The sequence below is a fragment of the Arthrobacter oryzae genome (genome assembly GCF_037911235.1).
GTDB classification, from domain to species: domain Bacteria; phylum Actinomycetota; class Actinomycetes; order Actinomycetales; family Micrococcaceae; genus Arthrobacter; species Arthrobacter oryzae_E.
Map to the genome: position 1 here is coordinate 227,489 of NZ_JBBLYW010000065.1, position 54,682 is coordinate 282,170.

The following is a 54,682-nucleotide window of genomic DNA, read 5'->3' on the forward strand; positions in this document are numbered from 1 at the left end:
ATGGGGAGTGCACCGAAGCGCAGCTGGTCCGACAACGCCTTTGCGGACTGCTCGGTGAACCCACCGGTGATCTGCGGACGGCCGTCCGTGATCACCGCGAGCGACCGCGGGGCTGAGATGACCTGGTCATCGAGGACAATGGCGAACTGTGCCTTCGGATCGGAACCCGATTCACCGCCGGCGGCAACGAAGAACTGGTACAGCCGTTCGGTGACTTCCTTGAACTTGGCGGTGCCTGCCTCGTCGAACTGGATGTTCACGGCCCATTCGTTGGTGACGGCACCCTGTGCACCCTGCTGCAGCTGGAACGAGGAGGACTTGATGTTGGAGCCCTTGACTTCCACCGGACCCAGAATGTACTTGATGGCCGGGGACGTGGCCGTCGCGGGTTCACATGTCACCAGCGGCTTGGCGGGGTCCGAACGCTCCTGCTTGTCCTGCGACGGGTTGTCGCAGTCAAGGGTCTCGAACTTCTTGTACACCTCGGCCGTGACCCAGTTGACGTCGCTGCTGTTGGTCGGCTCGGCCGTCGGCTTGGGCAGCTGGTCGTCCGGGGTCAGTGATTCCGTAGGCACTGCGGCCCCGGGGCCGGCCTGGAGCACCGGGCGGAAGTTCATGTCGGCCGAGGCCTGGATGAGGGCGCGGGTCTCCTTGGAAGGAGTACCGGGAAGGCTTACCACCACGTTGCGGCCGGACTGCGTGCTGATTTCGGCTTCCGCCACGCCTGAGCCGTCCACGCGCTGGCGAATGATCGCAACGGCCTGGTTGAGCTGATCCTCGTTGATGTCCGAACCGCCCTCGACCTTGGGCGCCAGGATCATCTGGGTTCCGCCTTCAAGGTCAAGTGCAAGCTTTGGTGCCCAGCTGGCCTGGCCGGAAATGGAGCCGCCGGCGAGCACGGCAGTCATGACGGCGAGGATAACGCCGAGCCAGACCAGCACCCTGAGTGCTGAGTTTTTGGGGCCAGTACGTGCCATTGTCGATCTTTCTATTGTTTACGGAGGAGCCGCCGGGGTGAGCTTGGCTCACACACCGGCGGCAGCCCGCGGCCGTCGTTCGTTCTACTTAGCGGGACTTGGCGGAAACGCCAGACTAGCTGTCTTTCTTGCCTTCGTCGTTGAGACGCTTCAGCGATTCTTCGGGCGTCTCGTTAACGGTGTCAGTGCGCACAGCCTCGGTGCGGTTGACGGCGTCGGTACGGTCGGCGTCGTGCCCGGTCAGGGACGAGGCGTCATCCGGAACAACGGTGGGCTCGGCGGTGACAGCAGCCGGCTCAACGATCTTGGTGACGGCCTGGCGGTGCACGGTGGCGAGGTTGCCCGGCGAGAGTTCGATAACGACCTTGTTTTCGTCCTCATCGATGGAGACGATGCGCCCGAAGAGGCCGAAGCTGGTCATGACCTCCACACCCGGAGCGAACTGCGACTGGAGTGTTGCCTGCTGCTGCTGAGTCTTCTTGTTGCGGCGGAACATCATGAAGATGAAGATCCCGAGCATCACGAAGAGCAGGATAGTCATGATGTCGATGCCGCCGCCGGCCTGCGGCTGGGCCTGGGCAGTAATGTGTCCGAACACAGGAAGTTTCCGTTCTGTACTTGCGTAGCTGGTTTACAGCAACGTCGGCTTCATTTCGGCCCGCCTGGCAGGAAATTCATGCCCGGCCTCGGCGGCCGGAGCCGCCCACAGAAACAAAGGCCCGAACGTGCCGAGCGTCATCCCAGTCTAAAGGGAAAGTCAGCCGGACGCCGCTATTGGCCGTTCGGAAGCCACTCCGCCACCGGCTCGACGCCGAGGTCTTCCGCTTCGAACAGCGCCAGTGCCTCCTGTCCGAACACTCCGTCCGGAACCGCATACCCCAGGTGCGTCCAGGCGGGAGCCATGGCGATCCGGCCACGGGGCGTTCGCCCCAGCAGCCCCTCGCGGACAAGGTACGGCTCCGCTACGGTTTCCACGGTTTCCGGTTCCTCGCCCACGGCAATGGCCAGGGTGGACAGTCCCACGGGCCCGCCGCCGAATTTGGTGATCAGCGCTTCGAGGACGGAACGGTCCAGCCGGTCGAGGCCCCGCTTGTCCACTTCGTACATGTCCAGTGCGGCGGAGGCCGCCCGCGCATCGATTTGTTCGATGCCGTGGACCAGTGCCCAGTCACGGACGCGGCGGAGGAGGCGGTTCGCAATGCGGGGCGTGCCCCGGGACCGGCCCGCGATTTCGCTGAACCCCGCCGAGTTGACCTTGAGGTCCAGCAGTCCGGCAGACCGCCTCAGGACGAGCTCCAGTTCCTCAACGGAGTAGAACTCCAAGTGCCCCGTGAAGCCGAACCTGTCCCGCAGCGGGCCGGGAAGAAGCCCTGCACGCGTGGTGGCGCCGACGAGCGTAAACGGCGGCAGCTCGAGGGGAATTGCCGTAGCTCCCGCGCCCTTGCCCACCACGATGTCCACCCGGAAATCCTCCATGGCCATGTACAGCATTTCCTCTGCCGGCCGGGACATCCGGTGGATTTCATCAAGGAAAAGGACTTCACCCTCGGACAGGGAGGAAAGGATGGCGGCGAGGTCGCCGGCGTGCTGGATGGCCGGACCGCTGCTGATCCGCAGCGGAGCATTCATCTCCGCCGCAATGATCATGGACAAGGTGGTCTTGCCGAGGCCCGGCGGGCCGGAGAGCAGCACATGGTCGGCGCTGCGTCCGCGCATCCGCGATGCCTCCAACACCAGTGAAAGCTGTTTGCGGACCCGGTGCTGGCCCACGAAGTCGTGCAGGTTCTTGGGCCGGAGGGCCGCCTCGATAACCCGTTCCTCCGGTTCCTCTCCCCCGCCGACCAGGGAGGGCTCAGCCACGGGTGCCTACCCTGTTGCCCGCGCGTGCGCCGTCCTGGCCAAGCCAGCGCAGCGTGGCCCGAAGGATTTCGGCCACCTGGCCGTCCGCTTCGAGTTCGGGGGAATCCGAGAGTGCTTTGTCGATGCTTGCGGTGGCGTCCTTTTCGGACCAGCCGAGGCTCGTCATGGCTGCCACCACCTGCGGCTTCCACGGCGCGGGGGCAGCTGCTGCGGGCGCTGCCGCCGTACCGGTCCCGTGCGGCACCAGTTTCCCTGCAAGCTCAAGGACAATCCTGCCCGCAACCTTGGGGCCGATGCCGGGAACTTTCGTAAAGGCCTTGCCGTCACCGGTGTGCGCCGCAACGCGGATCGCCTCGGGGTCGTGGACGGCCAGCACAGCCAGGGCCAGCCGTGGCCCCACGCCGCTCACGCTGAGCAGGACATCGAAGACCTCGCGTTCGTCGTCGCTGGAGAATCCAAACAGCGTCAGGGAATCCTCGCGCACAATGAGGGACGTGAAGAGTTTGCCTTCTTCGCCGGCGCGCAGCCCGCTGAGCGTCTGGGGCGTGGCGTTTACGCTCATGCCGGCACCGTTGAGGTCGATCACGGCGGAGGACAATCCGACGTGCGCTACGGTTCCGCGGAGAAAACTGATCAAGGCCGGGCTCCTGGGGTTACAGCGAAAATACAGCCGGAACAAAGACCGGCCATCCGAACATATCTACGAATACCCTAGCAAGTTCCGCGGCTGCACAGCCGCACATTCAGCGCGCACGGCGCGCCTTGGCCTCCGCTTCGGCCCAGGCCCGCTGCGCCGGAGTCAGCGACGAGCTACCCGGCCCGGTGGTGGATGTGCCGTTACCGGAAGTCCCGCTGCCCGCCCGCCACGCGTGCGTGATGGCCAGCGCCAGGGCATCGGCGGCGTCCGCCGGACGGGGCGGGGCATCCAGGCGGAGGATCTTGGTGACGAGTTTGGTCACGGCATCCTTGTTGGACGTTCCGCTGCCGGTGACCGCGGCCTTGACTTCCGACGGCGTGTGCAGGGCCACGGGGATGCCGCGCCGGGCGGCGGCGGCAATCACCACGCCGGACGCCTGGGCAACCCCCATCACCGTGCTGACGTTGAGCTGGGAAAACACCCGCTCCACGGCAAGCACGTGGGGTTCGTAGCGGTCCAGCCAGTCATCGATGGACGTGGCGATCACCAGCAGCCGCTGGTCCAAGCTCTCATCTGGCGACGTTCCCACCACACCGACGGCCACCATCGTGGCTCGCCGGTTTTTCTCCACGTCCACGACGCCGATGCCGCAACGGGTGAGGCCCGGGTCGACTCCCAATACTCGGAGGGTCAAGGCCGGGCCTCAGTTTCACAGCAGGGCTGCGGGATCACTCGGCTTCCAGTGCGGCCTGCACTTCGTCGCTGAGATCCGCGTTGCTGTAGACATTCTGGACGTCGTCGAGCTCTTCCAGGGCGTCCACCAGCTTCATGAACTTCTTGGCGGCGTCCAGGTCCAGCGGGACCTGCATGGACGGGACAAACTCAGCTTCATCGGTGTCGTAGTCGATCCCGGCGTCCTTGAGGGCGTCGCGGATTGCCTGCAGGTCCTTGGGATCCGAGTGGATTTCCCAGTTATCGCCGTTGTCCTTGACTTCCTCTGCACCGGCATCAAGCACGGCCATCAGGACGTCGTCCTCGCTGAGCCCGTTCTTGGGCAGGGTGACGACGCCCTTGCGGGAAAAAAGGTAGCTGACGGAGCCGGGGTCGGCGATGGTGCCGCCGTTGCGGGAAATGGCGAGCCGGACCTCGGAGGCGGCACGGTTCTTGTTGTCCGTAAGGCACTCAATCAGCAGCGCAGAACCCTGCGGGCCGCGGCATTCGTACATGATTTCCGTGTAGTCCACCACTTCGCCGGTAAGGCCGGCGCCGCGCTTGATGGCGCGGTCGATGTTGTCCGCGGGGACGGAGGTCTTCTTTGCCTTGGTGACGGCAAGTTCCAGGCCGGGGTTGCCGGCCAGGTCGGGGCCGCCCATGCGTGCCGCGACTTCGATATTCTTGATCAGCTTGGCGAACGACTTGGCCCGGCGGCTATCAAGGATGGCCTTCTTGTGCTTGGTCGTCGCCCATTTGGAGTGGCCTGACATGCTTTACGCTTCTCCTCTGATCATTCGAATAAACAGTTCATGCACGCGCTTCTCCCCCGTCACTTCCGGGTGGAAGGAGGTGGCCAGCAGGTGGCCTGAACGCACTGCAACAATTCTAGCCGTCCCCTCTAGCACCGCCGCATGCGAAGCATGCGCCGGATCAGCGGGTTCCACCTGCGCCAGGACCTCAACGCCAGGGCCCACACGCTCCACCCAGGGACCGCGGATGAACACCGCGTGCACCGGGGCCACCCCCGAGCCGGTGTCACTGAAGCCCAGTCCCTTGAATTCAAGATCGGTCTCGAAGGACTCGCGCTGGCGGCCGAACGCGTTGCGGCGGACAGTGATGTCCAGTCCGCCGAATGTCTGCTGCGGGTTGCCCGCAAGGTCCGTGGCCGGGTCCGCGATCTCATCGGCGAGCAGGATCATGCCTGCGCAGGAGCCGTAAACGGGCAGCCCGTCGGAAATGAGCTTCCGCAAGGGATCGGCGACTTCGAAGGCGCGCGCGAGCTTGTCGATGGCGGTGGATTCGCCGCCGGGAATGATCAGGCCGTCGATGCCGTCAAGTTCGGACGGGCGCCGGATTCCGATGCCCGTGGCGCCCATTGCTTCTGCGGCGCGGAGGTGCTCCCTGAAGTCACCCTGGAGGGCCAGGACACCGATTCGCAGGCCTGCGCCCGCGCGGGAATAGTCCGTGGAAGGGGGGTTGGTCATCCAAACAGCATAGTGCTCCCCGCGGCGGCAGGGTTGCCGGAACGGGCACTCCCGCCCGGTTCCATGCCGCGACTGGGATATATTACAGAGCATGCTTTACTTCAGCGTTCCGCTCGGCAAGCTCGTCCGCCGGGTCTCCCGGCTCAGGGGCGGAGGCTCTGCCCTCCCCGGTCTTGTGGTGGAGAAAATCGACCCGGGATTCATGCAACGGACACTGTCCACGCTCCCTCTGGGGGTCGCCGTCGTGAGCGGAACGAACGGCAAGACCACCACCACCAAAATGGTGGTGGAACTGCTGGAGAGCCAAGGGCTGAAGGTCTTTACCAACCGCACCGGCAGTAACTTCACCCGCGGCGTCGCCGCTGCCCTGCTGGGCGACGTGGACTGGCGGGGACGGCTTGACGCGGACATCGCCGTGCTGGAGCTGGATGAGGCGCACGCCGTGCACTTCGTCAACAGGGTCCCGCCGCGCTACAGCCTGCTGCTGAACGTCCTCCGTGACCAGCTGGACCGCTTCGGCGAGATCGACAAAACCGCGCAGCTCCTGCAGCACATCGCGTCCAAGACCACCGGAACGGTGGTCCTGAACCGCGAGGATCCGCGCGTCGCCCGCATCGCCGACACCCTGGACGGACCCGAGGTCCGCTACTTCGGCCTCGACGACTCCCTCCTGAGCACGTTCCCGAACGATGACGACCTGCGCGCCGGCCCCGGCAGCCCGGTGCCGGCGCAGCCCGCGAAGCCGCACGCCGACGTCGTGCTCCGCCGGGTGGGGACGGACGACGCCGACTTTGAGTACGACGGCGGCACGGTCACCACCGGGATGAAGCTCCGCGGCGTCTACAACATCTTCAACGCTGCTGCGGCCCTCGTCCTGGCCCGCTGCATCGCCGGCAACGGCGCCACGCCGACGGATCACGACGGCCTGCTCAAGGCCCTGTCCCAGGTCGCGCCGGCCTTTGGCCGCGGTGAAAGCCTGGTGGTTGACGGGCTGCCGCTGGACCTGGTGCTGGTCAAGAACCCCAGCGGCTTCCGGCTGGGCCTGAAGTCCTTCCCCGCCGGCGGCTACGCCACCATGGTGGCGATCAATGACAACTATGCCGACGGCCGTGACATGTCCTGGCTCTGGGACGTCGAGTTCGACTCGCTGCGTGAAGGCGGCGTGGACCAGTTGTCCGGTTCCCGGGCGTACGACATGGCACTGCGGCTGCAGTACGACGACGTCGCCATCGGCGCCGTCAACCCGGAGATCGCACCGGCCCTGGCAGCCTTCATCCAGGGCGCGAAAGGCAAACCCAAGCGCATCTTCTGCACCTACACAGCGATGCTGGCCATCCGCCGCGAGCTGTCCAAAATCACCACTGTGGAGGTGGTCTCATGAGCAAGGGCACCATCAGGGTCCTTCAGCTGTATCCGCGTGACATGAACATTTACGGCGACTGGGGCAACGCCCTCGTGCTCCAGCAGCGCCTCCGGTGGCACGGCTACACTCCGGAACTGCTCGAATACAACGTCGGTGACGAGTTCCCGGCGGACGTTGACCTCATCGTGGGCGGCGGCGGCCAGGACAGCGGGCAGCTGGTGATCCAGGACGACCTGCTGTCCCGTGAAACGACGCTGAAGGAGTTGGCCGAAACCGGCGCTCCCATGCTGCTGATCTGCGGGATGTACCAGCTCTTCGGGCGCTTCTTCAAGACCCGCACGGGGTCAGTGATTCCCGGCATCGGCGTGCTGGATGTCGAGACTCACGGAACCGATGAACGCCTGATCGGCAATGTCACGGTGTCTTCTCCCGAGTTCGGCGACATCCTGGGCTACGAAAACCACAGCGGGCAGACGACGCTCGGCCCGGGAGTCCGGCCGCTTGGCGCCACGTCCAAGGGCACCGGCAACAACAGCAAGGACGGCCAGGAAGGTGCGCGCTACCGGAACATCGTGGCGAGCTACCTGCACGGATCGCTCCTGCCGAAGAACCCGGCCATTGCCGACTTCCTGATCCGCACCGCCGTCGAACGCAAATACGGCAGCTTCACGCCTGGCGCGCCGGACGACCACTATGCCACCCTGGCGCGGGAGCACGCCGCGAGGCGTCCCCGCTAGACCCCGCACCGTTCGGTCCCACGCGCCTCGCCGCGCGCGCCGCCGGTGACGCTTTATGACCGGCCGGAGCAGGGGCCGTGGGAAACTGGTTCCATGGACACCGCATCCGCCAGCCTCCCGGAACATCTCCGCCGCCAGTCCGGCCCGCGCGATCCGGGCGATGCCTGGGTGGAAGGCGCTGCTGGCAAATTCTGGGGCCGTTTCGGCTCGGCCGGGCTTCTGGTCCAGGATCCTGCCAAGGGCATCCTGCTGCAGCATCGCGCCACGTGGAGCCACCATGGCGGAACATGGGGCCTGCCCGGCGGGGCGCTCCACCAGGGCGAAGACGCCATAGCGGGGGCACTTCGCGAAGCCCACGAGGAAGCGGCCGTCCCGCCGGGGAACGTCCATGTCCTCTTCACGTCCGTGTTCGACGTCGGGTACTGGTCCTACACCACTGTGGCGGTCCGCGTTCTTGAATCCTTCGAACCGACAATCAACGATCCCGAGAGCATCGAACTGACATGGGTGCCGGCCGACTCTGTTGAAGAGAAGGAGCTCCACCCGGCGTTCGCGACGGCCTGGCCGGAACTATGGCGCCGACTGCTGCAGCACCGCCACTGATTTACCTGGCTGTTTCTCTTTAGGCGTAGCCTCGACCGGAGTACCGCAGCGGACGAAGCCGTTGACATAGGTAGGCACCATGTCAGGAGGCACGCCATGTCGGAAGTCAGCAGCGGAATCCACGAAAGCAACCCCGCCCAGGACCCGCTGGATTCCTATTCCGCGACGGTCATCCGAGTGGCGGAAACCGTCACACCCCACGTCGCCGCCGTCGAAATGACCGGCAACGGGCGTAGCGGTCGATACCGTGCGGGTGCAGGCTCGGCCGTCCTGTTCACCTCGGACGGATACTTGGTGACCAACGCCCATGTGGTGGGATCGGCGGGTAAGGGTCACGCGATCTTTGCCGACGGCACCCGGACAGCGGTTGAAGTGGTGGGTGCCGACCCGCTGTCCGACCTGGCCATTGTGCATGGCAGGGCACCCATGGTCCAGCCGGCCGAATTCGGCGACGCCGAACTCCTCAAGGTTGGCCAGCTGGTCATCGCTGTTGGTAATCCCCTGGGACTCTCGGGCTCCGTGACGGCGGGAGTCGTCAGCGGACTGGGCCGCTCCATCCCCGTATGGTCCGGACGCAACCGCCGCGTGATCGAGGACGTCATCCAGACCGATGCCGCGCTCAACCCCGGGAACTCCGGCGGTGCCCTGGCGGATGCCCGCGGCAGGATCGTGGGAATCAACACCGCGGTGGCCGGGGCGGGACTGGGACTGGCGGTTCCGATCAATGCCACTTCACGCCGGATCATCGCCTCGCTCCTCTCGGACGGGCGGGTCCGGCGCGCCTACCTCGGACTCGTGAACACCCCTGTACAGCTTCCGGTCAGCTCCGTGGTGCGCACCGGCCACCGTGACGGGCTGCTGGTGGTGGAAGTCCTTCCCGGATCACCTGCCGAACGTGCCGGCCTCCGAGCCGGGGACGTGCTGTTGAGCGTCGGCCGGAAGTCTGTCTCCAATGCGGAGAGCCTCCAGAAGCTGCTGTTCTCCGAGGCCATCGGCGAGCCGCTGGACATTTCAGCGCTGCGGGACGGCGCGGAACTGCATGTTGTGGCCATCCCGGAGGAAATGACCGAGAACTAGGTGAAAGGTGCGGCCCCTGCCTTCCCGCGGCCGGCGTCGTAGGATTTCCGCACCTGCGAAAGTAATCAACCCGCGCCTCTACTCCACTCCCGGCCATCGCGCTATGGTTAGTGGTGAACACGCCCTCCACCCACATCGATGTGGCGGAGCGCTGTTCCAGCACTACAGGCCGGTCCACCCGATCACTGTTTTCGGAGCCGGGATTGTGGATATTGGGGTAGGCACGGGGGTGCCCTCATATCGTTATCCGTGCGCTTTGCGTTTCACGCATTGTGAGGCACGGAGGTTTCCAAGTGCGGCAGGGGCTCTGCGCCGCCGCTGAGAATCAGGCCACTGCAAAAATGGGGCATTGCGCCGATTCACGGAACGTATCGCCGCGCAATTTTGGGGCCACTAACCGCAGACAACGTCCGACTGGAATCGTACATCCGGCGCAGGCAACTGCATGGCGCGCCGGAACCCACACTGCTCTACCAGGGGTGATTCCGCCTGCCCGGAACTGCCTGGGGCCTACACCTGGGAATGAACCAAAAGATTGGAAGATCTCATGAAGAGGTCAATGGGATTGCTCGCATCCACCCTGCTGGCCGCAGGACTCGGCATCGGGGGGACAGCAATGGCTGCCGGACCCGCCGCAGCGGATACGGGACTGAAGTCCGTCACGATTTCCGCGACGAACTACCAGAGCTACACGGACGACAGGGACCGCGACCGCGATAGGGACAAGCGGGACTGGCGTCACGACCGCAAGTGGTGTGAGAAGCACGGCTACTGGCACCACCACAAGGGTGACAGGCACCATAGGGGTGGCTGGCACTTCCACAGCTATTGTGACGACGACCGTGGGCGCGGCCGGCACTAGGCCGCCAGAGATGATCTGACCGCCCGGTCAAGAGCAACAGGAGGGGCACCGCGTCCCGCGATGCCCCTCCTGTGCCATCCTTCGCTTCGTTCGCCCGGCGAAGCCTTCCCGCGCCGGCGATCCGATGCCAGAGTCGATCCATGAACACCTGGGACCCAAGCGCCGACGGAGTCATCAGTTTCCCCTCCGGCCGGCGCATCCGCGGCCGTGCACTGCGTCGTCCTCTCCCGCCTGGCCCGGTGCCTGAATTCGCGGTCTACCTGCTCGGCAGCCGCCCCGCGCCAACGAAATGGGAACAACGGTGGGTGCGCTGGCCGGACTTCTGGCTGCCTGCGAACAAAACCGACGCCATGGGTGCCCTGCGGGAAGCCTGGGTCCGATCGGAATCGGAACGCGTTGAGGTCGCCTGCCTGGGCGGCCACGGCAGGACCGGCACCGCCCTTGCCTGCATCGCCGTCATGGACGGCGTCCCGCCAGAACACGCGGTGTCGTTCGTTCGGGAACACTACGGGCCGGCCGTGGAAACCCCCTGGCAGCACTGGTACGTCAGGCACGTTGCCGGCCGCACCACGTAGGCCTTTGAACTTCTTTGCGGGCCGCCGGCCCTACCTGCTTTCCGCCGAAATGATCAACTCCCGTGCACCCGCGGCGTCCGCGCCCATGGATTCCACCACGGTCCTGGTCCTAAGGCGCGTAGCGGCGTCGGTTTCCGCCCCGGCGCACGGCCCCTGCGGTGCGTCGGCCGCCAAGGAACACCACCGGTACGGATTCCGGACGATCACCGAAGGCACCCAGGCCAGGTCTGAGGCCGACCATTTCCCGGCCGCGTCCTGGCTGAACTGTGCCCGCACCAGCAGTCCCTCGTTGTTCACCACGTACCAGGGGGAGAGTTCCGTGACGCCGTTGCCCAGCCCGTACGCAATCCACGTCCCGTTGTAATTCTCAATGGGAAGCACGGAGTGGGTGTGGTGGCCGTAGATCATGGTGAACTCGCCGCTGTCCACCAGGGCGTGGGCCGTGTCCTGCTGCTGGGCATTGGGAGCGCTGGCATATTCGTCTCCGGCGTGCATGGCTCCGAGCACAATGTCCGCGCCGAGTGCCCTGGCCTTCTTCGCCTTGGCAATCATGGCCGGAGCGTCCAGCATGTCCACCTGCCACGCGTACTCGGGGTATTGCCCGTTCAGGCCGTAGGTGGCTTCAATCACGGCAATTTTGGCGGCCTCCGTCGGAAGGATCAGGATTCCCTGCGACTCTGCCTCGGTCCGGTAGGATCCGGTGTGTTTCAAACCTGCGGCGTCCAGGGCATCGAGGGTCCGGGCAAGCCCCTCGGTTCCCCGGTCAATGGTGTGGTTGCTGGCGGTGGTGCAGGCCTCGTAGCCAACGTCCTTTGCCGCGGTAACGATCTGTGGCGGCACGTTGAACGACGGGTACGCCGAGAAAGGGCCGGCCGGGTCCGCAACCGGAGTTTCCTGGTGGCAGATGGCGAGGTCGCTCTTCCCGATGTAGGCCCGCTGTCCCTCGAGCAGCGGCGTGAAGTCCAGCCCCGGTTTACCCACGGCTTCAGCATCGGCACGGGCCTGGTCCCACAGTTGCGCGTGCACCAGCATGTCCCCCGTCATCAGAACGGATGTGCACCGTACGGCGGGACACGCCGGGCCTTTGCCCGGTGTCGGTTCCGGAACGGGGGCCGGCTCCGGAGCGATAGCCGACGACGGCGGCGCGGAGGCCGCCGTCGTCCGTGGCGCGTCGGCGGACCGCTGACCGGCGCCTTGCTCGGCGATGACGCCGCACGACGAAAGCGCGAGCATCACGAAGCCGGCTGCGCACGCCGTGACGCTCCACGTGCGGACTTTGCGCGGTGCCCGTGGACGCATTTCCGCCATGTCGCCATCCTATGGCGGCCGGTCCCGGAAGCCGCGCAAAATCACCATTGAGAACCTCCCGGTCTTATGAAAGGGTTGTTTCATGACTAACCCCCTCCTCTCCCCCAGCCCCTTGCCGTTCGGGCTCCCGCCGTTTGCAGACATCCATGAGGCCCACTACGCCGAGGCAGTCCGTTCCGGCCTTGCGGAGCACCTGGCGGAAATCCAGGCAATTGCGGACAACGCTGAAACTGCGAGTTTCGACAACACTGCCCTGGCGATGGAACGCTCGGGACAACTCCTCCAGCGCGCTGCCGCGTCATTCTTCACCCTGGTTTCGGCCGATGCCACGGACGGCATCCGGGGGCTCGAGACAGAGTTGTCCCCCGAGTTTTCCGCCCATCAGGACGCCATCTACATGAACCGGCGGCTGTTTGACCGGTTCGCCGCCGTGGACACCGCAGGTCTGGATGATGAATCCGCCCGGCTCGTGGAGGAGTACCTCAAGGAGTTCCGCCAGTCGGGCATCCAGCTGGACGACGCCGGGCAGGAGCGGCTCCGGGCCGTCAACGCCGAGCTGTCCCGGCTGGGCACCGATTTCGGGCAGCGCACCAAGGAAGCCATGAAGACCTCCGCCCTGCTTCTCGACGATCCCGCGGAGCTGTCAGGGCTGCCGGCGGATGACATCGCCAGCGCCGCCGAGGCAGCACGCGCGGCCGGGCACGAGGGCAAATTCCTGCTCGCCCTCATCCAGCCCAGCAACCAGCCCGCCATGGCATCACTGGAAAACCGCGATGTCCGCCGCCGCCTCTACCAGGCGTCCATTAGCCGCGGAAGCAGCGGCGGCAGCCTCGACGTCCTGGACCTGGTGAAGTCCATGGTGGTGCTCCGTGCGGAGAAAGCACGCCTCCTGGGATTCGCCAACTACGCTGAACTCACCGTGGACCGCCAGACGGCCCCCGATTTCGAAGCCGTGCAGACCATGATGAACCGGTTGGCTCCTGCCGCCGTCCGGAATGCCGACGCCGAGGCCACCGCCCTGGCTGAAGTTGCGGGCCATCCGCTGGAGGCCTGGGACTGGGCGTACTATTCGGCGAAAGTTCGTCGCGAGCGGTACAGCGTGGACGAGCAGGCGCTGCGCCCGTACTTCGAACTTGACCGGGTGCTTCGCGACGGCGTCTTCTTCGCCGCAACTTCCCTCTACGGTGTCACTTTTCACGAACGGCCCGATCTCAAGGGCTACCACCCCGACGTCCGGGTCTGGGAAGTCCGCAACGAGGACGGTTCCGAACTGGGACTGTTCCTGGGCGACTACTACGCACGGGAGACCAAGCGCGGCGGGGCCTGGATGAACTCCCTGGTGGAACAGTCCGCGCTCCTCGGGACACGGCCGGTGGTGATCAACAACCTCAACATCTCGAAGCCTCCGGCCGGCGAGCCCACGCTGCTGACCCTGGACGAGCTCCGGACCGCGTTCCACGAGTTCGGCCATGCTCTCCACGGCCTGTTTTCCGATGTCACCTTCCCGCGGTTCTCCGGAACAGCCGTTCCGCGGGACTTCGTGGAGTATCCCTCCCAGGTCAACGAAATGTGGATCATGTGGCCCGAGGTTCTGGCCAACTACGCCCGACACCACGTCACCGGCGAGCCCCTTGCCCAGGACATCGTGGACAGGCTCAACGAATCGCAACTGTGGGGCGAAGGTTTCGGCACCACGGAGTACCTGGGCGCTGCGCTGCTGGACCTCGCCTGGCATGTCCTTGACGAATCAGGGGTCCCGGCTGATGTCCTGGCGTTCGAAGCCAAGGCCCTGGCGGCGGCCGGAGTTGCACACACCCTGATTCCGCCGCGGTACCGCACCGGCTACTTCCAGCACATCTTCGCGGGCGACGGCTACGCCGCGGGCTACTACTCGTATATCTGGAGCGAAGTGCTGGATGCGGACACGGTGGAATGGTTCAAGGAAAACGGCGGCCTCAAACGCCATAACGGCGACTTCTTCCGGAATGAACTGCTCTCCCGCGGCAACAGCCGCGAACCGCTGGATTCGTTCCGCGCCTTCCGTGGCCGCGACGCGCAGCTGGAACCGCTGCTGAAGCGCCGCGGCCTGGGGTAGCCCCCTCCCCTCCCAACTGACCCGCAGTTAACGTCGTGAAAAGCGAGTTTCGCGACGTTAACTGCGAGTTAGTTGGGTTAACGGACGACGGCGGCGGGCCACCTTGGAAGGTGACCCGCCGCCGTCGTACTGCTTTGGAGCTGTTACCAGCCGCGCTCGGCGAGGCGGTGCGGCTGCGGGATTTCGTCGACGTTGATGCCGACCATCGCTTCGCCCAGGCCGCGGGAGGCCTTGGCGATGACGTCCGGGTCATCGAAGAAGGTGGTGGCCTTCACGACGGCGGCCGCGCGCTGGGCCGGGTTGCCGGACTTGAAGATGCCGGAGCCGACGAACACGCCGTCAGCGCCAAGCTGCATCATCATGGCGGCGTCGGCCGGGGTGGCGATGCCGCCCGCGGTGAAGAGCACCACGGGGAGCTTGCCGGCCGCGGCAACTTCCTTGACCAGTTCGTACGGGGCTTGCAGTTCCTTGGCCGCGACGTAGAGCTCGTCCTCGGGCAGGGCGGCAAGCTTGGCAATCTCGGAACGAATCTGGCGCATGTGGCCGGTGGCGTTGGAGACGTCGCCGGTGCCGGCCTCGCCCTTGGACCGGATCATTGCGGCGCCCTCGTTGATGCGGCGCAGTGCCTCACCAAGGTTGGTGGCGCCACAGACGAAGGGAACCTTGAAGTTCCACTTGTCGATGTGGTTGACGTAGTCGGCCGGGGTCAGGACCTCGGACTCGTCGATGTAGTCCACGCCGAGGGACTGCAGGACCTGCGCCTCCACGAAGTGGCCGATCCGGGCCTTGGCCATGACCGGCACGGACACGGCTTCGATGATCTTGTCGATCATGTCCGGATCGGACATGCGGGACACGCCGCCCTGGGCCCGGATGTCGGCCGGAACGCGTTCCAGCGCCATCACGGCCACGGCACCGGCGTCTTCGGCGATGCGGGCCTGTTCGACGTTGACGACGTCCATGATGACGCCGCCCTTGAGCATCTCTGCCATGCCGCGCTTGACGCGGTTGCTGCCCGTGACGCTGTTGGCGGACGAGCCGGCTTCGCTGCTTACATCAGGTGTAGACACAAAAACCCCTATGGGTAGCTAGATGTTACGTAGATCCGGTCTCTCGGTTCCGGCGGCTGCGCACACGCCAAAAGCCACGCCGCGCGCACACCGGATTACCGGATCCAATGACCAGGTACTGCTAATACTAGTCGCACGCTCCGGCGCTGCTGAATTCGGGTTACCCCGGGGTTAGGCCGGCTGCTGCGAGGCGGTCCCGTCGGGTTCTTCCAGCGACTGCCGGTGCACGGTGGCGATCCGCTGGACAACGGTCACCAGGCTGGCGGCGGCCAGGAGGACCAGCGTCGCCAGCAAGACCACGCTGGGGAGCCCGATCCCGGTAAATCCCGTCACCACCAGCACCGACACCAGCCGTTCTGCCCGCTCGGCTATGCCCACGTTGGCGTGGAAGCCCAGGGCTTCGGCCTTGGCCCGCGCATAGGAGACCACCATGCCAAGCACCAGGCAGACGACGGCGGCAACGGCGATCGCGCGGTCCGCACCCCCCGTGAAGTACCAGATGGCCAGGCCGGCAAACAGCGCACCGTCGGCAACCCTGTCCAGGGTGGAATCCAGGAAATTGCCCCAGCGGCCGCCGCGCTCCTGCATCCGCGCCATGATGCCGTCCAGGACGTCGGAGAAAATGAAGGCCGTAATGAACAGCGTTCCCCACCACAACTGCCCCAGCGGGTAGAACACCAGCGCGCCCACCACCACCCCCGCCGTGCCCACGATGGTGATGGCGTCCGGTGAAACGCCGATTTTCAGGAGCCAGCGTGCCAACGGGGAGAAGAGGGCGGTGAAGAACCCGCGGGCATGCCGGTTAAGCATGTTCGTCCTCGGGCCAGGCTTCCGCGACCTGCTGGCGGACCTCGCCGAGCGTCTGCGTGATCGCTTTGGTCTGGGCGATGATGGGGAAGAAGTTTCCGTCCCCGCCCCAGCGCGGAACGACGTGCTGGTGCAGGTGCCCGGCAATTCCGGCCCCGCCCACGACGCCCTGGTTCATCCCGAGGTTGAAACCGCCGGGGTTGGACACTTTGCGCAGGACCCGCATGGAGGTCTGCGTCAGCGCGGCGAACTCCGCTGTTTCCTCCACGGTCAGGTCGGTGTAATCCGGAACGTGGCGGTATGGACAGATCAGCAGGTGGCCCGGGTTGTAGGGGAAAAGGTTCAGCACCACATACGCAGTGCGTCCCCGGTAGACAATCAGGGACTCTTCATCACTTCGGGCGGGGGCCACGCAGAACGGGCAGTCATCCTGGTTCTTGAACTGGTGCTGCCCGCCCTTGATGTAGGCCATGCGGTGCGGGGTCCAGAGGCGCTGGAAAGCGTCCGGAACTCCGGCCAGACCGAATTCATCGGTCACACTGCCGTCGTCCGGATAACCCCCGCCATCGCCTGTGTTCTCCTGCACGTCGCCTGCCATTCCGCTCCCGCTAGCTGGTCCGGTTGCTGACGGCGTGGACAATCCTCTGGACCGCCTCGGCCACCGGCACCCCATTGTCCTGGCTGCCGTCGCGGAACCGGAAGGACACTGCCCCCGCCTCGGCGTCCTCGCCGCCGGCAATCAGGACGAAAGGAATCTTGTCCTTGCTGGCGGTGCGGATCTTCTTCGGGAAGCGGTCGGAGGAAATATCCACCTCGGCGCGGATGCCTGCAGCCTTGAGCTGGTCCACGACGTCGAACATGTAGTCATTGAACGCTTCTGCAACGGGAATGCCCACAACCTGAACCGGTGCCAGCCACGCCGGGAAGGCGCCGGCGTAGTGTTCCGTCAGCACGCCCATGAACCGCTCCACGGAACCGAACAGGGCGCGGTGGATCATCACCGGGCGCTGGCGGGTGCCGTCGGCGGCCTGGAATTCGAGTTCGAAGCGCTCAGGCAGGTTGAAGTCCAGCTGGATCGTCGACATCTGCCAGGTGCGGCCGAGCGCGTCTTTTGCCTGCACGGAGATCTTGGGGCCGTAGAACGCGGCTCCGCCCGGATCCGGGACGAGCTCCAGGCCCGAGGCTTCGGCAACCTCGGCGAGTGTCCGGGTGGCTTCTTCCCAGGCGGCGTCGTCCCCCACGAACTTGTCTTCGTTCTTGGTGGAAAGTTCCAGGTAGAAGTCGTCCAGGCCGTAGTCCTTGAGCAGTCCCAGCACAAAGTTCAACGTGGTGGTGAGCTCGTCCTTCATCTGCTCGCGGGTGCAGTAGATGTGGGCATCGTCCTGTGTCATGCCGCGCACACGGGTCAGGCCGTGCACCACACCGGACTTTTCGTAGCGGTACACCGATCCGAATTCGAAGAGCCGCAGGGGCAGTTCGCGGTAGGACCGTCCGCGCGACCGGAAGATCAGGTTGTGCATGGGGCAGTTCATCGGCTTCAGGTAGTAGTCCTGGCCGGGCTTGCGCACCGTGCCGTCCTCGTTCAGTTCCGCGTCGATATGCATCGCCGGGAACATGCCTTCCTTGTACCAGTCAAGGTGGCCTGAAACTTCGTAGAGGTGCCCCTTGGTGATGTGCGGTGTATAGACAAACTCGTACCCGGCATCAACGTGGCGCTGCCGGGAGTAGTCCTCCATGGCCTTGCGGATGATGCCGCCCTTGGGGTGGAACACCGGCAGGCCGGAGCCCAGCTCGTCCGGGAAGGAGAAGAGGTCCAGCTCTGCTCCGAGTTTGCGGTGGTCGCGGCGTTCGGCCTCGGCGATGCGCTCCTGGTAGGCCTTGAGGGCGTCCTTGGTGGGCCAGGCCGTACCGTAGATGCGCTGCAGCTGCTGGTTGTTTTGGTTGCCCAGCCAGTAGGCGGCCGAGGATCGGGTCAGCGCAAAGGCGTTGGAGATCAGCTTGGTGTTGGGCAGGTGGGGTCCGCGGCACAGGTCGCACCAGACGCTGTCCCCGCTTTTGCGGTCCACGTTGTCGTAGATGGTGATGTCTCCGGCGCCCACCTCGACATTGACGCCTTCCCCGGCGTCGGCGGCGTTGTTTTTCTTGCCGAGCAGCTCAAGCTTGTAGGGCTCGTTCTTCATGGCTTCGCGGGCTTCATCCTCGGACACCACGCGGCGGACGAACTTCTGGTTCTGGTTGATGATCTTGAGCATCATCTTTTCCAGGGTCTTCAGGTCTTCCGGAGTGAACGGTTCGGCGACGTCGAAGTCGAAGTAGAACCCGTCCGTGATGTAGGGACCGATGCCGAGCGTGGCGTCAGGACGCAGCTGCTGTACGGCCTGGGCCATGACGTGTGCAGTCGAGTGCCGGAGAACGTTGAGTCCGTCCGGGGAATCGATGGTGACGCCTTCGATGTCCGCACCCTCGGGGAGCGGCTGGTCCAGGTCCTTCAATTCGCCGTTTACTCGGGCGACAACGACGTCGCGGCGCTCAAAAAAGAGTTCCGCGCCGGTGGTCCCGGTAGTCACCTTGGTCTCTTCGCCGTCGACGATGAGGGTGATCTGCTGGGCATCTGACACGGGTGTCTCCTATTCAAAGTTAAGGCTTCGTAGCTTGTGGCGTACGGGGACCACAGCCAGCCTCGTCCATGCTATCGGTTGGGAGATAGGCCGACCAAAGCGGCGCGTCCGGGCGGGCCCGGCGGCCCGCCTGAGGAAGCGGGCTCAGCCGCCCAGCCCGGTGATGGCCAGGTTGCGGTTGATTCCGTCCAGCGGCCCGCGCAGCGGAAGTGCCGGATCCCAGGTGTCAGCAGGTTGCGCTTTCGGGAACGGCAGGGTTTCAGTGCGGCTGAGGTCCCAGGCCATGGTGGCGCTGATGCTGATGCCCCGGGGACCGGTCCTGCGGGTGTTGCCCCGGATCAGGAGCAGCCGGGTGCCGAACAGCAGCGGGCCTGCCAGCTCCTGTGCCTCATGGAAGAACACCGAGTCCACGCAGCCCGTGCCGTCGTCGATGCTGATGAACACCACCCGGCGCCCTCCCCGCATCGGCGGCGTCTGCGTGGCGACCCTGACCCCGGCCACCAGCACCTCGGTGCCGTTCCTGAGTCCCAGGAGCTTGTCCGCGGTGGTGACGCCCAGCCTGTCGAGCAGGGGCCGGTGGCTGGTCATCAGGTGCTCACTGACATCCACCGCCATCAGGTCGAGCTCTGCCCGCACGTTGTCCACCGTGCTCGGGGCCGGAAGTTCGGCCTTGAGGTTCCTGAGTTCAACATCTCCCAGCGGGAGCGACAGCTGACCGTCGATGACCTCAATGCCTTTTTTGGAGGGGCGGTTCTGGAGGGCCTGGAGGTGTTGGACGAGGTCTGCCCGGTTGGCGGCTCCTCCGGATTCCCGGTGGAGGGTGTCGAAGGCTCCCAGCTGGGCAAGCCGCTTGATGCTTGGCCGGCTCAGCCTGGAGCGGGCACGCAGGTCAGCCAGCGAGTCATAGGGCTGCCCTGCGACGATCCTTTTGAGTTCGGCGCCGGAGAGCCCGTAGATGCCGTTCAGGCTCAGCCGGATGCCCAGCTTGCCGTGCTCGGGACCGGACTCAACCCGTTCCACGCGGTACTCCGCCTGGCTCCTGTTAATGTCCAGGGGAAGGATGGGGATCCCCAGCCGCCGCGCTTCGGACACGAGGAGCCGCTTGGGATACATCCCGGGATCGTGCTCCCACAAACCAGCCAGGAAAGCCTCCGGGTGGTGCGCCTTCAACCAGGCCGATTGATAGGTGGGCACGGCAAAGGCAGCCCCGTGCGCCTTGCAGAAGCCGAAGCTGCCGAACGCTTTCAGCGTCCCCCAGACCTTGTCCACCACGTCGGGCGTGTAATGCCGTTTCATTGCTTCCTTGCGGAAAAATTCCTCCACCTTCGGCTCCTGGACCTCGTTCCCCAGGGCCCTGCGGAATTCATCGGCCCGGGCCAGCCCGCAGCCGGTCATGACATCGAAGGTCTTCAGGATCTGTTCATGGAAAACGGTCACCCCGTGGGTTTCCTGGAGCACCGGCTTGAGGTCCGGGTGCGGATAAACCTCCGGAGCAAAACCGTGGCGGTGTTCCAGGAACGGCCGCACCATGTCCGATTTCATCGGTCCCGGGCGGAACAGTGAAATATCGATGATGAGGTCGTTGAATTCCCGCGGAGCCAGTTTGCCGATCAGTTCCCGCTGCCCGGGGGATTCAATCTGGAAACAGCCCAGGGTGTGGGTGCTGCGGATCAGTTCGTAAGTTGGTTCGTCATCCAGTGGCACGGCGTTGAGGTCAATATGTCCGTCCGCTGCGATGAAGTCCGGCCCCGTGCCGTCCGGCCCCGTCGGATGGGCGCCGGCAGCCACAACCTCGGCCTTCGACGGGTGCAGCCTGATGACCTCACGGACGGCAAAGGCCATGGCACTCTGCATCCGGACGCCGAGGACGTCCAGCTTGAGCATCCCCATCGGGTCCATGTCGTGTTTATCGAACTGGCTCATAGGCAGGCCCATTCCGCTGGGCTGGACCGGTGTCCGGTCCAGCAGCGTCGCGTCGCCAAGAATTACTCCGCAGGGATGCATGGAAATGTGCCTCGGCAGGCGGTCAAGCCTCTCGGTCAGGTCAACGAGCAGGTCCAGCTGCTGGTTTTCCGCGAAATCGCGCTGCTCAACCCGTCCGGCGAACTCCTTCAACTCGGGTTTTTCCACCAGGGCTTCACGGAAATTCCGTGCAGAAAAGCGCCACAGCTGTTTGGCGATTTCGCCGATATCGCCGTCGTCCATGCCCAGCGCAAGACCGGCATCACGCACGGCACCGCGAGCGCGGTAGCCGTTCTGCATGCTCATGAGGGTGACGCGTTCCGCCCCGAAGCGGTCAAAGATCCGGCGGTAGACATTGTGCCGCTCAGCGCTTTCGACGTCGATGTCAATGTCCGGAAGGGTTGCCCTGTCGCGGGAAAGGAACCGCTCGAAGATGAGGTCGTGCTGCAGGGGGTTCACCTGGCTGACATCGATCAGGTAATTCACCAGGCTGGAGGCACCGGAGCCCCTGGCCGCAGCCCTGACCCCCATATCCAGGATCATCCGGGAAACCTCGGCCACAGTGAGGAAGTAGGAGGCGAAGCCAAGGTTGGCGATGATCCGCAGTTCATGGTCCAGCCGTGCCCGCATTTCCGCCTCGGCCCGGCCCGAAATGCCAGGGAACCGCCGGCTGATGCCAGCCTCGCAGCGCCGCGTCAACTCCGCTAGCGGGTCTCCCTCGATCCCGATGACCGATGCCTCGGGAACAACCGGTTGCTTCCATCCCATATCCGTGACGGGGTCCATCCGGCAACGGTCCGCGAGCGCCTCCGTCTGGCCCAACAACGTGGTGAGGTCGGTGGTGCCGTAGCCCGCGGCATGAATGATCTCTTTGGCAAGCTCGAGCATTTGTGCGGATGACTTCAGCCACCCCCGGCCGTTGGGCTGAAGCAGCGGTTCGGCGGTCAGTTCGGGCAGCGATTTCAGGGTGCGGGCTGAGTCCAGCACATCTGCCGTAGCTGCGCCGTCCTCCGCGCAATAGCGGACTGCGTTCGTCAGTACGGCAGGAACGCCGTGCTCAGCGGCGAGCTTGAGCATGCGCACCGCATGCGCTGTGCTCAGCGGCTCACCGGGGGCACTGAGGTGTGACACCACTTCGGCTGCCACGGTTCCCTTCGGCATGCTGTCCAGCCATTGCTTGAAGAGTGTGCGGGGGCGGAGGTACCTGCGTCCGCCCATTGCCCTGCCGACGTCGGAATCAGGTCCCACCAGCACCGTCAGCACCGGCTCGAGTGTTTCCGGGTGCAGCGCCCTGGAGGCAATTTCGGCGCGGGTCACAGCGACGGGCACCGCTCCCCCGGCTTTGCCGGACGTGCGGGCATGGGCATCTGAGATCAACCGGCAAAGGGCGCGGTAGCCGGCGCCGTTGTTGTGTCCGTGGGCGAGTACGACGACGCGGCCCGCGAGCTGGGTGCGGAGGTCGCCGTCGTCGTCAAAGACCGCCAGGTCAACCCCGACGACGGGATCCAGGCCCGCCGCCATACAGGCCTTCAGGTGCTTTACGGTGCCGTACAGCCCGTCCCTGTCGGTGCAGGCCAGTGCTGTGGCGCCGTCCGCTGCGGCTGCCTGGGCGAGGTCGTCCGGCCAGGAGACACCGTAGTGGGCGCTGAAGGCAGTGGATACGTGGAGATGGGTGAAGCTCATGCTGACTGCGGCCTCAGGGCATCGTGGATCCGCAGCAGCCTCCAGCGCCCGCTGCCGGTGTTCCTTGTCAGGTCAAGGGTGAGGGTCTCATCCTGTTGGAGTTTTTCCTTGGCATCTGCGGGCCGGACCTGGACGCGCCAGATCTCATGGTCAACCAGTCCCGGGCCGGTTCCCAGCGGTGCCCGGGTTTCCTCGACCCACCACTGCCGGCGCTCATACCAGTGCACGGGCTCGGCGCAGACCATGTAGTGCCGCCCTGACCACGTGAGTTCGGACGGCTGGCCCGCGGGCGTGCAGACGACGTCGACACCCTCGCTAAACAAGCCCATCGGCGCCTCCCAGAACTGCACTCCCCTTCCCGCAACGGGCGATCGCACCGCTGGCAGGGAGGAACCTGAATGATTCGTTGTGAAACCATTTCTTCGAATATATCTTCGAATAACTCAAGTCTACGCCGGAGGCCGGACAAAACCTACAGACCCCTCCTCCGTCAGCGCTCCCAGCGAAAAGGGAATGTGGCTGACACACGAAGAAATCCATAACGCTCAAGGATCGGCCCTGAGTATTCAGTTGAATCACCACGGATCAGTTTCTTGCCCAGCCTCATCGCGGACCGTGCCCGCCCAGCGGTGACGGCGCGATAGATCCCACGGCCACCAGGGAAGGTCGCCAGGTGCAAGGGTCGCCTTCGGTCAATTGCGATCGCATCGGAGGTCTCTGCATCCGACCGGAGTTGCCGGTCGCGCCGCAAGTAACTAGTCCGTCGACCCTCCACGACACGACGTCCATGTCTCGAAAAACTGTAGGTTTCTAAGGCACCAAGTGATGAGTTCGGCTCAGCTGAGGTAGGAGTCGATGGGGCTGTTGTCGACGTAGATGCGTTGGTCGGTGAACTTTCCGCCTTCGACGGTGAAGATGGAGCAGGCCCGGATCGTCGCCTCCACGCCGTCACGGAAGCGCCAGACACTGTCGACCTCGAAGACAACAACACCGTTCTCTTCCTGCCAGATGTTGATCAGCAGGTGGGACAAGGAGTGGACCTTATTGCCGATCTCTGCCATCTGCGCCAGCACGACTTCCTTCCCAGTGACCGCCGGGGCGTTGGCGAACAACAGGGTGATGTTGTCGGCGTAGTAGTCGCCGAGACGCTCGTAATCTTTCTTTTCCATGACGGCGAAGTACTCGGTCAGGAAGTCGACGGTGCTCTGGTCGGCACGGGACATGGTTGGTTCCTTTGTTTGTTCTCGCTATGAACGGCCAAACGAATGAGGGGCTCAGACCCTCGCATCCAAGCCGGTCGGTTTGAGCGGTCCCTCGCCGGCACGGTGGTGGAAGGCTGGAGGCTCGATTGCCAGTGCCGTCAGGACTTCAAGCTGGTCAGCTGCCAGCTGGACTTCGGCAGCGCTGGGGTTCTCCCGCAGCTCGGTTACGGTCTCAGGGCCGATAATTACCGAGGCAACGGCCGGTCTTGACAGCAGCCAAGCCAGTGCGACCTTATACGCGTTCAACCCCCATTCGCGGCTCAGCGGCCCACCTCCCGGGCAAGCGAGACCTCAGCGTCGCTGAACCCCTGCGCGGCGACGGGGGCCTGCAGACGGCGGTCATCGGCGATCCACAATGCCCGGACGACGCGCCAGGCGGGATGATTCGACAGCCCAACGTAGCGGATCTTGCCCTGCCGAATCAGGTCGTCGTAGACGGCAAGCGTCTGTTCCGGCCGAGTATGCGGGTCGAACGTCGTTCGAGCGTAGTACAGGTCGATGTAGTCGGTTTGCAATCGTCGCAGGCTCGTCTCGACCTGGTCGATGATGTGCCGGCGTGACAGTCCCCTGTCATTGACCCCAAGTCCGGCAAGCCGTTTGACTTGGTCGCGATCACCATCTCGTCGCGACGTCCACGGAGGGCACGCCCAAGGATCTGCTCAGCCGGTCCCCGATCGACGGCTGGCAGCGCTCCGGGTCGATCGAATACCGGCAAGTTGCCGTATACGTCGGCGGTATCGACAAAAGTTGAGGCCCAGGTCGAGTGCGGCGCCGACAATCCGGCCTGCGCCCTCCGCCCGCGGTGCGACACCGAAGGCGGCGGTACCAAGCGCGATCTGCGACACCCTGACACCGGCCTGCCCAAGGATGGAGTACTTCATCAGCGTTCCTCGTTTCCTGGTCAGGACTTGGTTTCGGCACCCAGCCTCGAGACCGCGTCCAGCTGCTCCTGGGTGAGCTCAACATCAGCGGCCGAGGCGTTGGCCCGAAGCTCGTCCACGGATTCAGCTCCGACAATGACCGACGACACGGCCGGGCGGGAGAGCAGCCAGGCCAACGAAACCTGCTGCATTCCGAGTCCCCAGTCCCGCGCCAAGCGGTCAAGGCTGCGGGCGGCGTCGATCTCAGTCTTCGAGTAGCCGGGACCGCCGTAGCGCTGGTCACCGGCGATTGGGCGGTCGAGCACCGACAAGTCCGCCAACAGGCCTCCGTGCAGGGGGGCATACGGGATGATGGACACCCCAAACCGCAAGCACGCGGGAGCCAGTTCCTTCTCCGCACTCCGGTCCAGCAGGTTGTACATCACCTGGGCGGCCACGGGGGCGGCGACCAAACGGCGGTCATCGGCGATCCAAAGCGCTTCGGTCATTTGCCAGGCGGGGTGATTGGACAAAGCGACGTACCGGAGCTTGCCCTGCCGAATCAGGTCGTCGTAGACCGCAAGGGTCTGCTCCAATGGGGTGTTCGGGTCGGGGAAGTGCGCGTAATAGAGGTCGATGCGATCAGTGCGCAGGCGACGAAGGCTCTGCTCGACCTGCTGAATGATGTACCGGCGCGACAAGCCTGCATCCACGTCAAACCGGCGCTCCCCCGACTTGCTGGCCAGCACAACCTCATCCCGACGACCGGCGAGAGCACGGCCAAGGATCTCCTCAGCGGACTCACGCTCCGAAGCCGGAGGAGCACCAGGCCGGTCAAAAGTAGATGTCGAACCGTAGACATCCGCAGTATCGAAAAAATTGATGCCCAGATCGAGTGCTGCACCCACGACACCATCGGCTTCCTCAGAGTTCGGCGCCACCCCGAAAGTCGCCGATCCAAGACAGATGCGGGAAACACGCACTCCAGTTGGACCAAGGATCGAGTACTTCATCCGTGTAATTCCTTTCTGCAAGTTTCAAGCGCTGGGGATGAAAAGGAACTGCCGTTGGACGAATAAACCAGCGGTAGCAGAGGCGGATTGGCCTTAAACACTAACCGAACGGTTATGTTTCAGCAATGATCATGAGAGAGTAAACCCATGCCAGACAGCGCCCAGTCCAAAAAACGCGGCCCCTACCGCACCGGGATCCGGCGACGCGAGCAACTCATCGGCATCGCCATGGACGTCTTCGGTGAACACGGCTATGCAGGCGGGTCTCTTCGGACGATCGCCGAGCAGGCCGGCGTCAACCACGCCACACTGATCCAGCACTTCGGGAGCAAGGAAGGCCTCCTCACGGCCGTACTGGAGGAATGGGACCGCCGGACCGTTGAGAACAGCCTCGCCCACGTCAGCGGCTTGGAGTACTTTCAACGGCTACCCGAAGTCATGGCCGCCCACCAAGACCAACGTGGTCTGCTTGAGCTGTTCACCACCATGGCAGCCGAGGCTTCCAGCGCCACCCACCCGGCGCATGACTTCATCCAACGCCGCTACACGCGCAACCTGGTCACTCTTGCCGGCCACCTGCAGCAAGCCGTCGACGCCAATGACGTCGCGCCGTTAACCCAACCCCAGATCGACATTGAAGTCCGGATTGTCACTGCCGTCCTCGATGGAATCGGCCTGCAGTGGCTCCTCGATCCCGAAACCGACTTACGCGTAGCGGTCTCAAGCTACATAGAGCGAGCCATCATCGCCTGGCAAGGCCGCTGACACCCAGCAAAGGACTGCGAAGATGTCCCCATTCGAGATGTTCCTTGTTCCGGTAGTCAGTGCAGAGAAGAAAGTAAGGTGTTGAGGCCCTGTGCAGCGCCCGCGGGATGCGGATTCAGCGGGCGAGGTCATTCGGGTCAAACTCCGCCGCGACGCAGTGGCGGCCGTCTTCGGCGGCATAGCCATCGCCGCCGGAGCAGTCCACGCCGGCACCAAAGCCATCCAGGCCTACAACACCGGCACACGTTAGGGTTTACAATTCCGAGGGGCAGCCCATTACCCCGTTCGGCAAACCGGGATCCCACACGGAAACGCAAGAATTTGAGCCATGGGAATTAGCGGGTCCTGAACGTTTGATCATGGTGTCCGCACCAGGGGGAGAACTTTCTATTTGGGGATCTTGAGCAGACCCTCGATTGCGGGGCGGCGCGTATCTCAAGTACCTCGGTGGACCACTTGCCGGCCAGCGTGTTCACTAGTGCCATGAGCGAGGCGACGGACCTTCGGCAGGCTCTTCTGGATCTCGGGCTTGAGGACTTGATCCCGTTGCCGGAGATATTAACAGAAGAGGAGATTCGCAGTGAAGGCGCTGCAGTGGAGGACATCAGCACTGCGTTGATCGGGCTCCTACGAGAAAGGCGGATCCAAATTTGGAGCGGACGCTGGTCTCAGGATCCGGAGGTGGTTGATCCCGCCACAGCGGAGGAGCTCCTCCGTGTCGCGATGAGCAGTACACCTTCAACAGTCCGGCAGATCAGCGACTGCGTGTCTACTACGTGAACGTCGACAATATCCGCGCCTAACGGCCTGGCTAGTGAGGGCCTGACGGGTCTCGCGACGCCGGCGGCTAAGCAGCCCCTGCGCCGTCCGGACGGGCTCTGGTGTCAGAAGAGGGTGCCGCGCACACGCAAGGGCCGGTATCCGGTCGCCCGAGCTGAGCCAGCTCGCCCTCGATGTCCACGTCGATGGTGCCTGTACAAGGTGGTTCGCGTCAGGCCGGTCTTGCTGACTAATCTCGCGCATTGGAGCACCTTTATCTCGCAGCTTGACAGCGTGTTCGAGCTTGTCAGGATCCACAACTGAAAGCCGGCCTGTGCTCCGGCCGTTCGCCGTCGCCAGGGCGCGGGCATGGGAGGCCCGCTCGGCCGCGCAGGTTCGCTCCATCTCCGCGAAGGGCGCAAGCATGACCCTGCCGCCTCGGGGATCCCGGGCCTAAACGAACGCAGCGAAAGCAGACCGGCTCGAACATATCTTCGAATCCGCGCGGCCCGCGAAGGACCGGACAAAACCCGAATCAGGGGTGGACGGACGGGGGCGCAGGGAGCAGGATTGAGCCATGAGCTCCCATGACGCATTCCTGAAGCACGTAGCCATCGCCGCCAAGGACTCCACCTTGGTGGCGACTTTTGATATAGACGGCAACATCCCCGGGGCGGGCGCCTACGTGGTGGGCCTCGTCGCCGCCACACCGGATCATTCCCATCAACGAAGAATGGGAATCGAGTTCATGAACGGCGAGGCCGTGTCCTTCTATTGCTTCAGCCACGACGGCACTGAAGAAAACTTCGACCTCAGCGGCGTGACGCATTCGGGCAACACCATTACCGGCAATTTCCCCCTGAGCACCGTCCTGGGCCTCGAGAAGGGTCACCTGATGACCGCTTTCAGCGACGCCGACGGCAGGGAATACCAGGCCAACGTTCCCGTGGAGGAATCCCTCTAAGCTGCGCCCGCCTGGCGAACGCAGCTAACTGCTGAGCCCCTAGTTGCTGGCGTTGTGCACTTTCATCTCAAGCTCGATGAAAGCCGTGATCATGGCACGGTAGGTCTTCTCCACGATGTCCGGGTCAATGTCTTTTTTCTCGGCGGCCGCGCGGACGTGTTCTATGACCTTCTCCACCCGGTCGGGAGCCCGGACCTCCGCGTCATCACCCTTTAGAGTGCCGGAAATCCGGATCAGGCGTTCGCGGCGGGCAATCAGGGTGACAATCTGCTCATCAACTTCATCGACGGCCACGCGGACAGCAGCGAGCTGCTCCCTGTCGGCCTGGGCGTCTTTGTCGTGTCCGTGATTTGTGGGCATGTGCATGACAGTATCTAAGAATGCAGCCTCGAGTCGACTTCATTTCACTGGGCGTCCGCAGTGTTGACGCCTCCCGCGCCTTTTACGTCAACGGCCTCGGCTGGCCGGTGCACCGGGAAGTCCCCCGAGAAGTGGTGTTCATCCAGGCCAACCACGGCCTCATCCTCTCGCTCTGGGACGCAGGCCAGATGCAGGCGGAGGCCTCCGTGGACAGACCGGCCGGCGTCCCCTGCATCACGCTGAGCCACAACGTGGGCAGCGCGGCGGACGTCGACCGGGTCATGGCCGACGCCGAGGCCGCCGGCGCCACCGTGGTGGCTTCGCCGAAGACCCAGCCATGGGGCGGCTACACCGGATACTTCGCGGATCCGGACGGCTTCCGCTGGGAAATCGCATTCAATCCCACGTGGACGGTAGACCCCGCCGGAAGGGTCACGGTCTGAAGGCCGGCTAGAACAGGCTTTCGGCCGGCTCGATGAGTTCCGGCGAATCATTTTTTACGTTTCCGACGGCGGTACCAACGGCGTCGATGGTCCAGCCTTCGGCGACGTCGTGTGCACCGGCCCGGACCAGGTCCACCAGGCCGGCGGCATCACCCGCCTGGGGGTCCAGCCACGCCTGCATGGTCTTGCGGTCCATGGGCAGGGGCACCCTGTCGTGCAGGGCGGTGAGTTCGGCCAGCATTCCCCCGGCATAGCCTTCCGGCGGCGAATCAGTGGTCATGATCGAAGTGGACAGCATCCAGCGGTGCGGGTCCCCTTCGGGCTTGGACGGGTCCTTCCACCATTCATACAGCCCGGCGAACACCAACGGCCGCCCGTCCTTCGGGTGCACGTAGTAGGGCTGCTTGCTGCGCCCTTCGCCCTTCCATTCGTAGTAGCCGTCCGCCGGCACCGCGCAGCGCCTGGATTTGGTCGCCTTGCGGAAGGCAGGCTTTTCCAGGACGCTCTCGCTCCGCGCGTTGATCATTTTGGAGCCGATGGACAGGTCCTTGGCCCAGGACGGCACCAGCCCCCAGCGGGCCACGTGCAGCTGCCGGACCGGGGTGCCGTCCACCAGGCGCTCCAGCAGGATGGGCACGTCAGCGGTCGGGGCAACATTCCACGACGGCGGAACCACCAGCTCCTCTTCCAGTTCCGCGTCAAACTCTGCCAGCAGGTCCCCGACTGCCCTGGCCATCACGTAGCGTCCGCACATGGCACCAGCATGCCACCGCCCGCAGGCGGTGTCACCCGGCGTCACCCGAGCATGGCAACGGCCTCCCGGATCCGGGGAATACCCGCCACCGGGTTACCGTTGAGGGAGAAGACATCTGCTTTGATAACGACGAGCAATAACGAGCTTGAGGAGAACTCCGTGGATTTCACTCCCGAATCCGGCACCATCACCATGTTTTCGACCACCTGGTGCGGCTACTGCAACCGGCTGAAGAAGCAGCTGGACGCCCAGGGCATCGGCTACACCGAGATCAACATCGAAGAAGTCGAAGGCACGGCCGACCTCGTAGAGCAGCTCAACGGAGGCAACCGCACGGTCCCCACCGTGCTCTTCCCGGACGGCACCGCCGCCACCAACCCGTCAGCAGCTGAAGTAAAGAGCCGGCTCGCGGCCTAAGGCTCCCTTGACAAGCAGAAGGCCGGGCACCTGTGGTGCCTGGCCTTCTGCTTGTCCGCCCGCACTTCGCGACGCCCGAACAGCTATCCCCTCAGGCTGGCGAAATCGGCGTAGTCCACCGGCGCATACCCGGCATAGGTCTTGATAACCGCCGCTTCGATGGCCGCAACGTCCAGTCCGGGCACAAGGTCGTCGACGGCTCCTGCGGTGGCCGGATCCCAGTCCAGCCCGAGGGCTGCGTAGCTGGCTTCCAGGACTTTGCGGATCGGCGCCGAGTTCTCCACCACGATGACCGAACTGAAAAGCCAGCCGCCGGACACCACCCGCTGGGCTGTTCCGATCAGTTTGACCCTGTGCTGCGGATCTGCCCGGTCCAGGCCGTGGACGCTGAACTCCCCCGGGCAGTACTCGCCCGGGATTTCACCGACGGCGGCGTGGACGCCGGCGCTTCGAAGGGCATCCGCCAGCATCCCGCCGAAAAACGCGAAGCGCCCCTTGGCGCCGGCGATGGCGTCGGCATGCGGCTCCACGTGATCGACGATCAGCGTCCCCTCGTGGTAGGCCGCAGCCCGGCCGCCGGCCTTCCGGACCAGCGGCTCAAAACCGAGGTCCCGGCAGGCCTGGGCTGCTGCCTCAAAGCCGGGAAGGTGCGCGTCGCGCTGGCCGAAGGCCACTGTGGGGGCCGGGCGGTACAGCCTGAGCGTCGGGCCGATCCGGCCGGTCTTGGCCATGCCCAGCAGCTCAATGCCGAATTCCAGGTCGCGCGCCGCACCCATCGACTCCTCCTGCCGGACAATGGTCAGCGTGGCTGGTGCGCCGGCCGCGTGCTGCATCTTGCTAAGCTCCCTTATGGTCATTCTGCAATTCCTGGTGGTTGCCGCCGCGTTCGCCGTCATCGATTCCATCTGGCTGAAGACGATGAACCCCTTTTACCGCGGACAGATTGGTGAACTGCTGGCCGACCGGCCCAATCTAGGGTACGCGGTGGTGTTCTACGTGATCTACATTGCCGGCATTGTGTTCTTTGCCCTGCGCCCCACGCTCGACGGCGGCAGCTGGCTGAGCGCGGTGGGTTACGGTGCCGCCCTGGGCGCCTTCGCCTACGCCACCTACGATCTCACCAACGCAGCGACGCTGAAGACGTGGCCGCTGCAGCTGATCATCGTGGACATCATGTGGGGCGCAGCGCTGACGGCGCTGGCCACGCTGGCCGGCTGGCTGGTGTTCCACAAGAACTAAGGGCTGCAGAAACCAGCAGCTACGTCCTGCGGATGGTCAGGATCTGTTCGGCGCGGCCGAAAGGTCCGCTGAGGTCGTGGAGCACCGTGGACGTCAGGCCGATGCCGTCTGCGCCGAAGGAGACCGCGTTATCCAGGCCCAGCCAGTCGCCGGCGGGTTTCCGGTACATGTGGATCTGCAGGTCGAGGTTGGGGAAGGCGTAGCTGCCCTTGCCCGGGGGTACGCGGGCGGCTATTCCGTTCGCCGTGTCCACCAGCCCCATCAGCCGTGCCATGTCGCCGCTGTCGTCCTTGTCCGTCAGCGGGTGTCCGGTGCGCAGCCAGACCGTCCCCGAGCCCGGACGGTGTCCGTCGGCTACGCGCATTTCGAGGGAGCGGATGTAACCCCCCGGCCAGACACTGGCGCCGTCGTACGGTGAGCACTCCTCCGGTCCCGGAATGCGGGTGTCTTCCACGGCGGCGACGGCAGATGTGTCGGACGTGACCATCCGCCACGCCGTGGCACGGATGGCCACCCGTCCCCCGGCCACCAGTTCGGCCTGCAGCAGTTCGATGGTGCGGCCGGGCCGGAGGGTGGTGGTGACCACCTCAAATTCACCGCCCGGGATCAGTCCCAGGATCTCGTAGCTCAGTCGCGCCATCCGGACGTCGTCCCGCGGTGTATGCCGCTCCAGGCAATCCGCCATGATCCCCGAGGCCGGCGCCATGTGCTGTTCGTGCACGTTCCAGGCGCCCTGGGCGTGAATGGTGGAACGGAACCGTCCGCCGCCGAGTGACTCGTAATAGAACCCGCCCTCGGCAAGTTCCGGAAGTGAAGCAGTCAACGTCGACCCTTTCGCATGGCTGGTGATGATTCCAGAACACCCTATCGCCTGCCGGCTCACAGCTTCCTCTTATCCAGACCTCATGGCCGGCATAAGTCCGGCGCCTAGAAATGAGGGCATGACTCCTCTCCAGAACAAACAACGCAAGGGCGGCCGGGGCCGGCGCGCCGTGGTGGCCGGGGCTGTTGCCCTGACGCTGACAGCCGGAGGGGCCACCGCCTGGGCGCTGGACCGCTTCGTGGTAGAACACGTGGAAATCTCGGACGTCTCCGCCTACCAGGCAAGCCAGGCCGGGACAATGGCAGGCACCACCAGCGACTCAAGCAGCAGCACCTCCGCCGTCGCCACCGACACCTCCTACGTCTCGGACAGCTCCGACATCAACATCTCCACGGTGACCACCGGCAGCGGCGACAGCACCGTCACCTACTTCGTTGCCGACGTCGTGCTCGATGACGCCACCACCCTCCAGTCCGCCTTCGCCAACAACAGCTTCGGCGAGAACATCACCGAAACCACGTCCGCGATCGCGGAGGCCAACAACGCCGTCTTCGCCATCAACGGCGACTACTACGGTTTCCGCGACACGGGCATCGTGATCCGCAACGGCGTGGTGTTCCGCGACGAGGGCGCCCGCCAGGGCCTGGCCTTCTACCGGGACGGCACCGTCAAGGTCTACGACGAAACCGCCACCACTGCCGAGCAGCTTCTGGCCGACGGCGTCTGGAACACCCTGTCCTTCGGCCCGTCCCTGCTGGACAACGGCCAGATCGCCGACGGCATCGAGGACGTGGAGGTGGACACCAACTTCGGCAACCACTCCATCCAGGGCGAACAGCCGCGCACCGCCGTCGGCATCATCGACGACAACCACCTGGTGTTCGTGGTGGTGGACGGCCGCAGCCCCGGCTACAGCTCGGGCGTGACCATGACCGGACTGGCGCAGATCATGAAGGACCTCGGGGCCACCACGGCCTACAACATCGACGGCGGCGGATCGTCCACCATGTACTTCAACGGGGAACTGGTCAACAACCCCCTGGGCGAGAACAAGGAACGCGGCACTTCCGACATCCTCTACATCGCAGAGTAGGGACGTGCCATGATCATCCTGATCCCGGCCTACGAGCCGGACCAGCAACTCCCCGCCCTGATCCGCTCCATCCGGGAAGCGGAGCCGTGGGCCACCGTGGTGGTGGTTGATGACGGCAGCGGCCCCGCGTACCGGGACATGTTCGACGGCGTCAAGGCACTCGGGTGCCACGTCATCGGTTACGCCCAAAACCGCGGCAAGGGCTTCGCGCTCAAGACAGGCTTCGGCTTCATTGCGGATCATCTTCCCGGCCGGAGCGTGGTCTGTGCCGACAGCGACGGGCAGCACACCATCGCGGACATCCTCCGCGTAGCGGCCGCCGTGCAGGGTGACGCGGCTAAGAGTGACGCGACTAAGAGCGGCGCGGCGGCCATGGTCCTTGGCACCCGGAGCTTCACCGGCAACGTCCCGGCCCGCAGCAGGTTTGGCAACACCGCCACCAGGCTCCTGTTCACCCTGGCCACCGGCGAGCGCATTTCCGACACCCAGACCGGGCTCCGCGGCTACCCCGCCTCCATGCTCCCCTGGCTGCGGTCCGTCCACGGCGAGCGCTACGAGTACGAGCTGAATCTCCTGTTGGAGGCCCGGCAGGCCGGCTACGCCATCAAGAGCGTGGACATCGCCACGGTCTACCTCAACCATAATTCGGGATCGCACTTCAGGCCGTTGGCGGACTCCGCCCGGATCTACGCGCCGCTGCTGAAGTTCCTGGCGTCCTCCTTCACCGCGTTCCTCGTGGACACGGTGATGTTCCTGATCCTCAGTGCCGCCTCAGACTCGCTGCTTCTTGCGGTGGTTGGCGCCCGGGCCGTGAGTTCGGCGGTCAACTTCGCCGTCAACCGGCGGATGGTGTTCCGGCACGGCCGGGACAAGCCTGCGGCCCGGACCGGCGTCCGCTACTTCGGCCTTGTGGTTGTCCTTCTTGCCGCCAACTTCGGGCTCATCGCGGCCCTGGAAGCCGCTTCCGTGCCGGCCCTCCCCGCCAAGCTCCTGGCTGAAATCGCCCTGCTTTCCGTCAGCTACGTGGTGCAGCAGCGCTACCTCTTTTCCCGCACCACCGCCTCCTGGCCCACCGCCCGGGAAGTGGACGCAGCAGCCGCCGGGGAAACATCAGGTGAACGCCCGGCCAACACTCATATTCGCGCCTAGGTTCCGTCACAGCACCTGCACAGTTTGGCCGTGGATCGTGAAAACCAGCCCACCGATCAGATTCCGGAGAATCCCATGACACCTATCATCCTTATCGCAGCCGACCTGGCCGCCATCAGCATCCTGACCTTCGCCCTGTACCTTCGCCGGCACCGGCGCCGCGACCTGGTGGTGTCCTACCTCGGCATGAACGTCGGCGTCATGGCCGTGGCCGCCGCGCTTTCCGGATCGGCCGCCGGCGTCGGCCTGGGCCTCGGCCTCTTCGGAGTCCTGTCCATCATCCGGTTGCGTTCCACCGAGCTGGCACAGCACGAGGTGGCCTACTACTTCTCAGCCCTGGCCCTCGGCCTGATCGCCGGCCTGGGAATCGACCCCGTCTGGCTGCCGCTGGCACTGATGGCCATGATCCTGCTGGTGATGTTCGTGGGCGACCACTCACGGGTACTGCCGGCCTACCGCCACCAGACGGTGATACTGGACCGCGCCATCGCCGTGGATGAGGAACTCTACGCACGGCTCGAAGAAGTGGTGCATGGCAAGGTGCATTCCGCCACCGTGCAGGAACTGGACCTCGTCAACGACAAGACAATCGTTGATGTGCGCTACGCCTACGTTCCGGCCGCGTTTCCCGCCGGCGCCGCCACGGTCGCCCCGCCCGCAGAGATCCCTGCGCCGGGCTACCTGGCTGCGTTCCCCGCCGCGGACCCCGCACCGTCGGAGCCTGCCGGACGCGCGGCCGACCCCGTCCACGCCGGTGCGGCATGAGCGCCCCGGCACAGCCCGGTGTCCTGGGCACCCTGCGCCTGCTGCCGCCGGTCGGACTGGAAGAACTGAACGCCGAAGCCGCGCTCCAGACCCGGGTGGACCGCAAGTACGTGGTCCCCGAGGCGCTGGCGCAGGAACTTCTGGCTACCTTCGATGCCGATGTGCGGGTCCTGGAAATGGACGGCTGCCGCTGCTTCGCGTACGACTCCGTGTACTTCGACACCGCCGGGCTGGACAGCTATCTGCTCGCCGCCTACGGCCGCCGGCGCCGCTACAAGGTCCGCACCAGGACCTACGTGGACAGCGCCATCAGCTTCCTGGAAGTCAAGACGGAGGGCGCCCGTGAGGCCACTGTCAAGGAGCGCATCCCCTACGAACTCGCGGACCGCGCCCGGCTGACGGCGGATGGCCTGGACTACGTCCACGAAACCCTCACCGGGGCGGTGGGCGGAGTACCGGGCGGTCCCCTTGGCCCCGTGCTGGAAACGCGATACCACCGCACCACGCTGTACCTGCCCGCATCCGGCAGCCGCGCCACCATCGACACGGACGTCACCTGGCAGCGCCCCGGCGAGCAGGCCTGGGTCCTGGACGGCGCCGTGATCCTGGAGACCAAATCCGGATCGGCGGCCGGACCCCTGGACCGGCATCTCTGGGCCCACGGCGTCCGGCCCTCCAGGATCTCCAAGTTCGCCACCGGTATGGCGGCCCTCTGCCCCGAACTGCCGGCCAACCGCTGGAACCGGACACTGCGCCGCACGATGGCGCTCCGCCCCGCCGCCTGAACCTCTTCCCCTCCGCATCCTGCGAATACTTCACCGAAGGAACACACCATGAAAAGCTTCCGCACCTACCTCTCCGTCACCGCCCTGGCCCTCGCCGTGGGACTGGCCGGCTGCTCCGCCGCCGGAACCTCGTCCACGGGCACGTCCATCACCGGCGCCACCAGCTCAAACTCTGGAACGTCAGCGGCTGCCGGGACGGCAGAGGCCGTCTCGCTGGACACACTCGCCGCGGACACCCACTACGACGCTGACGACCTCACCTGGGACGCCGCGTCCGAAGTAGCCGTGACCCTGGCGGACGGTGCCAGCAGCGTGGCCGCCGGAACGTCGTCGGACGCCGTTAAGGTCGACGGCGACACCGTCACCATCAGCGCGGCCGGCGCCTACCGCCTGAGCGGATCCCTCTCGGACGGGCAGGTGGTGGTTGCCGCCGGTGAGGAGGACGTGGTCCGCATCATCCTCGACGGCGCCGAGATCTCCAGCTCCACCGGGTCCCCGTTCGTGGTGCAGAGCGCCAATGAGGCAGTTGTCTTCCTGGCCGACGGCACCTCCAACGCCCTCAGCGACGCGTCCACCTACACGGACACCGCCGAGGACGCCCCGAACGCGGCCCTGTACTCCCAGTCCGACCTCACCATCGCCGGCTCCGGCTCACTGGCAGTGGACGGCAACTTCAACGACGGCATCTCTTCCAAGGACGGGCTGGTGCTGGCCTCCGGAAATGTCACTGTGGATGCCACGGACGACGGCATCGTGGGCAAGGACTACGCCGTCCTGCTCGACGGCGCCTACCAGGTGACTGCCGGCGACGACGGCTTCAAGTCCGACAACGAGGAAGACGAGGGCCGCGGCTGGGTGCTCATCAACGGCGGAACCCTCAACGTCAGCGCCGCCGACGACGGAATCAAGGCCTTCAACACGCTCACCATTGCCGCCGGCACAGCCACGGTGGAAGAGTCCGAGGAAGGCCTGGAAGCCCAGCACATCGTGATCTCCGGCGGCACCGCCAGCGTCACGTCCAACGACGACGGCGTCAACGCCTCCGGGGGCAGCACGGGAACCAGCTCCCAGGGCGGCGGCATGGGCGGCGGCGAGATGGCCGCCGGCGACTACACCGTGGAAATCAGCGGCGGCTCGCTCACCATCAATTCGCAAGGTGACGGGCTGGACTCCAACGGCGATGCCACGATCACCGGCGGCACTGTGGTGGTCAACGGTCCCACCAACGACGGCAACGGCGCCCTGGACGTCAACGGCGAACTCGTAGTCGACGGCGGAACCGTGGCGGCAGCGGGAAGCGCCGGCATGGCGGTGACGCCCGGAACGTCCTCATCGCAGTCCGGCGTCCAGCTGACGTTCGGCTCAGCCCTTCCGGCCGGCACCACCATCCAGCTGGCGGATTCCAGCGGTGCCGTGGTGGCAACGTTCGTGACGGCCAAGCAGGCGGCGTCGCTGGTGTTCTCCTCGGCTGCCATCACCGCCGGTGGGGAATACACCGTGTACACAGGCGGCACCGCACAGGTCACCGCAGGCATCGGCGAGGGAACGCTCGACGGCGCCCAGGAGCAGGGCACCGTCACGGCCGGTGAGTACACGGCGGCACGCGGCCCCGGCGGCCGCTAGGGACAAGGCCATCAGCGGCAAGGTCCGGCCGGGCGGGAGGCGGGGCGGCCACGTGGCTGCCCCGTCCTTTTCTGTGCTGTCATTCTGTGCCGTCTTATGTGCTGAGCAACTTTCACTGAGTAGACTCGGGAACTGGTTCTCCTTACTACGCTCGGAAGAGGTATTCCCCTGATACGAGTCATCAGCTACAACCTTCGCAAGCACGCGGCACGCGGTGAACTGCTGGATCTGGCCCGCGACTTCGGGATAGATGCCTTGTGCCTGCAGGAGTGCGACACCTCCGATCTACCGGACACACTCGGGCCCCTGCACCTCGCCGATTCAACCAAGGGCAACAGGCTGGGGCTTGCCATCTACTACCGGATGGACCGCTTCACGGCCTTTGAAACCAACACCTTCGCGTTGAAGAAGTCATTGCACGACCGCGTCCTGGCCCCGGCCCATGAGCGTCTCATCGGCACGCGGGTGGTGGACAACGAAACAGACCACGAGCTGGTGATCGCCTCATTCCATGCGGCGCCCCTGACGGCCTCGAATTCGCTGCGCCGGAAACAGATCAAGGCCGCCCACGCGGAGCTCCTCGGGATGGGCAGCGGACTCATGACGCTCATGGTGGGTGATTTTAACTACCCGTTCTTCACCAAAAACCTCACCGAACACATGAAGAACTCCGGGTACGAACTCTCCCTCAGTGACCGGCGGACTTATACGAGGTACAAGATGTTCAAGGGGCATTTCGATTTTGCCACCTCCCTCGGGCTGGACATCGAGAGCGTGGAAACCCTGCCGCGCGGCGCCTCGGACCACCTGCCCATTCTGGTCTCCGCCGAATACGGCGAGGATTACGGTCCCATTCAGGGAACGCCGTAACCCGCACGCCGACCCACCAGCCCGGGAGGCCCCAGTGCGCAGAGATTGGATCCTGAAAGCCGTTCCGGGCGTGCAGCTGGCCCGAACGTATCAGCGGTCCTGGCTCAAGTCCGATCTTGCAGCCGGAGCGGCCCTTAGCGCTGTGCTGATTCCGGCCGGCATGGCCTACGCGGAAGCCGCCGGCCTGCCGGCGGTCAACGGACTGTACGCTTCGGTGGTTCCCATGGTGTTTTACGCACTTTTCGGCCCCTCCCGGATCATCATCGTGGGACCGGATTCTTCACTGGCTCCCATGATCGCCGCCGCACTGCTCCCGCTGGCCGGACGGGAACCTTCCCACGCCGTTGCGCTCGCAGGCGTCCTCGCCATCCTGATCGGAATCTTCCTCATCGCAGGGCGGATCTTCAGGCTGGGCTTTGTCACGGGGCTGCTGTCCAAGCCAATCCGGGTGGGCTACCTCAATGGCATCGCGCTCGCCGTCATTGTCAGCCAGTTGCCCAGGCTGCTCGGGATCACAGTTTCCGGAGACTCGCTGGCGGCAAAGGCCGCCGAAACGGCCGGTGCTGTGTTGCGGGGCGCCGCCAATCCTGTGGCCGTCCTGTTCGGAGTTGCCACCCTGGCGATCATCGTGGCCGGCCGTTTCCTCCCCTGGAAAGTCCCCGGCGTCCTGCTGGCCGTAGCGGCTTCCATAGCAGCGGCCGCCGCCCTGGACCTCGAGGGTGCCATGCCCATGGTCGGAGCCCTCCCTTCGGGCCTGCCGGCGCCTGCCCTGGGCGGCATCACCTTGGATGACGTTGCAGGCCTCATTGGTCCTGCGGCCGGAATCGCCCTGATTGCCTTCGCCGATACCTCGGCACTGTCCAAAAGCCTCGCAGGACGACGCGGCATCCACACGAGCGGCAACACCGAAATGGGGGCCCTGGGAATCGCCAACGTGGCCAGCGGGATGCTGGGCGGCTTCCCGGTCTGCGGCAGTTCATCCCGGACGCCGATAGCGCTCGACGCCGGGGCCCGCACCCCCTTTAGCGGCATCGTTGCCGCGGCCCTGGTGGTTGTGTTCATGATGGCGGCGCCCGGAGTGACGGCGTTCCTCCCCACCACCACGCTGGCCGCAGTCGTCATCGTGGCGGCCGCTTCCCTCGTCGATATCAAAACCCTGCTCCGGCTGGTCCGGATGAGCCGGATGGAAACGGCCCTCCTTGTAGCCACGTTCCTCGGGGTCGCGTTCGTCGGCGTGCTGCAAGGCATCGTCATTGCCATTGCGCTCTCGCTGATCGCCTTCATCCGGAGGGCCTGGGATCCTTACCGCACCGAACTGGCCAGCCTGGAGGACGTCCCGGGCTACCACGACATCAGCCGGCACCCTGAGGGCCAGCGCGTCCCCGGTCTGGTGATCGCCCGCTTCGACGCACCGCTCTTCTTTGCCAACGGCGCGGTGTTCGCGGAGCACATCCGGAATCTCGTGGCAAACGCCCCGGGCCCGGTGAAATGCGTGATTGTGGCCGCGGAGGCCATCACGGACCTGGACACCACGGCCCTGGACGACCTCGTGGAGCTCGACGACGAACTGGCCGGCCAGGGCATCAGCCTGGTTTTCGCCGAGTTGAAGGGGCCGGTCAAGGACCGCCTGCTCAAGTTCGGGGTCAGCAGCAGGTTCGGCCCGGACCACTTCTTCCCCACGGTCAACAATGCGGTGCGGAGCTACAAGCGGGCATCCGGGATCTAGGTCAGTCGGCACCCAGCGGAATCACATCAAGGCGGGACCCCGGGCCCGTGACCACCAGGACACGGTCTGCCGCGACACCCTCCAGGGCGAGGGCAAGCCGCTCCGGCAAGTCGCCAGTGGTCCCCTCGGACCCGGCGGGGGCAGGACCCGGCGGCACAGCAGTAGGGGGAACGGCTCCGGAGGTCCCGACGTCGGCCCTCCTCCACACGGTGACGCTCGCGCCGGTGACCTCTGCCGCCACCCGCACCAGCGGCTCCGGATCACCTGCAGCCACCAGGATCACCTTCCGGACCGTACGTTTCGGGGGCGCGGCGGACGCCGTGAGGGACCGGTCGTGCCGCCAGACGGCGAAGTGGTACCCGGCGGCCAGGCCCGTGGCCACCAGGAGTCCGAGAGGCGCCCGGGTACGGTCCACCAGGCTGGAGCCGGTGACGTCGTCGAGCAGGAACTCGAAGACGCGGTATCCGATCACCAAGAGCGTGATGACAGCGACGATCGCGCTCAGGCCGAAAACTGCGATGAGGTAGACGCGCCGGCCGCGGCGGCCAAGTTCGGTCGGCTCCGGCGGAACCCCGGGTTTCCAGGTGAACCACCACAGCGGTCCCCCGACGGCCAATGCACTGATGCCACCCAGCAGCAGCGTGCGGGCACCGCCGCCGGCCAGTGGTGTCGCCGCGATGCTGAGGAGTGAGTTCACCACGATGCCGATTCCAGTGGCGGCGGCCACCAGGCCTACGCCGGAAGTCACCAGCTTCGCTGCCTGCAGTGTGGTTTCGGCCCGTCCCACGGAGACGGTCCGGTGGTACGCCCAGACGAGGGAACCCACGGCTCCTGCCGCCAACGCGGCGCCCAGCGGTCCCACGATTTCGCTGATGGGGTCCGTGCGGTCGAAGGCGAGGCGGAGCAGGACAAACAGGACGGTGCCCGTGCCGCCAACCGCCAGGAGGACGGCCCCGAGGATTCCGACCACCACCAGTGCCACATCGGCGAAATCGGTTTTCAGCCGGCGTCCGCCGTCGTGAATCCAATGCCACCACCAGATGACGCCGCCACCGGCCCCCCAGGCCAGTGCCTGCAGCGCGAGCCTCCACCACGGATCCCCGATGGACGCCGAGGAAGTAAAGCCCTGGATTGCGGTGTCCAGGAGATTCGCGAGCGCTGTAATCGTGCCGCCCACTCCGACGATGAGCCCGTAGACCGCCCCCACGACGGTGGGGACGTCGGAAATCAACGAGGGGCTCTTTCGCGGATGGCGCCACATCCAGCGGTGCCAGGCGAGCACCCCTGCCCAGACCAGCCCGTTGGACAGTGAAAGCTGCCACCCCAGCCGTTCGCCTCCGATGACGGCGGCCAGGGCGCCGAGCAGACCGGCCGCCGACGAAATGAGCGAGACGGCGTACATGCCGGTCAGGTACAGCCCCCAACCCACCGACGAACGCTCCACGGCGTCATCAAGCCGCCGCCACACGAACCACCAGAGCCCGGCTGCCATGGGTCCGCCGATCAGCGTGAACGCGAGCGAACGGGCCAGGCCTGCCACGTCACCTGCGACGAGCACAGTGCCCGCGCCGAGCAGCCTGCCCAGCAGGCCGCTCAGTCCGATGGCGGTCACCACGACCAGTGCGAAAAGCAGCGTGTAGACGATGAGGCGGCGGACCGTGGGCTGGGCGGACCCGGCCGCGGGCGCAGGCACCGTTCGGGCGGCGCTCACTGCTTCACCGGCCGGTTGGTGCATATCCTGAGTTGCAGCGGCGCAGACGCGATCAGCCACTTGCCGTCCGTCTTGACGAGGTCGAACACGTCTTCCATTTCGTACTCGGAGTTGCCGAAGGGCCCGCCCCCGTTCGAAACGACCACCAGTACGTGCACGTCCGCGGACGATTCCCGTTCCGTGGTGGATATCAGGGTGATCCGCAGGTTTTCGGTGGGAGCCCTTTCGAAGTCCAGGCACTGGGTCCGGGCGGTTTCGGTGAGATAGGCGGCGGCCGCGGCTTCATCCCCATCGAGGACAGCTGCCGAGTATCGTTGCACCACGCCCTGGGGTGTGGATTCGTCCAGCAGGGCCGGTTCTCCCCGCGAGAACACCACGGCGAGGGCAGCAACCGCCAGGACGGCGATGATTGCCAGGATGATTACGAGGATCCTGTTCGGTCTTCCCGCCGGTGCGTCCATGTGGTCAGTATGGCGTACGGCCCACCCCCTAGCTACGGTACTTTCGGCCCTATCAGCGGTGGCCGGCATCGAAGAGGCTGGAGACAATCGTTGCCTCATGGGAAAAAGGAATCATGCGCCGAGCCCTCGCTGCCGTGTTGCTGGCGCTCCTCGGCGTGCTCTGCGGCTCGGTGGCCGGCTCAGCTGCTGCCCGTGCGGAGCCGCCGGTGGAAATCGTGGTGGAAGACCGCGCCGGAGTGCTTGACCGCAACCGGCTGGTCCCGGCAGTGCAAACAATTGACTTCTATGCGCCCACCCGGGTTGCCGTCTATACGTACCAGGGGTCCGCGGAGGCCAACCTCAATGAAGCGGTCCTTCGCTTCGCCCGGGCCAACCGTCCGGAGTGGATCAGCGCCGACGGCCAAAAATGGGCGGACGGACTCTTCATCTTCGCTGTGGACCCCGTGGGCCGCCATGTGGGCACCTACATGGGCGAGGACCGCAAGGTCTCCCTGGAGCAGCGCGAGGACATCCAGAACGCTTCCAAGGATTTGCTCCGGGACGCCCAGTGGACGGACGGGACAATCGCCGGCATCCGGCGGGGAGCTGAGCTGATCAACCAGCCGTGGTACCGGTCAACCGCGTTCCTGGTCACGGCCTGGAGCACTATGGCCGCTGCTGTCCTCGGCGCGGGGACCTGGTTGATTGTGCGCTGGCGGACCAGGGTGGACAGCCGCAGGGAGCTGGCCCGCGGGGATGCGAGCTACGCCAACGTCAGCATGGACCTGCAGGTCACCGAGCTCAATGCCGGCACCATTCCGGAGTCCTCGCGGTACGGAAGCACCGTCTTGGAGAAGCACCGCACCTTCCTGGCCAAATACAACGCCGCCACGGGGCTGTCGAACCAGGCGCACGCGCTGAGTCCCCGGTCCATGAGCCGGCGGCCCAACCTCAAACTCATACGGAACTTCGCCGACGCTTCCGCGGAACTGGATGCGCTGGATGACGTCATCGCCGACACCAACGCCCTGCTGAACCGGGGTTCGGCGTGGGCATCTGCGTGGGACCGGCAACTCGCACCGTTCCGCAGTGACCTGGCAGCCCTTGAGCAGATGCTCACCAAGCGGCACGCTGAGGGCGACTCGGCGACCGCCGCGGCGCTCCGCTCCTTCCGCGAGCAGAGCCACCGGGAGATCGAACGGTGGTCGGCCGAACTTGCCGACGGCACCATCACCCCTGAAACAGCGCTGGACCGGCTGCGGGATGCGCGGACGCGCCTGACAGAACTGCTGAAGAACCACGCGGACACCGTGATCGCCGGATTTGCCAGGAACGAGCGGGAAGCCGGACTGTTGCGCAAGGAAATGGAAAGCGCACAGGCAGGAACCAAGGCCAAACATGGCCGCACCTACGAGCCCAGCATCCTTGGCACGGTCTATCCGTCGTACTACTTCTTCTCGGTCCCCGCCTTCAACACCGGATTCAGCACGGGGGTGGGCAGCGTCAGCACGGCCCGCGGCGGCGGCAGCACAACCGGCTACGGAGCCAGCGGGGGTAGTTTCTCCGGGTCCGGAAGTTCATCCAACTTCTGAGCCCGGCTCTCCACGGGGATGGGCTCTCCACAGGAACGGGCCCATGCGGCCGGTTGCCGGGTCTCGACAAGGAATCCCGATCGGAGGAAGCTGAGCACCGTAAGCGTTTGTTCTATCGGTGCGCTCCGCTGATACCGGCTAAGCGAACCGACTCCGCTGTCCGGCTGCCGTTGGCGGGCCCGGGCAGTCCCATCCGCAATATTGATTGATGGAGAGAGCCATGACCACGAACGTTGTCGCTCAGCTCGCTGTGAAGTCCCACGATACTCCCGACGAAAAGCGCCGTCCCGACAAGACGGAGGTGGATCTTGTCTCCGTGGACGCGTACACCATCGGACGATTCACCTTCGAGCCCGGCTGGCGGTGGTCCGAATGCATCAAGCCGGTGGCAAAGACCGATTCCTGTCAGCTCAGCCATGTTGGTTACTGCGTTTCCGGCAGGCTCACCGTCCAGACCACTGACGGCAGCCAGATCAACATTGCCTCAGGTCATTCGTACAGCATCCCGCCAGGGCATGACGCATGGGTCGAAGGAGGGGAACCTTTCACCGGGATTGAGTTCGTCAGCGCCGCCGTCTTCGCCAAGGCCCCCGAATAGCCGGGTGCGGCACCACGTGCCGCCGTCGAAACAGCCACCGGGCCCTGTCCCCCTCGGGACAGGGCCCGGTTTGCTGTCCTGCTCACGTCACTGCGGCGGGTGGATCCTGTCAATGACGAAATCACCGCCTGGTATCACGGTGGTTTCATGACCATCGTCGAAACGCACCACGTACGGCGGCGCCCCGTCAGCGCCGTGGACCTCAATGATCTGGCCGTGCCGCTCCGAGGATCCAACCGTCTTGCCCCGGATAGTGATCCGGTCTCCCTGGGCTGCCTTCATGGCAATCACCTCCAAGACACCAGAGTACGAGTGTCGGCCCGGGGACAACAGGGCCGTTCCGCACTAGTAGGTCGAGCGGGCCGGGCCGCGGCTCGGATCGGTTTCTTCGGGCATCCCCTGGCATCTGGTGCGAGCGGGCGCTTGGCAGGAACATGGGGATAGTACTCATCCTGTCCCTGCTCCTGAGTCTGAGGGGGAACTGCCATGGCGGACGAAAAACCCACCAGCTGGTGGGCTACGCTGCCCGGTCTGCTGACTGCCGCTGCTGCGGTGATTACCGCTGTTACGGGGCTGCTGCTTGGGCTGGGGCAACTCGGGATGTTCGACGCCGGCCGGCCGGCCGCTTCGACGGCGAGCGCATCCTCCACTGCCGCCGGCTCAGCACAACCGGGCGGCACGGTCCCACCGACCGGCGCCCCGGCCGCCACCGGCAACAGCGCAGGGTGGACGGTAGCCTTGCCGGTCGAGCGCAAGTTCAGGGCAGCCGACGTTGAATATGAGATTCTTGGAGCCGGCGTGCGCCCCGACGTGTCCGGCAGGATCGCACTGACGTTCACGCTCAGATGCACCAACCACGGCAGGTATGACATCAACTTCTGGGACTCAACGTTCAGGCTGAACGCGGACGGAATCAACCATTCCCCCGATTCCGGACTGAACGAGCTGGTGGCAGGCGATTCAAGCAAGTCGGGCGACGTCCGCTTCATCCTTCCCGCGGACACGCGCGAAGCAATTCTGCGCATCAAATTTGCGCAAGGCGAGAGCACGGCCCAGCTCGCCATAACTCCGCCCTGAAGCTACCCGGCCGTCAAGCTACCCGCTTGCAGCGCCGGGTCGCTTCACGATAAAAAGCCCACGCGAAGGCCGGCGACCCTCTGCCCCCAAGGCAGCTGATCACCGGCCAGGGCGTGAAGGCTAGGCTCCGGCCCGGACGAACGTCACGCCGCCGGTGGCCGTGAGCCAGGACAGCGGGTGCGTGACCGTGGCGTTGACACCGTTCATTCCGCCGCTGATCACCTGGCCGTCACCAATGTAGATGCCCACGTGGCCGGACTGCACCACCATGTCGCCGGGCTGGGGTTCGCCCACCACTGAGCCGTAATTCATGAACTGCATCGGACCCAGGTCGCCCACGGGAATGCCCGCTGAACCGAGGGCCTTTTCCACCATGGCAGTGCAGTCCTGGGTGATTCCCAGTTGCGCGTATGCAGCAGAGACCATGGCGGCATTGGTACCGCCGGCGGCAGGGGCCGGCGCAGGGGCAGGGGTAGCCGCCTGGACCTGGACGGAAACCGCGGGCGCAGCCGGTGCCGGAGCAACCGGCGCGGGAGCGGCCTCCGCCGGAGCAGCCGCCTCCACCGGAGCGGGCTGTTCGACCGGCACCTCCACCGGAGCGGGCGTGGTGCTGACATCCGGCCGCTCGAAGCTGATCTTGACATGGGAGTCCGCGCTGAGGGGTGCTCCCACCTGGGCCTTGGCGTCGAGGGAGGACGCCGGGGCGGAGTCACGTTCCGCGGGGGCTTCGGCCGCCTGGGCAGCCCCGCCGCCGGAAAGGACCAGGCCCGAAGCGGCCGCCAGGACCGCAGCTTGGCGGCCCACCCCGCTCCTGCGGCCGGCGGATGTGGAACCGGAGCGCCCCGCTGGCGCGGTTGACCGGTGATGGGCGGGCAGATTGCGTGAAGACATGAAGTGACCTCTCCCGATGCCTGCGAGGTTAGCTGTCGGATTCGGATGGGAGACACCCGGCCGCAGTTGCCTTCCGCGCTGCGGAAAGCGTGCGGCTTCACCCCGAAGACCTGCACAAAGACAGGTCAAAAGTGGTTTCCCCGTCCCTGCCGGATGATTTTTCGATTGGATCCCGGACCGCGGCAGGGTTAGGCAATCCGCCCGGGAGTGCCGGTATCTGGGACAACGGGCACCGTTCCACCGTACGCGGGGCGCGCACCGCATGTCACATTGGGCTAACAGCGCCGCCGGGCGCAACGTCCCGGCCGCACCTGCCGGTAGCGGAGCTGTACTCGGGTGTACCGTCCGTAGGATCCGAGTGTTTTGCCCGGACGCCGCGAGGCGTAGTCTACGTGCATGTTCTTGCGGGGGGACTCACACGCTGGGAGGCATCATGCGTTGGTCGAATCACCCTGTCCGCAAACGCGCACGCCATGTGGCTGACCTCCCTGAGCCCTCCCCCGGGGGCTGGCGCGGCCGGCGCCGGACGGCGGTCCTTGGGGCGCTGCTGCTTGCTGCCAGAACCGTGTTTCGAGGGGCGGGCACGTCCAGGGGTGCGCGGGAATGAAGAGGACGACGTAGGTGAAACACTACTGTGTGGCCATCTGCCAGCTGAGCGAGCAGCCGCAGGAGGATTTCGACGTCAACACGGAGCTCCTGATCATTGAGGGCAAGGAACTCCATGTAGCCACGTGGGACGCGGAGCCGCGGGACGGCGGCTTTGACGTCCTGGTCCTCAACGACCGGGTCAGCGCCCTCGGATTCATGGTGGTCACCGACTGGGAGTTCCTGGAAGGCAGGGCCTACGGGGTGGTGGAGCGGCGGGCCGGCGGCTGAGTGGCTGGCGCCCGCGACAGGACAGCTGCGCGCCTCAGCCACGGATCGGGATCCCTCGCCCAGCGCTCCAGCACAACGTCCGCCCGTGCGCTCGCCTGCCCTTCGAGCCCTGCGGTTAAGGGACGGACGACGTCGGCAGCCAGCGGGTCCACCAGCTCACCCAGCCGCGCCTCCCGTATAAAGCCCTCGATCCGGGTGAGGTCGGAGTTGTTGAGCAGGGCCACCCGCGACTGCAGCAGCACCACCGCGGCCAGGCGCCGTTCGAAGACGGGGACCGACCAAAGCTCGGAGCTGAGGGCCGTGATGTCATCGTGGACAAGGTCACGGTGGCGGCGCAGCATGTCGCGGACGGTTCCCCGCACCGCACCCACGGACGCGCCGTAGTACTGATGCCGCTCGCCCAGCCGGGCCTGCGCCTCTTCCGCCCTGAGCCAGGAGCCCTCGCGCTGCAGCGCGGCATCCACGAAGTCACAGGCGGCAGTCACCCGTCCATTCTGTCGCACGATTCAACGTGAGACACTCAGTCCCATGCGTGAACTGGTCGTCCTCGGAACCGCCTCGCAGGTTCCCACGCGGACCCGAAACCACAACGGGTACCTGCTTCGCTGGGACGGCGAGGGCCTGCTCTTCGATCCGGGCGAAGGCACCCAGCGGCAGATGATCCACGCCGGCGTTTCAGCCAGCCAGATCACGCGGATCTGCCTTACCCATGTTCACGGGGACCACTGCTTCGGGCTTCCGGGCGTACTGTCGCGCATAGTCCTCGACGGCGTGCAGCATCCGGTGGACCTGCATTTCCCGGCCTCCGGCGGGGAGGTGGTCCGTGCCCTCGTGTCCCTCGCCTCCCCCGGCCTCGACCTGCGCTTGCACCCCCACTCCGGTCCGGGGCAGATCGCGCCCGGCCTGGAGGTGCGGCCGCTGCGGCACCGCATCGAGACGTTCGGCTACCGGCTGGTGGAGCCGGAAGGCCGCACGCTCCTGCCTGGCCGCCTCGCAGCGGCAGGGATTGCCGGACCGGACATCGCACGGCTGCAGCGGGAGGGGAACCTGGGCGGCGTCCGGCTGGAGGACGTGAGCGTTCCGCGCCCGGGACAGAGCTTCGCGTTCGTCATGGACACCGCGGAGTGCCGCGGCGCAGGTGAACTGGCCGACGGCGTGGACCTCCTCGTGGCGGAGTCGACGTTCAGCGACGACGACGCCGGGCTGGCTGCCCGGTACCTTCACCTCACGGCCGGGCAGGCGGGCGCGCTGGCATCCGCTGCCCGCGCCGGGACGCTCGTCCTCACCCATTTCTCGTCACGGTACGGGGACGTCGGCGCCCTGGCCGAGCAGGCGGTCGCCCGTTCCGGCGGGGCCGCCGTCGTGGCTGCGCAGGACCTGGACCGGATTCCGCTACCCGGGCGGCAGCGGGATTACGGGTCGCCCGGCGGGGTTTGGCCGCCGGTCGGTCCGACGTCAGTAGACGAAGATGTCGATCCAGGCGCGGTTGTGGGCGTGAAGCAGGACCAGGAACAGCACGAAGTCGAACAGCAGGTGGACGGCCACGATGTAGGACAGTGACTTTGTCCGCGTGAAGATGAAGGCCTGGAGCAGGGCGAAGGGAAAAATGAACACCGGCGCCCAGGCGTGGAAGCCCAGCTCCCAGAGGAACGAGGTGAAGAGGACGGCCTGCAGCACGTTGGCCTGTGCGAGCGGCAGGTGCCGGCGCAGGAGCGCAAAGACCGTGCAGATAAAGAAGAGCTCGTCCCAGATTCCCAGCGCATTGGTGCCCAGGAAGAGGCGGAAGATTCCTTCGGGATCCGACACCGCGGGCCAGTTGTTGTAAACGCCGGTATTGACCATGTAGGCCGGGAGCACCGCGTAGCCCATGACCACGACGGCGGCCAGGTACCATTTCTCTGCCCGTGTCCACGGGTGTCCGGTCAGCACGGGAAACCTGACCGCATGGTCCTTGAAGGCAAACCGCGACACAGCGTAGGGAACACCCACGGCGAAGATCATCGCCGTGCCCATGACGAGCATGTGCCCGGTGCTGATGTCGGTGGTGATCGGAACAAGGCTGATGGCCACGAGCCCGGCGGCGATCAGGGCCAGATCGCGCAGGAGTGCCCGGTCGATGAATCCTGCCAGTGTCAGCGCCACGGCCAGCAGGCCGTACCCGGGGATTCGCTCCTCCGGGACGAAAAGGACAAAGCCGGAGAGCGACACGAGTGCCGCGGGAAGCAGTTTCAGCGAAACGGCATTGCGGACGCTGACCCCTGCTCCGGAGCCGGCTCCGGGCGCGCGACTAGACATACTTGCCGAACCAATCCAGCGTGTCGTTCCAGGCAGCGGTGGCCTGCGTCTCGCTATAGCGCTCGCCGGTGTCGTTGTGGAACGCGTGGTCGACGCCGGGATACACCTTGAGCTCGTGGCGGACGTCAGTGGCCGCAAGGGCGTCCCGGAGGGCGGGCATCGAGCCGGTGATCCGGTCGTCGAGTTCGGCGTAGACGCCGAAAACGGCCGGCTTGATGGCGGGGACCTTGTCCAGGTCGGGGGCGGGTCCGTAGAAAGCCGAGGTTGCCTTCAGCCCGGACAGTTCCGTCGCCGCCTGCCAGGTGATGCCCCCGCCAAAGCAGTAGCCCGTCATGGCAATCCGCCCGGAGTCGACGAAGGCCTGTGAGTTCAGGTAGTCGTAAGCTGCCGAGAAATCCGCGACGTGGCGCTGCGCTCCGGCCTGAGTCAGCGCACCAGGGACGGCGTCCCTGTCCAGGCTTGCGGTTCCGCCCTCCCTGCTCAGCAGGTCCAGCGCCAGGGCTGCATAGCCGGCTTTGACGAAGCGTCGCGCCACGTCCTGGATGTGAGGCGTCAGCCCGCGGTTCTCATGGCAGATGAGGACTGCCGGGCCGGCTTTGTCCCCCTCCGGGCGGGCGAGATAAGCGGTGATGTCGGTGCCGTTCGACGGAAACTGTACCGTTGCGGTTACCAGGCCGGCTGCCCCCTCGGGAACGGAGAGGGGACTCTTGGCACCGGGTACTGCGCCAGCGGAAGCAGTGCCGGAAGCAGTGCCGGCCGAAGACCCAGACGGGGTGGGCGTCGGCATCGGGTCGGTGCTGCGCGGCAGTTCCTGCGGAGTGCAGCCGACCAGAGCCATGGCCGCCGCGGCGGCGGCCATGCTGCCGGTGATGAACGCAACCCGGCGGGTGAACGTGTGCTGGCTCATGGCACCGGCACGGTAATCGTCGAAGAATTCCTCAATCAGGTATTTCTCGAACTTGCCAAGCTGCTGGGTCATGGCGGGCCTCCTGCCGTTTACTCAATAGCCTAGAACGGGTTCAGCAGCCGGTCCACGAACTGCCGGGTGCGCTCCTCCCGCGGGTCGCGCAGCACGGTGTCGGGATGGCCGCGTTCGACGACGACGCCGCCGTCCATGAAGATGACTTCGTCGGCCACCTGCCGGGCGAACGCCAGCTCGTGGGTGACCACCACCATGGTCCAGCCTTCGTCCGCCAACTCCTTGATCACGGTCAGGACGTCCCCCACCAGCTCAGGGTCCAGGGCCGACGTCGGCTCATCAAAAAGCAGGAGCTGCGGCCGAAGGGCCAGCGCACGCACGATGCCGACACGCTGCTGCTGGCCGCCGGAGAGCTCGAACGGGTAGCTTTTTTCCTTGGCTGACAGCCCGACGCGGGCCAAAAGGTCCCTGGCCTCAGCGATCGCCTCGGCTTTGGGCCGTTTCTGCACCTGGACGGGGCCTTCGATGATGTTCTCGAGCACAGTCTTGTGCGGGAAGAGGTTGTAGTGCTGGAACACCATGGCGCTGCGGTCCCTTAAGGCGGCCAGCTGCTTCTTGCTCACCGGTGCGGAAAAGTCGACGGCGGGCTGGCCCGCGAAGTCCACCACGCCGTCGTCGGGTATTTCAAGTCCGTTGAGGCACCGCAGGACCGTCGTCTTGCCGGACCCCGACGGCCCGATCAGGGCCACAACTTCGCCCCGGCGGACGTCCACGTCCACGGATTTCAGCACTTCATGGCTGCCGAACGCCTTGCGCAGCCCGCGCACGGCGAGCAGTGCTGCGTCGTCGGGGTGTCCGGATTCAGTGGGCGACGATTCAGTGGGCGACATAGCGGTCCAATCTCTTCTCCAGGACGGACTGGACGCCGGCGAGGGCCAGGCAAATGATCCAGTAGATGACCGCTACCTCCAGGTACAGGAGCATGAATTCCTGGCTGAAGGCCGCCACCTGTTGCGCCTGGCGGAACAGCTCGGTGACCAGGATCAGGGAAGCGAGCGATGTGTCCTTGACCAGGCTGATGAAGGTGTTGGACAGGGGCGGGACCGAGACGCGCGCGGCCTGCGGCAGGATGATCCGCACCAGGGACTGGTGGCGGGACATGCCGATCGTATGGCCTGCCTCCCATTGTCCTTTGGGAACGGACAGGATGGCCGCCCGGATGACCTCTGCCGCGTAGCCGCCCACGTTCAGGGAGAAGGCGATAATGGCGCTGGGCCACGGACTGATGGTGACGCCGATCGACGGAAGCCCGTAGAAGATGACGAACAGCTGGACCAGCAAGGGTGTGCCGCGGATGACCGATATGTACATTCGCGCAACGACGGAAAAGACGGGGTTCCGGCTGAGCCTCATGAGGGCGACCAGCAGGGCCAGCAGGAGTCCGAGACCGAAGGACGCCAGTGCCAGCGGAATCGTGCCGGAAACGGCGCCAATGAGGATGGGCCCCAGTGAGCTCCAGACAAGGTCCCAATTTATAGTCATGCTCTGAAGCTGCGTTCGACGTCCGCCTTCACGTGGTTACTTCGTGACGTCCGCGTCAAAGTATTTCTGGGAGATCTTGGCCAGGGTGCCGTCGGTCTGCAGCTCGCTGAGGGCCTTGTCCACGGCATCGGCCAGGCTGGTCGATCCCTTGCGGAAGGCAAGGGCGCTGAGCGACTTGTCCGTCGTCTCGGCGGCGATCTTGATCTCGTTGTCCTTCGCGGTCTTCTGATAGTCCAGGTACGTCAGCTTGTCGTTGATGGTGGCGTCAACGCGTCCCTGCTTGAGCAGGGTTACCGCCTGCGCCCAGCCCTCCACGGCCTCAACATTGGCGCCGCTCTCCTGCGCCAGTTTGTACCAGTTGCTTGTCAGCGACTGCGCGGTGGTCTTGCCCTTGAGGCCCTCAAAGGAGGTGACGCTGCTGTCGTCGGCCTTGGTGACGATGACGCCGGTGCTTACCGTGTACGGCTCCGAGAATTCATACTTCGCCTTACGTTCGTCGGTGATCGAGACCTGGTTAGCCACGACGTCGAACCTCTTGGCCTCAAGGCCCGCGAAGATGGCGTCGAACTGGGTTTCCTGGAAGGAAGGTTTCACCCCGAGCTTCCCGGCGACGGCGGTGATGATCTCGACGTCGTACCCGGTCAGTTCGCCGCTGCCGTCGGCGTGGAACGAGAAGGGTTTGTACGTGCCCTCCGTGCCGATTTCAAGCTCGCCTGCACTCTTGACATCAGTGAGGGAGGTATCCGTGCCGCCCGCCGGTGCCGAGCCGGACGGCGTGGTGGACCCGGACCCGCAGCCGGTAAGGGCGAGTGCTGCGGCGGCAATGAGGCCGATTGCGGAAAGACGTGTGTGCTTCATGATGAACCTTCGTCCTGTAGCCGGAAGGGCTCGCCAGCTGCACCGCACGCCGGCAGTCCACTCCCGACGATAGCAAGTTCCGGCTTCGGGGAATACAGCCTCTTGTTTGCTCCCGTCACGGGCGGACGCGCCCGCCAGTTGCCGAATTCATGAAATCCTCAACTTACTCCCCGGTAAGGGTTATGCCTGCACGCCGCAGCGGCTAGCCTGTCATAGATGCCGGGGGGAGCTTCCCGGCTGGACGCTACAAAGGACCAGCGAAAATGCCAAGCACAGTGACCTTTTCGGTGACAACCATGCCTAGGAGCGGCTCAGAGGGCAGCTTCCGGGACATCGTCCGCAACCTGCGGACGGACGAACTTGAGGACTGCTTCCTGACGGTCTTCCACGTCGGCGATTCATACGCCCTGCTCAGCGGTGAAGCCATCCACAGCGCGCACACCGCCACTAACGATGCGCTGCGCACATATCTCCTCGGCCGCCTCGCGGGAAACCGCATCGGCCTGGACTTTGACGTGCGGATCGACCGGGCTTCAGAAGCAGCCCGTTCACGTTCGTAACCGTCCGGGATGGGCTCGATGCCCGCGTTAGGCTCATCCCATGTCGCCCGAACGCTACCTTGCCGCACTGGCCAGCTCACTCGACAGCCTCACTGCGCTCGCCCGCCAGTCCGACGACGTGCTGTCCCGTTCCGTCCCGGCCTGCCCGGAGTGGACACTCGAGCAGCTGTTCGGGCATCTCGGCTCCATCGAACGCTGGGCGGCCGCCGTGGTTCTGGGCGGGACGTACGTCGAGGAGCCGGCCCCTCCTGCCAGCGGCGCCGCCGCCTGGTTTGTCGATGGCTCAACCGCCTTCTTCGAGACGATGGCGGCCCTTGATCCCGGCGCACCGTGCTGGAACTTCGGACCGCCGCCGCGCACGGCGGGTTTCTGGCTCCGACGGCAGGCGCACGAACACGCCATCCACCTCATCGACGCCAGCCAGGCATCCGGGCGGGCGGCGCCGGATCTCGGAACGGACTTCATGCTCGATGGCGTCGACGAGGTCCTGACCATGTTCACGCCGCGCCAGCTGCGGCTGGAGCGGATGCAGCAACCGGAGAAGGCCGTGTCATTCCATGTTCCGGCCTCAGGCGGCTTGTCCGCGGGCAGCTTGTCCGCAGGCAGCTGGACGGTTGGCCCCGGGCCCGCGGCGGCGTCGATCACAGCGCCGTTGACGGACATGTACCTGGGCCTCTGGGGCCGGTCCAACCTCAAAGCCACCGCCATCATCGAAGGTGACGCAGCCCTGGCCCTTCGTGTCCTCGGGGGCCCGCTGACACCGTGAGGCACTTCATCCACTTAACCGAGCGGCACCTGCACCGGCGTGAACCTGTACGGACCTCCACACTCCCGGCCATAGGGATACTCGCCGGTGGGCTCCGTTTCGATGGGAAAAGTGCGGGCAATGCGGTAGCCCGAGGAGAGCGCCGCTTCAAGGTAGATGGTCGTTACGCTGGCGGGTGGGACGAGGTAGGGGGCTGCCTGGGGCACCATCCACTTGCCGTCGGGGCTTTTGGCCACCGTCGCTGGAGTGCAGTCTTCCTCGAAGCAGGCTGCGACCGACGACGGCTCATGGGAAAACTGGAGTTCCACCGGGCCCACGTACGCGTATCCGATGGCCGGGCACACCCGGTCCCCCGTCCGGCTGAACAGCAGCAGTGCCAACGCCACGACGGCGGCGCCGACGCCGAGAGCAACCAGCAGTAACCCGCGAGGCTTCATGGTGCGAGCCTAGATCTT

The 54,682-nt window shown here is 65.4% G+C and carries 60 protein-coding genes, 1 pseudogene and 1 riboswitch (1 of these 62 only partly in view); of the genes and pseudogenes, 28 read left to right on the forward strand and 33 right to left on the reverse strand.

The window, feature by feature from the left end:
• From secD to pdxT, 7 genes are all read right to left on the reverse strand, one after another.
• A protein-coding gene (gene secD, locus WMN78_RS17975; protein WP_340535098.1) for a protein translocase subunit SecD crosses the window boundary here: on the reverse strand, positions 1-977 show its 5' portion. Its footprint begins 781 nt before the window's first position; 977 of the gene's 1,758 nt are visible here — the first part of the coding sequence; it begins with the start codon at positions 975-977; its stop codon lies off the left edge, out of view.
• A 115-nt stretch (positions 978-1,092) separates the two neighbouring features.
• Positions 1,093-1,518 (reverse strand): preprotein translocase subunit YajC, encoded by a 426-nt coding sequence (gene yajC, locus WMN78_RS17980; RefSeq protein ID WP_340535300.1) that lies wholly within the window; start codon positions 1,516-1,518, stop codon positions 1,093-1,095.
• Between the two features lie 230 nt (positions 1,519-1,748).
• Positions 1,749-2,837, reverse strand: coding sequence for a Holliday junction branch migration DNA helicase RuvB (gene ruvB, locus WMN78_RS17985; protein ID WP_340535099.1), 1,089 nt, complete (start codon positions 2,835-2,837; stop codon positions 1,749-1,751).
• A complete protein-coding gene (gene ruvA / locus WMN78_RS17990) occupies positions 2,830-3,474 on the reverse strand; it encodes a Holliday junction branch migration protein RuvA (protein ID WP_340535100.1) in 645 nt (214 codons plus the stop codon). The genes ruvB and ruvA overlap by 8 nt, the downstream gene beginning before the upstream one ends.
• Before the next feature lie 106 nt (positions 3,475-3,580).
• Positions 3,581-4,168 (reverse strand): crossover junction endodeoxyribonuclease RuvC, encoded by a 588-nt coding sequence (gene ruvC / locus WMN78_RS17995; RefSeq protein WP_340535101.1) that lies wholly within the window; start codon positions 4,166-4,168, stop codon positions 3,581-3,583.
• Positions 4,169-4,202: 34 nt separating this feature from the next.
• Positions 4,203-4,958 (reverse strand): YebC/PmpR family DNA-binding transcriptional regulator, encoded by a 756-nt coding sequence (locus WMN78_RS18000; protein WP_340535102.1) that lies wholly within the window; start codon positions 4,956-4,958, stop codon positions 4,203-4,205.
• Positions 4,959-4,961: 3 nt separating this feature from the next.
• A complete protein-coding gene (gene pdxT, locus WMN78_RS18005; RefSeq protein ID WP_340535103.1) occupies positions 4,962-5,672 on the reverse strand; it encodes a pyridoxal 5'-phosphate synthase glutaminase subunit PdxT in 711 nt (236 codons plus the stop codon).
• Positions 5,673-5,763: 91 nt separating this feature from the next.
• On the opposite strand from pdxT, the gene WMN78_RS18010 reads away from it, so the two are divergent.
• The 6 genes from WMN78_RS18010 to WMN78_RS18035 all read left to right on the forward strand — a co-directional run bounded on the left by WMN78_RS18010 (position 5,764) and on the right by WMN78_RS18035 (position 10,889).
• Complete coding sequence (locus WMN78_RS18010; RefSeq protein WP_340535104.1) at positions 5,764-7,053, forward strand: MurT ligase domain-containing protein; 1,290 nt, start codon at positions 5,764-5,766, stop codon at positions 7,051-7,053.
• Positions 7,050-7,772: a glutamine amidotransferase gene (locus WMN78_RS18015; RefSeq protein ID WP_340535105.1), complete on the forward strand. Its 723-nt coding sequence runs from the start codon at positions 7,050-7,052 to the stop codon at positions 7,770-7,772. The genes WMN78_RS18010 and WMN78_RS18015 overlap by 4 nt, the downstream gene beginning before the upstream one ends.
• Before the next feature lie 93 nt (positions 7,773-7,865).
• Positions 7,866-8,375: an NUDIX hydrolase gene (locus tag WMN78_RS18020; RefSeq protein ID WP_340535106.1), complete on the forward strand. Its 510-nt coding sequence runs from the start codon at positions 7,866-7,868 to the stop codon at positions 8,373-8,375.
• A 96-nt stretch (positions 8,376-8,471) separates the two neighbouring features.
• Complete coding sequence (locus tag WMN78_RS18025) at positions 8,472-9,452, forward strand: S1C family serine protease (RefSeq protein WP_340535107.1); 981 nt, start codon at positions 8,472-8,474, stop codon at positions 9,450-9,452.
• Between the two features lie 559 nt (positions 9,453-10,011).
• Complete coding sequence (locus WMN78_RS18030) at positions 10,012-10,314, forward strand: hypothetical protein (RefSeq protein ID WP_340535108.1); 303 nt, start codon at positions 10,012-10,014, stop codon at positions 10,312-10,314.
• A gap of 140 nt (positions 10,315-10,454) precedes the next feature.
• A complete protein-coding gene (locus WMN78_RS18035; RefSeq protein WP_340535110.1) occupies positions 10,455-10,889 on the forward strand; it encodes a protein-tyrosine phosphatase family protein in 435 nt (144 codons plus the stop codon).
• Positions 10,890-10,919: 30 nt separating this feature from the next.
• On the opposite strand, the gene WMN78_RS18040 is transcribed toward WMN78_RS18035, so the two are convergent.
• Positions 10,920-12,188, reverse strand: a complete 1,269-nt coding sequence (locus WMN78_RS18040) for a CapA family protein (protein WP_425341177.1) — start codon at positions 12,186-12,188, stop codon at positions 10,920-10,922.
• Between the two features lie 91 nt (positions 12,189-12,279).
• On the opposite strand from WMN78_RS18040, the gene WMN78_RS18045 reads away from it, so the two are divergent.
• Positions 12,280-14,292, forward strand: a complete 2,013-nt coding sequence (locus tag WMN78_RS18045) for a M3 family metallopeptidase (protein ID WP_340535112.1) — start codon at positions 12,280-12,282, stop codon at positions 14,290-14,292.
• A gap of 143 nt (positions 14,293-14,435) precedes the next feature.
• Here the strand turns inward: WMN78_RS18045 and pdxS are convergent, their stop codons facing one another.
• The 10 genes and pseudogenes from pdxS to WMN78_RS18095 all read right to left on the reverse strand — a co-directional run bounded on the left by pdxS (position 14,436) and on the right by WMN78_RS18095 (position 25,567).
• Positions 14,436-15,362 carry a pyridoxal 5'-phosphate synthase lyase subunit PdxS gene (pdxS, locus tag WMN78_RS18050; RefSeq protein WP_011692158.1) on the reverse strand — a complete coding sequence of 309 codons (927 nt, stop codon included), beginning with the start codon at positions 15,360-15,362 and terminating at the stop codon, positions 14,436-14,438.
• A 171-nt stretch (positions 15,363-15,533) separates the two neighbouring features.
• Positions 15,534-16,172 carry a phosphatidylinositol phosphate synthase gene (gene pgsA / locus WMN78_RS18055; protein WP_340535113.1) on the reverse strand — a complete coding sequence of 213 codons (639 nt, stop codon included), beginning with the start codon at positions 16,170-16,172 and terminating at the stop codon, positions 15,534-15,536.
• Positions 16,165-16,755: an HIT domain-containing protein gene (locus WMN78_RS18060; protein ID WP_340535114.1), complete on the reverse strand. Its 591-nt coding sequence runs from the start codon at positions 16,753-16,755 to the stop codon at positions 16,165-16,167. Before WMN78_RS18060 ends, pgsA begins: the two co-directional genes overlap by 8 nt.
• A 22-nt stretch (positions 16,756-16,777) precedes the next feature.
• Positions 16,778-18,787, reverse strand: coding sequence for a threonine--tRNA ligase (gene thrS, locus WMN78_RS18065; RefSeq protein ID WP_340535115.1), 2,010 nt, complete (start codon positions 18,785-18,787; stop codon positions 16,778-16,780).
• A gap of 144 nt (positions 18,788-18,931) precedes the next feature.
• Positions 18,932-22,432, reverse strand: a complete 3,501-nt coding sequence (locus tag WMN78_RS18070) for a DNA polymerase III subunit alpha (protein ID WP_340535116.1) — start codon at positions 22,430-22,432, stop codon at positions 18,932-18,934.
• Positions 22,429-22,761: a DUF6504 family protein gene (locus tag WMN78_RS18075; RefSeq protein WP_340535118.1), complete on the reverse strand. Its 333-nt coding sequence runs from the start codon at positions 22,759-22,761 to the stop codon at positions 22,429-22,431. The genes WMN78_RS18070 and WMN78_RS18075 overlap by 4 nt, the downstream gene beginning before the upstream one ends.
• Positions 22,762-23,268: 507 nt before the next feature.
• A complete protein-coding gene (locus WMN78_RS18080; RefSeq protein ID WP_340535119.1) occupies positions 23,269-23,655 on the reverse strand; it encodes a nuclear transport factor 2 family protein in 387 nt (128 codons plus the stop codon).
• A 51-nt stretch (positions 23,656-23,706) separates the two neighbouring features.
• Positions 23,707-23,940 (reverse strand): aldo/keto reductase, encoded by a 234-nt coding sequence (locus tag WMN78_RS18085; protein ID WP_340535120.1) that lies wholly within the window; start codon positions 23,938-23,940, stop codon positions 23,707-23,709.
• 14 nt (positions 23,941-23,954) lie between these two features.
• Positions 23,955-24,547: pseudogene (locus WMN78_RS21150) on the reverse strand (aldo/keto reductase).
• Positions 24,548-24,595: 48 nt separating this feature from the next.
• On the reverse strand, positions 24,596-25,567 hold the full coding sequence (locus tag WMN78_RS18095) for an aldo/keto reductase (protein WP_340535121.1): 972 nt from the start codon (positions 25,565-25,567) through the stop codon (positions 24,596-24,598).
• Positions 25,568-25,714: 147 nt separating this feature from the next.
• Here WMN78_RS18095 and WMN78_RS18100 point away from each other — a divergent pair, with 147 nt between their 5' ends.
• From WMN78_RS18100 to WMN78_RS18115, 4 genes are all read left to right on the forward strand, one after another.
• Positions 25,715-26,332 (forward strand): TetR/AcrR family transcriptional regulator, encoded by a 618-nt coding sequence (locus WMN78_RS18100; RefSeq protein WP_340535122.1) that lies wholly within the window; start codon positions 25,715-25,717, stop codon positions 26,330-26,332.
• 91 nt (positions 26,333-26,423) lie between these two features.
• A complete protein-coding gene (locus WMN78_RS18105) occupies positions 26,424-26,582 on the forward strand; it encodes a hypothetical protein (RefSeq protein ID WP_340535123.1) in 159 nt (52 codons plus the stop codon).
• Between the two features lie 233 nt (positions 26,583-26,815).
• The gene (locus tag WMN78_RS18110) at positions 26,816-27,112 is read left to right on the forward strand and encodes a hypothetical protein (protein WP_340535124.1); all 297 of its coding nucleotides are present in this window, start codon (positions 26,816-26,818) and stop codon (positions 27,110-27,112) included.
• Between the two features lie 556 nt (positions 27,113-27,668).
• The gene (locus tag WMN78_RS18115) at positions 27,669-28,055 is read left to right on the forward strand and encodes a hypothetical protein (RefSeq protein WP_305941237.1); all 387 of its coding nucleotides are present in this window, start codon (positions 27,669-27,671) and stop codon (positions 28,053-28,055) included.
• Positions 28,056-28,094: 39 nt separating this feature from the next.
• Here the strand turns inward: WMN78_RS18115 and WMN78_RS18120 are convergent, their stop codons facing one another.
• Complete coding sequence (locus WMN78_RS18120) at positions 28,095-28,421, reverse strand: chorismate mutase (RefSeq protein ID WP_340535125.1); 327 nt, start codon at positions 28,419-28,421, stop codon at positions 28,095-28,097.
• 14 nt (positions 28,422-28,435) lie between these two features.
• Between WMN78_RS18120 and WMN78_RS18125 the strand changes: the two genes are divergently transcribed.
• Entirely contained in the window at positions 28,436-28,858 is a 423-nt protein-coding gene (locus tag WMN78_RS18125) for a VOC family protein (RefSeq protein ID WP_340535126.1), read from the forward strand.
• A 7-nt stretch (positions 28,859-28,865) separates the two neighbouring features.
• On the opposite strand, the gene WMN78_RS18130 is transcribed toward WMN78_RS18125, so the two are convergent.
• A complete protein-coding gene (locus WMN78_RS18130) occupies positions 28,866-29,612 on the reverse strand; it encodes an SOS response-associated peptidase (protein WP_340535127.1) in 747 nt (248 codons plus the stop codon).
• A gap of 159 nt (positions 29,613-29,771) precedes the next feature.
• On the opposite strand from WMN78_RS18130, the gene WMN78_RS18135 reads away from it, so the two are divergent.
• A complete protein-coding gene (locus tag WMN78_RS18135) occupies positions 29,772-30,029 on the forward strand; it encodes a mycoredoxin (RefSeq protein WP_011692168.1) in 258 nt (85 codons plus the stop codon).
• A gap of 83 nt (positions 30,030-30,112) precedes the next feature.
• On the opposite strand, the gene WMN78_RS18140 is transcribed toward WMN78_RS18135, so the two are convergent.
• Positions 30,113-30,862, reverse strand: coding sequence for a lipoate--protein ligase family protein (locus WMN78_RS18140; protein ID WP_425341178.1), 750 nt, complete (start codon positions 30,860-30,862; stop codon positions 30,113-30,115).
• Between the two features lie 16 nt (positions 30,863-30,878).
• Between WMN78_RS18140 and WMN78_RS18145 the strand changes: the two genes are divergently transcribed.
• Complete coding sequence (locus WMN78_RS18145; protein WP_340535130.1) at positions 30,879-31,268, forward strand: DUF2177 family protein; 390 nt, start codon at positions 30,879-30,881, stop codon at positions 31,266-31,268.
• A 19-nt stretch (positions 31,269-31,287) separates the two neighbouring features.
• Here WMN78_RS18145 and WMN78_RS18150 read toward each other — a convergent pair whose 3' ends face one another.
• Positions 31,288-32,091, reverse strand: coding sequence for a thioesterase family protein (locus tag WMN78_RS18150; protein ID WP_340535132.1), 804 nt, complete (start codon positions 32,089-32,091; stop codon positions 31,288-31,290).
• A gap of 118 nt (positions 32,092-32,209) precedes the next feature.
• On the opposite strand from WMN78_RS18150, the gene WMN78_RS18155 reads away from it, so the two are divergent.
• The 7 genes from WMN78_RS18155 (at position 32,210) to WMN78_RS18185 (ending at position 40,102) form a co-directional block, all read left to right on the forward strand.
• A complete protein-coding gene (locus WMN78_RS18155) occupies positions 32,210-33,184 on the forward strand; it encodes a phosphodiester glycosidase family protein (RefSeq protein ID WP_340535133.1) in 975 nt (324 codons plus the stop codon).
• Positions 33,185-33,193: 9 nt separating this feature from the next.
• Positions 33,194-34,333 carry a bifunctional glycosyltransferase family 2/GtrA family protein gene (locus WMN78_RS18160; RefSeq protein ID WP_340535134.1) on the forward strand — a complete coding sequence of 380 codons (1,140 nt, stop codon included), beginning with the start codon at positions 33,194-33,196 and terminating at the stop codon, positions 34,331-34,333.
• A 75-nt stretch (positions 34,334-34,408) separates the two neighbouring features.
• Positions 34,409-35,098, forward strand: a complete 690-nt coding sequence (locus WMN78_RS18165; protein WP_340535135.1) for a DUF4956 domain-containing protein — start codon at positions 34,409-34,411, stop codon at positions 35,096-35,098.
• The gene (locus WMN78_RS18170) at positions 35,095-35,883 is read left to right on the forward strand and encodes a polyphosphate polymerase domain-containing protein (RefSeq protein ID WP_340535136.1); all 789 of its coding nucleotides are present in this window, start codon (positions 35,095-35,097) and stop codon (positions 35,881-35,883) included. Before WMN78_RS18165 ends, WMN78_RS18170 begins: the two co-directional genes overlap by 4 nt.
• A 48-nt stretch (positions 35,884-35,931) precedes the next feature.
• On the forward strand, positions 35,932-37,506 hold the full coding sequence (locus tag WMN78_RS18175; protein WP_340535137.1) for a carbohydrate-binding domain-containing protein: 1,575 nt from the start codon (positions 35,932-35,934) through the stop codon (positions 37,504-37,506).
• A 171-nt stretch (positions 37,507-37,677) separates the two neighbouring features.
• Positions 37,678-38,376: an endonuclease/exonuclease/phosphatase family protein gene (locus WMN78_RS18180; RefSeq protein ID WP_340535303.1), complete on the forward strand. Its 699-nt coding sequence runs from the start codon at positions 37,678-37,680 to the stop codon at positions 38,374-38,376.
• A 34-nt stretch (positions 38,377-38,410) separates the two neighbouring features.
• Entirely contained in the window at positions 38,411-40,102 is a 1,692-nt protein-coding gene (locus WMN78_RS18185) for a SulP family inorganic anion transporter (RefSeq protein ID WP_340535138.1), read from the forward strand.
• A gap of 1 nt (position 40,103) precedes the next feature.
• On the opposite strand, the gene WMN78_RS18190 is transcribed toward WMN78_RS18185, so the two are convergent.
• Positions 40,104-41,813: a DUF5671 domain-containing protein gene (locus WMN78_RS18190; protein ID WP_340535139.1), complete on the reverse strand. Its 1,710-nt coding sequence runs from the start codon at positions 41,811-41,813 to the stop codon at positions 40,104-40,106.
• Entirely contained in the window at positions 41,810-42,274 is a 465-nt protein-coding gene (locus WMN78_RS18195) for a hypothetical protein (RefSeq protein ID WP_340535140.1), read from the reverse strand. The genes WMN78_RS18190 and WMN78_RS18195 overlap by 4 nt, the downstream gene beginning before the upstream one ends.
• 113 nt (positions 42,275-42,387) lie before the next feature.
• Between WMN78_RS18195 and WMN78_RS18200 the strand changes: the two genes are divergently transcribed.
• A complete protein-coding gene (locus WMN78_RS18200; RefSeq protein WP_340535141.1) occupies positions 42,388-43,845 on the forward strand; it encodes a DUF5129 domain-containing protein in 1,458 nt (485 codons plus the stop codon).
• A gap of 220 nt (positions 43,846-44,065) precedes the next feature.
• Entirely contained in the window at positions 44,066-44,443 is a 378-nt protein-coding gene (locus WMN78_RS18205; protein ID WP_340535142.1) for a cupin domain-containing protein, read from the forward strand.
• Positions 44,444-44,530: 87 nt separating this feature from the next.
• Here WMN78_RS18205 and WMN78_RS18210 read toward each other — a convergent pair whose 3' ends face one another.
• Positions 44,531-44,725: a DUF1918 domain-containing protein gene (locus tag WMN78_RS18210; protein WP_340535143.1), complete on the reverse strand. Its 195-nt coding sequence runs from the start codon at positions 44,723-44,725 to the stop codon at positions 44,531-44,533.
• 204 nt (positions 44,726-44,929) lie between these two features.
• Between WMN78_RS18210 and WMN78_RS18215 the strand changes: the two genes are divergently transcribed.
• Positions 44,930-45,520 carry a hypothetical protein gene (locus WMN78_RS18215; protein WP_340535144.1) on the forward strand — a complete coding sequence of 197 codons (591 nt, stop codon included), beginning with the start codon at positions 44,930-44,932 and terminating at the stop codon, positions 45,518-45,520.
• A gap of 120 nt (positions 45,521-45,640) precedes the next feature.
• Here the strand turns inward: WMN78_RS18215 and WMN78_RS18220 are convergent, their stop codons facing one another.
• On the reverse strand, positions 45,641-46,411 hold the full coding sequence (locus tag WMN78_RS18220) for an NlpC/P60 family protein (RefSeq protein ID WP_340535145.1): 771 nt from the start codon (positions 46,409-46,411) through the stop codon (positions 45,641-45,643).
• A gap of 3 nt (positions 46,412-46,414) precedes the next feature.
• Positions 46,415-46,606, reverse strand: a riboswitch (cyclic di-AMP (ydaO/yuaA leader).
• A 426-nt stretch (positions 46,607-47,032) separates the two neighbouring features.
• On the opposite strand from WMN78_RS18220, the gene WMN78_RS18225 reads away from it, so the two are divergent.
• Positions 47,033-47,287 carry a hypothetical protein gene (locus WMN78_RS18225; RefSeq protein ID WP_340535146.1) on the forward strand — a complete coding sequence of 85 codons (255 nt, stop codon included), beginning with the start codon at positions 47,033-47,035 and terminating at the stop codon, positions 47,285-47,287.
• Here WMN78_RS18225 and WMN78_RS18230 read toward each other — a convergent pair.
• Positions 47,254-47,772, reverse strand: a complete 519-nt coding sequence (locus tag WMN78_RS18230) for a DNA alkylation repair protein (protein WP_340535147.1) — start codon at positions 47,770-47,772, stop codon at positions 47,254-47,256. The genes WMN78_RS18225 and WMN78_RS18230 overlap by 34 nt on opposite strands.
• A gap of 43 nt (positions 47,773-47,815) precedes the next feature.
• Between WMN78_RS18230 and WMN78_RS18235 the strand changes: the two genes are divergently transcribed.
• Positions 47,816-48,847, forward strand: coding sequence for a ribonuclease Z (locus WMN78_RS18235; protein ID WP_340535148.1), 1,032 nt, complete (start codon positions 47,816-47,818; stop codon positions 48,845-48,847).
• On the opposite strand, the gene WMN78_RS18240 is transcribed toward WMN78_RS18235, so the two are convergent.
• The 5 genes from WMN78_RS18240 to WMN78_RS18260 are packed head-to-tail and all read right to left on the reverse strand — an operon-like array spanning position 48,743 to position 52,901.
• Positions 48,743-49,582 carry a CPBP family intramembrane glutamic endopeptidase gene (locus tag WMN78_RS18240; RefSeq protein ID WP_340535149.1) on the reverse strand — a complete coding sequence of 280 codons (840 nt, stop codon included), beginning with the start codon at positions 49,580-49,582 and terminating at the stop codon, positions 48,743-48,745. The two genes, WMN78_RS18235 and WMN78_RS18240, sit on opposite strands and share 105 nt — an antisense overlap.
• The gene (locus WMN78_RS18245) at positions 49,575-50,561 is read right to left on the reverse strand and encodes a dienelactone hydrolase family protein (RefSeq protein WP_340535150.1); all 987 of its coding nucleotides are present in this window, start codon (positions 50,559-50,561) and stop codon (positions 49,575-49,577) included. Before WMN78_RS18245 ends, WMN78_RS18240 begins: the two co-directional genes overlap by 8 nt.
• Before the next feature lie 29 nt (positions 50,562-50,590).
• Positions 50,591-51,391, reverse strand: coding sequence for an amino acid ABC transporter ATP-binding protein (locus WMN78_RS18250; protein ID WP_340535151.1), 801 nt, complete (start codon positions 51,389-51,391; stop codon positions 50,591-50,593).
• Complete coding sequence (locus WMN78_RS18255) at positions 51,378-52,043, reverse strand: amino acid ABC transporter permease (protein ID WP_340535152.1); 666 nt, start codon at positions 52,041-52,043, stop codon at positions 51,378-51,380. The genes WMN78_RS18250 and WMN78_RS18255 overlap by 14 nt, the downstream gene beginning before the upstream one ends.
• A gap of 36 nt (positions 52,044-52,079) precedes the next feature.
• A complete protein-coding gene (locus tag WMN78_RS18260; protein ID WP_340535153.1) occupies positions 52,080-52,901 on the reverse strand; it encodes an amino acid ABC transporter substrate-binding protein in 822 nt (273 codons plus the stop codon).
• A 263-nt stretch (positions 52,902-53,164) separates the two neighbouring features.
• Between WMN78_RS18260 and WMN78_RS18265 the strand changes: the two genes are divergently transcribed.
• Together WMN78_RS18265 and WMN78_RS18270 are read left to right on the forward strand one after the other, a co-directional pair.
• Positions 53,165-53,461, forward strand: a complete 297-nt coding sequence (locus WMN78_RS18265) for a hypothetical protein (protein ID WP_340535154.1) — start codon at positions 53,165-53,167, stop codon at positions 53,459-53,461.
• 40 nt (positions 53,462-53,501) lie between these two features.
• Positions 53,502-54,227 carry a maleylpyruvate isomerase family mycothiol-dependent enzyme gene (locus WMN78_RS18270; RefSeq protein WP_340535155.1) on the forward strand — a complete coding sequence of 242 codons (726 nt, stop codon included), beginning with the start codon at positions 53,502-53,504 and terminating at the stop codon, positions 54,225-54,227.
• Between the two features lie 14 nt (positions 54,228-54,241).
• Here WMN78_RS18270 and WMN78_RS18275 read toward each other — a convergent pair whose 3' ends face one another.
• Complete coding sequence (locus WMN78_RS18275; RefSeq protein WP_340535156.1) at positions 54,242-54,664, reverse strand: hypothetical protein; 423 nt, start codon at positions 54,662-54,664, stop codon at positions 54,242-54,244.
• Positions 54,665-54,682: the final 18 nt, after the last annotated feature.

Excerpts from the sequence above, each read along its gene's own strand:
- yajC (WP_340535300.1), bottom strand. The coding sequence starts at position 1,518 with ATGACTATCCTGCTCTTCGTGATGCTCGGGATCTTCATCTTCATGATG.
- WMN78_RS18000 (WP_340535102.1), bottom strand. The coding sequence starts at position 4,958 with ATGTCAGGCCACTCCAAATGGGCGACGACCAAGCACAAGAAGGCCATC.
- pdxT (WP_340535103.1), bottom strand. The coding sequence starts at position 5,672 with ATGACCAACCCCCCTTCCACGGACTATTCCCGCGCGGGCGCAGGCCTG.
- WMN78_RS18010 (WP_340535104.1), top strand. The coding sequence starts at position 5,764 with ATGCTTTACTTCAGCGTTCCGCTCGGCAAGCTCGTCCGCCGGGTCTCC.
- WMN78_RS18015 (WP_340535105.1), top strand. The coding sequence starts at position 7,050 with ATGAGCAAGGGCACCATCAGGGTCCTTCAGCTGTATCCGCGTGACATG.
- WMN78_RS18020 (WP_340535106.1), top strand. The coding sequence starts at position 7,866 with ATGGACACCGCATCCGCCAGCCTCCCGGAACATCTCCGCCGCCAGTCC.
- WMN78_RS18025 (WP_340535107.1), top strand. The coding sequence starts at position 8,472 with ATGTCGGAAGTCAGCAGCGGAATCCACGAAAGCAACCCCGCCCAGGAC.
- WMN78_RS18030 (WP_340535108.1), top strand. The coding sequence starts at position 10,012 with ATGGGATTGCTCGCATCCACCCTGCTGGCCGCAGGACTCGGCATCGGG.
- WMN78_RS18035 (WP_340535110.1), top strand. The coding sequence starts at position 10,455 with ATGAACACCTGGGACCCAAGCGCCGACGGAGTCATCAGTTTCCCCTCC.
- WMN78_RS18040 (WP_425341177.1), bottom strand. The coding sequence starts at position 12,188 with ATGCGTCCACGGGCACCGCGCAAAGTCCGCACGTGGAGCGTCACGGCG.
- WMN78_RS18045 (WP_340535112.1), top strand. The coding sequence starts at position 12,280 with ATGACTAACCCCCTCCTCTCCCCCAGCCCCTTGCCGTTCGGGCTCCCG.
- pgsA (WP_340535113.1), bottom strand. The coding sequence starts at position 16,172 with ATGCTTAACCGGCATGCCCGCGGGTTCTTCACCGCCCTCTTCTCCCCG.
- WMN78_RS18070 (WP_340535116.1), bottom strand. The coding sequence starts at position 22,432 with ATGAGCTTCACCCATCTCCACGTATCCACTGCCTTCAGCGCCCACTAC.
- WMN78_RS18075 (WP_340535118.1), bottom strand. The coding sequence starts at position 22,761 with ATGGGCTTGTTTAGCGAGGGTGTCGACGTCGTCTGCACGCCCGCGGGC.
- WMN78_RS18080 (WP_340535119.1), bottom strand. The coding sequence starts at position 23,655 with ATGTCCCGTGCCGACCAGAGCACCGTCGACTTCCTGACCGAGTACTTC.
- WMN78_RS18095 (WP_340535121.1), bottom strand. The coding sequence starts at position 25,567 with ATGAAGTACTCGATCCTTGGTCCAACTGGAGTGCGTGTTTCCCGCATC.
- WMN78_RS18100 (WP_340535122.1), top strand. The coding sequence starts at position 25,715 with ATGCCAGACAGCGCCCAGTCCAAAAAACGCGGCCCCTACCGCACCGGG.
- WMN78_RS18110 (WP_340535124.1), top strand. The coding sequence starts at position 26,816 with ATGAGCGAGGCGACGGACCTTCGGCAGGCTCTTCTGGATCTCGGGCTT.
- WMN78_RS18115 (WP_305941237.1), top strand. The coding sequence starts at position 27,669 with ATGAGCTCCCATGACGCATTCCTGAAGCACGTAGCCATCGCCGCCAAG.
- WMN78_RS18120 (WP_340535125.1), bottom strand. The coding sequence starts at position 28,421 with ATGCACATGCCCACAAATCACGGACACGACAAAGACGCCCAGGCCGAC.
- WMN78_RS18125 (WP_340535126.1), top strand. The coding sequence starts at position 28,436 with ATGCAGCCTCGAGTCGACTTCATTTCACTGGGCGTCCGCAGTGTTGAC.
- WMN78_RS18130 (WP_340535127.1), bottom strand. The coding sequence starts at position 29,612 with ATGTGCGGACGCTACGTGATGGCCAGGGCAGTCGGGGACCTGCTGGCA.
- WMN78_RS18140 (WP_425341178.1), bottom strand. The coding sequence starts at position 30,862 with ATGCAGCACGCGGCCGGCGCACCAGCCACGCTGACCATTGTCCGGCAG.
- WMN78_RS18145 (WP_340535130.1), top strand. The coding sequence starts at position 30,879 with ATGGTCATTCTGCAATTCCTGGTGGTTGCCGCCGCGTTCGCCGTCATC.
- WMN78_RS18155 (WP_340535133.1), top strand. The coding sequence starts at position 32,210 with ATGACTCCTCTCCAGAACAAACAACGCAAGGGCGGCCGGGGCCGGCGC.
- WMN78_RS18160 (WP_340535134.1), top strand. The coding sequence starts at position 33,194 with ATGATCATCCTGATCCCGGCCTACGAGCCGGACCAGCAACTCCCCGCC.
- WMN78_RS18165 (WP_340535135.1), top strand. The coding sequence starts at position 34,409 with ATGACACCTATCATCCTTATCGCAGCCGACCTGGCCGCCATCAGCATC.
- WMN78_RS18170 (WP_340535136.1), top strand. The coding sequence starts at position 35,095 with ATGAGCGCCCCGGCACAGCCCGGTGTCCTGGGCACCCTGCGCCTGCTG.
- WMN78_RS18175 (WP_340535137.1), top strand. The coding sequence starts at position 35,932 with ATGAAAAGCTTCCGCACCTACCTCTCCGTCACCGCCCTGGCCCTCGCC.
- WMN78_RS18195 (WP_340535140.1), bottom strand. The coding sequence starts at position 42,274 with ATGGACGCACCGGCGGGAAGACCGAACAGGATCCTCGTAATCATCCTG.
- WMN78_RS18200 (WP_340535141.1), top strand. The coding sequence starts at position 42,388 with ATGCGCCGAGCCCTCGCTGCCGTGTTGCTGGCGCTCCTCGGCGTGCTC.
- WMN78_RS18205 (WP_340535142.1), top strand. The coding sequence starts at position 44,066 with ATGACCACGAACGTTGTCGCTCAGCTCGCTGTGAAGTCCCACGATACT.
- WMN78_RS18210 (WP_340535143.1), bottom strand. The coding sequence starts at position 44,725 with ATGAAGGCAGCCCAGGGAGACCGGATCACTATCCGGGGCAAGACGGTT.
- WMN78_RS18215 (WP_340535144.1), top strand. The coding sequence starts at position 44,930 with ATGGCGGACGAAAAACCCACCAGCTGGTGGGCTACGCTGCCCGGTCTG.
- WMN78_RS18220 (WP_340535145.1), bottom strand. The coding sequence starts at position 46,411 with ATGTCTTCACGCAATCTGCCCGCCCATCACCGGTCAACCGCGCCAGCG.
- WMN78_RS18235 (WP_340535148.1), top strand. The coding sequence starts at position 47,816 with ATGCGTGAACTGGTCGTCCTCGGAACCGCCTCGCAGGTTCCCACGCGG.
- WMN78_RS18240 (WP_340535149.1), bottom strand. The coding sequence starts at position 49,582 with ATGTCTAGTCGCGCGCCCGGAGCCGGCTCCGGAGCAGGGGTCAGCGTC.
- WMN78_RS18245 (WP_340535150.1), bottom strand. The coding sequence starts at position 50,561 with ATGACCCAGCAGCTTGGCAAGTTCGAGAAATACCTGATTGAGGAATTC.
- WMN78_RS18250 (WP_340535151.1), bottom strand. The coding sequence starts at position 51,391 with ATGTCGCCCACTGAATCGTCGCCCACTGAATCCGGACACCCCGACGAC.
- WMN78_RS18255 (WP_340535152.1), bottom strand. The coding sequence starts at position 52,043 with ATGACTATAAATTGGGACCTTGTCTGGAGCTCACTGGGGCCCATCCTC.
- WMN78_RS18260 (WP_340535153.1), bottom strand. The coding sequence starts at position 52,901 with ATGAAGCACACACGTCTTTCCGCAATCGGCCTCATTGCCGCCGCAGCA.
- WMN78_RS18265 (WP_340535154.1), top strand. The coding sequence starts at position 53,165 with ATGCCAAGCACAGTGACCTTTTCGGTGACAACCATGCCTAGGAGCGGC.
- WMN78_RS18270 (WP_340535155.1), top strand. The coding sequence starts at position 53,502 with ATGTCGCCCGAACGCTACCTTGCCGCACTGGCCAGCTCACTCGACAGC.
- WMN78_RS18275 (WP_340535156.1), bottom strand. The coding sequence starts at position 54,664 with ATGAAGCCTCGCGGGTTACTGCTGGTTGCTCTCGGCGTCGGCGCCGCC.